This window comes from Frankia nepalensis (assembly GCF_016786325.1).
GTDB classification, from domain to species: domain Bacteria; phylum Actinomycetota; class Actinomycetes; order Frankiales; family Frankiaceae; genus Pseudofrankia; species Pseudofrankia nepalensis.
In genome coordinates this window covers 1-44116 of sequence record NZ_JADWYU010000148.1, presented here as the reverse complement: position 1 = coordinate 44116, position 44116 = coordinate 1, and the positions used below count along the sequence as shown (strand labels likewise).

The following is a 44116-nucleotide window of genomic DNA, read 5'->3' as shown; positions in this document are numbered from 1 at the left end:
CGGGACCTCCGCGCCGCGACCTCCTCCGCTCACGTGCGCTCCGGCGACCTCCGCTGCGGCCCGCCACTTCGCTGCGCTCGGGGCGGGCCTCCGCGGAGGCGCGCCTCCGCGCCGTGTGGCCGGGTCCCAGCGACTGTGTTCGCTGGTTCACTCCGCCCGGGCGTGGTGGCCAAAGTCTGCCGTAGGCGCGCCTCCGCGCCGTGTGGCCGGGTCCCAGCGACTGTGTTTGCTGGTTCGCTCCGTCCGGGCGTGGTGGCCGAAGTCTGCATGTCTTCTTTTCCTGATGTCACCCGCTGGTCCCGGCATGGGCCAGGAAGCGGCGGATGATCGGCGTCTGCCGCGCTTCCTCCAGCAGGAAGCAGTCGTGACCATACGGCGCGTCGATCACGTGGAGCTCGACCGGCTTGCCGAGGGTACGCAGCGCGTCGGCGATCTCCGCCGACGCGGCCGGTGGGTACAGCCAGTCGGAGCTGAACGCGATCAGCAGCGTCCGCGCCGAGACGCCCGCGAGCGCTCGGGTGAGCGAGCCGCCGCCGTGCTGCCGCGCGAGGTCGAAGTACGTCAGGGCGCGCGACGTGTAGAGGTAGGTGTTGGCGTCGAAGCGCCGGACGAACGAGTCGGCCTGGTGGCGCAGGTAGCTCTCGACCTCGAACTCCGGTTCGGTGATCGTGTACCGGATGTCGTCGGAGAACTGCAGGCGCCGGCCGAACTTCTCGTCCAGAGCCGGCGCCGACAGGTACGTGACGTGCCCGACCATCCGGGCCACGCCCATGCCGGCGTCCGGCGCCAGCCCGGTGCCGTAGTAGTGGCCGCCGCGCCAGGCCGGGTCGCGCATGATCGCGTCGCGGGCGATCGCGTTCCAGGCGACGCCCTGCGGATGCAGCGCGTGCGTGCTCGCGATCGCCACGACGGCGTCGACCTGGTCGGGGAACAGGGTCGCCCACTCGAGCGCCTGCATCCCGCCGAGCGAGCCGCCGGCCACCGCCGCGAGCCGCTCGATGCCGAGCGCGTCCAGGAACGCGCGCTCGGTCCGGACCATGTCGGCGACGGTCACGACGGGGAAGTCCGACCCGTAGGGCCGGCCCGTCGCCGGGTCGGTCGACGACGGCCCCGTCGTCCCGCGGCAGCCGCCGAGCAGGTTCGTGGCGACGACGAAGAACCGGTCGGTGTCGAAGGCCTTGCCTGGGCCGATCATCCCGTCCCACCAGCCGAGGCCCCGGCCGGCCGCGCCGTCGCGGTCGGCCGCCCCGAACCCGTCACGGGTGCCTTCCTGGAGGGGCGTCTTCGAGTAGCCGGCCGCGTGGGCGTCGCCGCTCAGCGCGTGGCACACCAGGATGACGTTGTCGCGCCCGGGCGCGAGCGTGCCGTACGTCTCGTACGCCACCCGGACCGGGTACAGCTCCCGTCCGCAGTCGAGCCGCACCGGCGTCGGCAGGTCGAGGTACCGCGTCTCGACGCTGCCGACCGAGCCGGGCTCGAGCCTCGCCGCGGACGACATGAGCGCAGTCAATGCCTCCGCCGCGCGGCTCTGCTTCGCTTTGTCGCTCAGGCGACCTCGACCGTGACGTTCGTCGGGTTCGTGAGCGCGTCGAACACGGCGGAACGCTTCTGGGACTGGGCGACCAGCGCCGCGATGTCCTTCTCCGAGGCGTCCGCGTCAATCGTGAACGTCACCTTGATGTCATTGAAGCCGTTGCGGACGTCGCCGTCGATGCCGAGGATCCCGCGGATGTCGTGCTTGCCCTCGAGCGACGCCTCGACCGAGCGCAGCTGGATGCCGCGGTTCTGCGCGACGGAGGCCACGCCGGCCGTCAGGCAGCTCGCCAGGCCGACGAGCAGGTACTCGATCGGCGTGATGCCGTTGTCCTCCGCCGCGAAGATCTCAGGGTGGTCCGCGTCGAACACGGTTTCGGTCTTGTGGCTCTGCTCGGCGCCGAGACCGTGGAAGCCCTGGATCCTCGTGGTGCTGTGGACGCCGTTCTGCCACGTGGACGACGCCTTCCAGGTGAACTGCGCGGCCTCGGGCGCGCCCTTCAACACCTCGCGCGCGTCGAGCAGTGCCTGGACGTTGACTCCGTTGTCGACCGTGGTCATGCGTGACGCCCCTCTCGCCCCAATTCCCCAGATTCTCCGTGGGGATTCTCGACAATACACTGGCCGGATGGGCCCGGACCAGGATTGACCGGGATCCGACACAAGGGGGGCCGAGCCATCGAGCGCACCACCGTGGTCGTCATCGGCGCGGGGCACGCGGGCCTCGCCGCGAGCCACTTCCTGCGCGAACGGTCGATCGACCACGTCGTGCTCGAGCGGGGCGAGGTGGCGAACTCCTGGCGGCGCGAACGCTGGGACTCCCTGCGGCTGCTCACTCCCAACTGGCAGAGCCGCCTGCCGGGCCAGCGCTACGAGGGCCAGGACCCCGACGGCTACATGACCATGGGCGAGGTGACCGCGTTCATCGAGCGGTTCGCCAAGGTCTCGGGGGCGCCCGTCCGGACCGGCACGAACGTGCTGTCGGTGCGCCGCGCCGACACCGGGAACCACGCCGAGTACCGCGTCACGACGGATCATGGCGAGATCCGCTGCCGCGCGGTCGTCATCGCGAGCGGCGCCTGCAACCGGCCCACGGTGCCGCCGTTCGCCCAGGCCGTGCCGGCGGCCGTCGAGCAGCTGACGCCCTTCGACTACCGCGGCCCCGCGCAGCTCCCCGACGGCGGTGTCCTCGTCGTCGGAGCGTCGGCGACCGGCGTGCAGCTGGCGGCCGAGCTGGCCCGGTCGGGCCGGCCGGTGACGCTCTCGGTGGGTGAGCACGTGCGCCTGCCGCGCCTCTACCGGGGCCGCGACGTGCTGTGGTGGATGGACGCGTCGGGTGTGTGGGACCAGCGGTACGACGAGGTCGACGACCTCGAGCGGGCCCGGCGGCTGCCCTCGCCGCAGCTCGTCGGGACTCCCGAACGCCACACGCTCGACCTGGGCACGCTCGCCGCGCTGGGCGTCGAGCTGGTCGGCCGCCTCGCGGCCGTGCGCGACGGCGAGGCGCTGTTCTCCGGCGGCCTGCGCAACCTGTTCGCGCTCGCGGACCTCAAGCTGGAACGCCTGCTGGACACGTTCGACGAGTGGGCCCGCGCCCGCGGCGCCGAGGTCGGCCCGCCCGAGCGCTTCGCGCCGACGCCCGAGCCCTCCTCGCCGCGGCTGCGGCTCGACCTGCGAGGCGGCGAGATCCGCGCCATCGTGTGGGCGACGGGGTTCCGGCCCGACTACGGGTGGCTCGACGTGCCCGTCGTCGACGCGAAGGGCCGGTTGCGCCACGAAGGCGGCGTGGTGGACGGCCCGGGGCTGTACGCGCTGGGGCTGCCCGTGCTGCTGCGGCGGCGGTCCACCTTCATCCACGGCATCGAGGACGACGCCCGCGAGGTGACCGGCCACCTCGCGGGCTACCTGGCCGCGAACCGGCGGTCATGAGGCCATGGCCGCCGGCGCGCGGCGGCGGTCACAGCTTCCGGTAGCGGGCCTCGAGGAACGAGTACGCGCCGAAGAGCACCAGCCCGACCGCGCAGATCCCCAGCAGCCATGGGCCGTAGGACGCCTGGGCGATCGTCTTCAGGGTGCCGTCCAGCCCCTTGGCCTCGGACGGGTCGAAGTCCACCGCGGCCTTCGTCACGAAGTATCCGGCGAGGCCGAACACGGTGCCCCTGGCGACATAGCCGACCTGCCCGGTGCGGACGGTCGCAGTCCGGACCTTCGGCCCCATCTCCCCAGTCCGCAGCTTCTCCTCGAACTTGGTCGTCACGCCGCGCCAGATCATGGCCAGGCCGACCCCGATCACCACGACGCCGACCACCCCGACGAGCCAGCGCCCACCGGTGTTGTCCATCACCCGTGCGGTGTAGGGGGCCGGCTCGCCGGAACCACCGCTCCCCGAGGTGAGGAACTTGATCGTGCTGCCCGCGATGACGAGATAGATCACGCCGCGCACGGCGGACGAGGCCCGCTTGGCGGCGCGTTTCTTGCCATCGCTCTCTTCTGTCTCACCGGTGGCCGCGTTGAGCAGGCGCCACAGCGCATAGCCGATGAAGCCGATGACCAGGAGCACCAGGACGGCGGTGCCGAAGGGCTTGTCGGCGATCTGGCGCAGCGCGCCCTCGCGGTTCGTCGACTCCTGGCTGCGGCCCGCGGCGACCTGGATGGCGAGCATGCCGATCAGCAGGTAGACCAGCCCGCGGGAGGCCAGTCCCAGCCGGGCCGTCGCGGTCACCGCCGTGCTGCGCCTGGCCCGCTGGGCATGTCCGCGGCCGCTGGCCACGGCGGCGCCGGGCCCCGAGGTGCTGTTCACCGACACCGTTCCTCCGTTGGATGAGCCGCCGGGTGACCCCGCCGGACGAGTGATCGGGTGAGCTGTCCAGACGCTGCCCGTTCGACGGCGGACAAACCGCGCATCTGTCGCCGGCCGGCCGGCATTGGGACGCGGGGGGCATTGAGACGCAGGCCGACATTGAGACGCAGGGGGCGCCGCGACGCCAGGGCGTACGCGCGCGCCGGCGACCCGGCCGGGCCGGATCGGCCCCCCGCCTGTCTCAGCGCGGAACCGGGTGGTCGCCCGTCTCGCTGAACGCTCGCGACCGCCGGTCCGCCTCCGGGTTGCCGCCGAACAGCCGGGCGTCGTCGTTGTCGGGCACGTCCGGGCGGCGGGGCTGCTCACCGCCGCGGTCGTCGGCCTGGTCGCGGGCCGGGGGAACGGCCACCCGCTGGCCGTTCTCCCGTCCGTTCGCGGTGTCGTCGGCGGCCCGTGGGTCCGTGCGGCCCCGCTTGCGGAGCCAGTCCGGCTCGCGGAGCGGGTCTGGCTGGCGCAGCAGGTCCGGGTGGGGCGACTCGATCCGGGTCCGTGGCAGCGCCGCCGGGGTGTTCTCCCGCAGCCAGCGCACCAGTGCCTCGCGCACCAGGCAGCGCAGGTCGAAGACCGTCGGCCCGTCCTTCCCGCTGACCAGGACGCGGATCCGCACGTAGCCGGCGACCGCGTCGGTCACCTGCAGGACCGCGACCCGGCCGTCCCACAGGTCCGTCTCGGCCAGGATCGCGTGCAGCTGGGTACGCAGTTCGTCCGTCGGCACGGTCCAGTCGAGGTCGAGCTCGACGGCGCCGAGGACGGCGGATTCCCGCCTCGTCCAGTTCTGGAACGGTGTCGTCGTGAAGTAGGTCGACGGCAGGATCATCCGCCGGTCATCCCAGATGTGAACGACGACGTAGGTCAGCGTGATCTCCTCGATGCGTCCCCACTCGTCCTCGACGACGACGACGTCGTCGACCCGGATGGCGTCGGTGAAGGCCAGCTGCATGCCGGCGAAGACGTTGGCCAGCGAGGTCTGCGCGGCAAGGCCCGCGACGATGCCCACCACGCCGGCGGACGCGAAGATGCTCGCTCCAGCGACCCGGACACTCGGAAAGGTCATCAGCATCGCCGCGACCGCGATGATCGTGATGACGGCGGTGGTGATCCTGCGCACCAGGGTGACCTGGGTCCGGATCCGGCGAGCGTGCCGGTTGTCGGCCACGTCGGTCCGGTAACGGGCGAGCGCGAGATCCTCGAGGACGAACGCGGCGACCGCGGTGAGCCAGGCGAACCCCGCGATCAGCGCGAGTCCCAGGATCCGGACGAGCGGCGGGATCCAGTCCTGGCGCGGCGCCGCGTTCGCCGCGACGAGCAGACCCAGCAAGATGCCGGTCATCCGCAGTGGCCGCCGGCCGCGCCGGGACATGTCCGCCGCGATCTCCCAGCGCCGCCCGGCACGGCGCACGAACCAGTCGAGGACGAACGCCAGCAAGAAGCCGGCGGCCGCGGAAGCGGCGAGGATGACGAGTACCGCGGGCGTCGAATCGGCCGCGGGCAGGGACATCGCGGATGGGCTGCTCACGAGGGCTGCTCCCGGGACTGTTGCTGCCTGAAAGGCGCGTCCTGTCGACTTGCACGACTACTCACCTCTGCCCCGGTCTGCTCCGGGTCAACAAGTGACGGCGCCCACACCCCTCGCCCGGCGGCGGCCGACCGGCCGGGTTCAGCCGCGCCCGGGCGTCGCGACGGCCTCGGCCTGGCCACCCAGCTGGGTGGCCAGGCCGAGGATGAGCCCGGAGCGCGCGCCGGCGGGGCGGCGCCCGGATGGACCGTCTGTTACTCCGGCCCGCGCGCTGCTGCCCCTGCCCGCGCTATGGCGCCTGTGCCGCGCTATTGCGCCTGGGCCGCGCGGACGCCGGTCTCGACGGCCTCGCCGAGGTCCTTGTCGACGTTGCGCCAGTACTCGAAGGCGCGCAGGAGCACCGGTTCGCTCACGCCCTTGAGCAGGTGGCCGACGATGTTGCTGACCAGGCGGGCCCGGGCCGCGTCGTCCAGGACGTCGCGCACCAGCGTGCCGGGCTGGCCCCAGTCGTCGTCGTCCCTGCGCAGCGTGTACGCGGTGCGCACCATCTCGCCGTCGGCGTACCAGTGGCCACCGTCGTCGGTCAGCGCCGGTTCGGCCGCCGGGCCGCCGTAGGAGTTCGGCGCGTAGACCGGGTCGGAGACGTTCTGGACGCGCATCGCCCCGTCCTTGGTGTAGCTGTGGACGGGCACCTTCGGCGCGTTCACCGGGATCTGCTTGTAGTTGACGCCGAGGCGGGCCCGGTGGGCGTCGGCGTAGCTGAACCCCCGGGCGAGCAGCATCTTGTCGGGCGAGAGGCCCGTGCCGGAGACGGTGTTGTTCGGCTCGAACGCGAGCTGCTCGATCTCGGTGTGGTAGTCGGTGACGTTGCGGTCGAGCGTGAGGCGGCCGACCTCGTGCAGCGGGTAGTCGCCGTGCGGCCAGACCTTGGTCAGGTCGAAGGGGTTGAACCGGTAGGTCTTGGCCTCCTCGAACGGCATGATCTGCATCTTCAGCGTCCAGCTCGGGAAGTTCCCGTCCCTGATCGCCGTGTACAGGTCACGCTGGTGGTAGTCGCCGTCCTGGCCGGCGAGGCGGTCGGCGTCCTCCTGGGTGAGGAAGTCGATCCCCTGGTCGGTCTTGAAGTGGTACTTCACCCAGAACCGCTCGCCAGCGGCATTGATCCACATGTACGTGTGGCTGGAGTAGCCGTTCATGTTCCGCCAGGTCTTCGGGATGCCGCGGTCGCCCATCAGCCAGGTGACCTGGTGGGCGGACTCGGGAGACAGCGTCCAGAAGTCCCACTGCATGTCGTTGTCGCGCATGTTGGTGTCGGCCCGCCGCTTCTGCGAGCGGATGAAGTGCTGGAACTTCATCGGATCGCGCACGAAGAACACCGGCGTGTTGTTGCCGACGATGTCAAGGTTGCCCTCGCTCGTGTAGAGCTTCACCGCGAAGCCGCGCGGGTCGCGCCAGGTGTCGGGGCTGCCGCGTTCGCCGGCCACCGTGGAGAACCGCACGATGGCGTCGGTCCGCGCGCCGGGCTGGAACACCGCCGCCCGGGTGTAGGCGCTCAGGTCCCTGGTGACCTCGAAGGCGCCGAACGCGCCGCCGCCCTTGGCATGCGGCTGACGCTCCGGGATGCGCTCCCGGTTGAAGTTCGCCATCTGCTCGATCAGGTAGTGATCCTGCAGCAGCAGGGGACCGTCCGGCCCGACCGACAGCGAGTGCTCGTCACTGGCGACCGGGATGCCGGCGTCGGTCGTCGTCGGACGACGTTCCTGAGTGGCCACGTGCGGGCTCCTTATGTCGGGACCTCACTGTCCGAAATGCCGTGCTGTCCGAGATACCGTTCCGTCCGAGATGCCGTGGCTAGATGTCCGTCCGAAATGCCGCGCCCGGCCACGCGGCCACAGCCCGTCGGCGACGGCGGCCGTCGGCGCGCCGTCGGGTCACGGGCGCGGACAGCCCGCGCAGTCCGAGCTACCCGAGCGCGACGGCGCCAAACGCGGGTCCCGATGTGGCCCGTGTTCGTGTTCGAGGCTGTTCGGACCAATGGGGCGGCAGATCCGCCGACTCATGCGGGCGGGCGACCGGCGCCCCGGCGCCCTGACGCCGAGCCGCGGACGCCACGCGGCCGCTCGGCGACATGTCGCCTATTTCTGCTCAGCCCGGTTATCTGGAACCGAAAGCGGCCCGGTCGGACCCGCGTTGCCCGGGGGGCTCAAGGCCGGGCCGACAAGGGCTCGCGTGATGTATCTGTCCACGAACGCCCGCTTCCGGGCCGGCGACCAGCCGGACCAGGGCGGGCTCATGATGATGACGCCCGCGGCCATCATCCACCGGACGGTTTCCCGGAGATCCAGGTCGGCGGCGAGTTGTCCGCCATCCCGCCACCGCCGCAGAAGCGGCCCGAGATGGCGGTACACGGCGTCCACGATGGGTTCCGCGGTCAGTTCCAGCGTCTCCGCGAGGGATCGGCTGCCGGCGGTGAAGAGCGCCTCGTTGACGGCGTCACCGTTGATCAGGTCCGTGCACTTCAGGAACACGTCGCAGATCGAGGCCGCCGCGTCCTCGGGCCGCGGAAGGGAACTGATGACGCCCGTCATGGCGACATCGACCCTGCTCAGCAGCACGGCGAGGATGAGTTCGTTGCGGTTCTTGAAATACCGGTAGACCGTGGAACGGGAGACGCCGGCCTCGACGGCCACCTCCTCGATACGGATCCGGCTGGTCCCCCGCCGCGCGAGGCAACGGCCCGTCGCCGCGACGAGGCGGCGGCGCGCCTCCTCGTCGTCGAGGAGCGCGCTGTCGTTGCCCCACCATCCCGGTGTGCGCTGCCCCGCGCCGTCCTGGCCGGCGACCACCGTCATGGGGCCATGGTAGAGGCGGCGCGGCGCCCGGCCGGCCCCGCGACGTGGGGCCGGACGACCGACGAGCCCGCCGGCGCGAGGCACCGGGGCACGAGCGGGCCGCCACGCGCGCCGCCACGACCAGCGGGTCCGCCGGATCGTGGTCGTCCACCGGGCCTCGCTGGTCCGCCGCGCGGCGGAAGCGGCTGCAACGGCCGAGCGGGAGCCGGAGCCGGCGCCCACCGGCCGGCCGTCGTCGGGATCATGACGTGGTGCGCGCCGGCTCCGCCCTTCCCAGCAGGGCGTCCGTTCCCCCGAACCGGGGCGCGACCAGCGCCGAGTAGTCCGGGCCACGGCGCAGGCAGAGCCCGCCGTCCACGTTCATCACCTGCCCGGTCACCCGGCTGGCTCTCGGCGACAACAGGAAGCTGACGAGCTGCGCGACGTCGTCGACGTCGGAGGCGCCCCCGAGTGGCGTGTTCTCGTCGTAGCTCTCGTAGACCGGCGTGCCCGGCGCCGCCCAGCTCATGATCTCCGTCGACGTGAGCCCCGGGCGGACGGCGTTGAACCGGATGCCCGCCGCCCCGTACTCGTCGGCGGCGTTGCGGATGAGCTCCTCCACGGCCGCCTTCGCCACCGGGTAGGCCCCGAAGTAGGGATGCGTCACATGCCCGGCGATGGACGAGATGGCGACGACCGAGCCCGTGCCCGCGCGGGCGAACAGCGGGACCGAGTGCTTGACCAGCAGCAGCGTGCCGACGACGTTCAGCGTGAGGACGCGGGTGAACTCCTCGAGTTTCTGGGCGTGCAGCGGAGCCAGGGCGCCGCCGCCGCCCGCGTTCGCGACCACGCCGTCGAGGCCGTCGCGCCACTGCGCCGCGAGCTCGACGACCCGCGCGACGTCCGGCTCGCTGGTGACATCAGCGACGTGGTACCGGACCGCCTCGCGGCCGAGCTCGGCATTGATCGACTCCGCCGTGGTCTGGAGGGTGGCCGCCGTGCGGCCGAAGATCGTCACCCAGGCGCCGTCGCTCGCCAGCCGTCGCGCGATACCCGCGCCGATGCCGGTACCGCCGCCGGAGACCAGCACCGACAGCCCGTCAACCTCGTTCGTCATGTTCTGTCCCTCTTTGGTCACGGGCGCGCCCGCCCGGCGGGCGGAACGCTCAGTGCGCCAGACAACGGTCAGCGCGCCAGGTCAGTGCGTCAGATCAGCGCGCCAGGTCAGCGGACCTGGCGCGTGCCTCGTCGAAACGCTCGGGCCGCGGCTCGACGGGCCCGGTGGGCAGGTCCTCGTCGACGCCGAGGGCACGCAGGGCGCGCCGGGCATAGGGGCGAATGCCCAGCGCCATGAAGCCGAACCTCGGGTCGTCCGAGTGCCCGGCCTCGAACAGGGCGGCGCCGACGAGGAGGATCACGCAGGTCTTGAACGACTGGAAAGCCCGGTACCACTCCCGGTGCCGAACCGGTATGCCGGTCAGCTCCTCGTAGTACGCGAACGCCTCGTCGGCGGTCAGCGCCGCCGGGCGGCTCGTGAAGAAGCCGGGCGTCTTCCAGAGAAGGTCGAGGTAGCCGACGTCGGCGAGGGGGTCGCCGATCCCGGCCATCTCCCAGTCGAAGACTCCGGTCACCTCGCCGTCGACGAAGGCGAAGTTGCCGGGCTTGGGGTCGCCATGGACCAGGGTGACCCGCTCGGACGGCGCGGGCTGGCGTTCCCGCAGCTCGCCGAGCAGCCGCTCCAGCGCCGGCAGCTCGCCCCGCTGGACGCGGCGCATCTCGGCGGTCCAGTGGTCGAGCTGGTCGTCGAGATACGACCGGCCGTCGCCGAGGGCCGCGAGGCCGGTGGCGGGCAGGTCCACGAGGTGGATCGCGGCGAGCTGTTCGACGAGCGCCCGCGTCATCCGGCGGATCGTCGCGGGGCGCGCGTCGAGCTCCGCGGGTATCTCGGTCTCGTAGACGTCCCCGTCCACCCGCGCCATCACGTAGAACGGCCGTCCCAGCGCCTCGCCCGTCGCGTCGAGCCACAGCACGGCCGGGCCGCGGACTCCGGTCCGTTCCAGCGCCCGCAGGATCGTGAACTGCCGGGCCATGTCATAGGGCTCCAGCAGGCCGGGAAAGGGCGGGCGAAGCCGCAGCACGAGATCCTCGCGGCGTTCCTCGGTGCCGTCGCGCCAGGCGAGCGTCAGCGTCGTCATCTCGGCCGAGTGGCCGAACGCGACGCGGCTGGAGTTCTCGACCCGCAGGTCGGTCGCGGACGGAAGCCGCTCCTGGAACCAGGAGGTCAGCCGTTCGAGAGCGTCGTCGTTACTCATTGCCTGCTCCGTCTGCCTGCTCCGGGTGGTCGCGGCCCGTGCTCAGCTCGCCGTGAAGCGGATGCGGATCTGGTCGTAGGCCCGCGCGAAGGTGGCCGGCAGGATCTTGGGCTCGTCCGGGTCGACGAGTTCCCAGTCCGGCATCCTGCGCAGCATCTCCTCGAACATCACGCGGATCTCGAGGCGCGCGAGATGGGCGCCGAGGCACACGTGGGTGCCGAAGCCGAAGGCGACGTGCCGTTCGGACGCCCTCGTCACGTCGAGGGTGTCGGGATCCGTGAAGGCCCGCGGGTCACGGTTCGCGGCGGGGTAGAGCAGCAGGATCTGGTCGCCCTCGCGGATGTGCTGCCCGTGCAGCTCGTGGTCCCGGGTCGCCGTGCGCCTCATGTTGAGGACGGGCGACACCCAGCGGATGAACTCCTCGACCGCGCTGTGGGCGAGCAGCTCGGGCTGGTCGCGCAGCAGTCGCCGCTGCTCGGGGTGCAGCGCGAGGTCACGGGTCATCGTGCCGATCACGGTCCGGGTGGTCTCCGCCCCGCCGTCGAGGACCAGGATGGTCTCGTCGAGGACGCGCTTGGTGCTCCACCCGGGCGTGGTCGCCCACAACGAGATGAGGTCGTCGCGCGGCTCCGCCCGGCGGATCTTGATGATCTGCGCGGTGGTCTCGAGGAAGTCGGTGATCACCGGGATGAGCCCGGGGTGGGTGACGTGCGGCGGCCCGTCCGGCGACGTCTTGCCGGACAGCAGCATGATCTGCTCCGACCAGTACCGGACCCGCTCCCAGAGCTCCCGGGGGTAGCCGAGCAGGTCACCGATCACGATCGCGGGAAGCCGCGAGGCGATGGCCTCGATCGCCTCGCACTCGCCGAGCGGCGTCACGGCGTCGAGGATCTCCGTGACGACGCCGCGGACGTGCTGTTCGTGGCCGCGGATGGCTCGGGGGGTGAACCGCCGCGCCACCACGTTGCGCTGGGTCTGGTGGTCGGGATCGTCCAGATTGATCATGGACAGGTCCTCGCGCAGGTCGATGTGCGGCCGGGAGCCGTAGAACGACGAGTACAGCGCGCCGTCCTTCTCCACCGCGAGGACGTCGGAGAAGCGGGAGACGACCCACAGCTTCTGCGCCGGGTCCCAGAAGACCGGGGCCTCGTCGCGCAGCCAGCGGTAGGAGTCCCACGGGTCCACGTAGAAATCCGGGTCGAGAACGTTGATCCGCCGCTCGGCGGCCGGCGCGGTCGTCACGCGAACGACACCAGGAAGTCGGAATCGGCGGTCAGGCCGAGTTCCGGCCACTCGCCGTGGATGAGGCTCTCCATGATTCCGTACCCGACCGCGTCGCCCTCCCGGACCCGGACAGGCGTGTCACGCAGCTGGCCGAGGACGCGCAGGTTCTCGTCGCTCCAGCAGTCCTTGAGGTACTCGCCATCCAGGTGCAGCTTCCCCAGCCACGAGCCATGGATGTGCCCGTTCCAGGAGCCGTATCCTCCGGTTTTCAGGAAGAAGCCGGCCTCGCCGAGCGCCTCCACCTCGATGACCCGCTGTTCGCCCGACTCCATGGTCAGGTGCAGCTCCCCGCCCTTCACGAACCGAGTGCGGGTGTCGTAGCTGATCCGCGGCTCGGCCGCGCGGATCTTCGACTGCCTGCCGTCGGCCTCGTTCAGGTACGCCGACGTGTACCCCCAGGCGCCTTCGGCGATGAAGATCGCGGTCTCGTAGTACGAGCCGTCGGGGCGGCGCAGGAAGGCCGGCGTCCACTTCATGCCGCCCTTACCCTGCCCGGCCAGCCCTGGGACCTTGCCCCGGATCAGGTCGGTGGGCGGTGTTCCGACGGCCTGCCGCACGCCCCAGGAATGGTCGCGGAACCCGAACCACGCCTCGGGGCGGACGTCGTGTGTCTCGCCGCCGACCGTGACGGTGCCCGACACCCAGCCGCCCTGGTGGTAACGAATGACGTTGACGTCCACCCGGCCCGTGCGGCGGTTCCGGACGAGATTGCGGTCCTCGAAGAAGGGCGGAGTCACCCCGGACAGGACGAGATCGAACGAGATCGGCTGCACGTCGTTCTGCTCCAGCCGGAACCGGACCTGGTTCAGCGCCTCGACGACCTCGTAGTGGATCGGGCCGACGGCCGTCTCCTCCGGGCTGGTACGCAGCTCCCGGCTGCCCCGGACCGTCCACTGCTCACGTCCGCGGGAGACACCGGCGAAGCCGTCCATGACGCCCCGGTTGTGGTACTTCCCCAGCCCGAAGTCGACCTGCAGGGAGCCGTCGGTGCTGGCCAGCGAACCCCAGATCTTCTCGGTCCAGGCCAGGTCGGACTCGGCCACGGTGGCGAACGTGTCCACCAGCTGATGGTTGAGGGTCTCGTCAGCGCCTCGTAACGCGCCGATGTCGTTGGGTGCCATCTGTCTCGTCACCTCTCGGCGTGGCAGGGCGGACGGGGTCCGCCGGTCACCGACCACGGTGCGGGCGGCCGCGGGTGTCAGCCCACGGCGACCACGCGATGAGACAGTACCAACCAATCGACCCAGGACGAGACAGTTAGTAAGTTCTGTCGCGGCGGGAGCGCCGCGACGAGGTCCCGCGGCCGAGTGGCTGGAGAGCACGCGTGACGACCAACACCGGACCGGACGACACCGATGACCCGGACGATGGCGACCACCTGGACGGCAACGGCGTCCTGGGGGACGACGGCGTCCTGGGGGACGACGGCGTCCTGAACGACACCGATCTCCTGGGCGACGGCGACGTCCTGCGGGCATTCCGTCTCATCGACCGGCGACTCGCCGAGGCGCCCGCGCTTGGCACGCCGCGGCTGCTGCGCGACCGGCTCGCCAGCGAGCTGATCGGTGACGCCGACCGCCTGGGCAGGACGCTGGACCCGGCGTTCACCCTCGTGACGCACGCGGGCGGAACCAGCACGACGACCGGCCGGGCCGCCCTCGTCGAGACCGTCCGCCGCCAGGGCCAGGCGAAGGGCGCGGCGATGACCTGGCTGCGCCTCGCGGATCTGGTCGTTGACCGGGATGTCATCGCCGGGCAGGGCGTACTGCGCACGCTGCTGGCCGCCCCGCTCGCCGCGCGGCAGGGATGGCGGGACGTCGAACCGGCGGACCGGTGCCTCACCACCATCCCGATCGCGTTCTTCCTGCGGTTCGCCGGCGGCCTCATGGTGTCCGAAGTCCTCTACCTGGACGCCGCCGCGAGCAAGCGGACGGTCCTGCGCAACGGTTCCGGGCCCGACCCGCACCGCTGCCTCCGACTCATCGACGGCGACACCGATCGCGACACCGATGGCGACACCGATCGCGACACCGCCAGCCCGGCCGCGGGTCCGGCGGCGGGCCGCGCCACGAAAGGTGACTCATGAACCTCACGGCCGCGTCGGCGATCGTGACGGGCGGCGCCGGCGGGCTCGGCGCGGCCACCGTCCGGCATCTCGTCGGGCTCGGCGTCGGCGTGGTGATATTCGACCTGGACGGCGAGCGCGCGAAGAGCCTCGCCGCCGAGCTCGGGCCCACGACCACGGCGGTCTCCGGCGATGTCACCGTCGACGCCGACGTCGCGTCCGCGATCGACGCCGCCCGGGAGCTCGGCACCCTGTCGATCGTGGCCAACGTGGCCGGCGGCGGCACCCGGCCGGCCCGCACGGTCGGCCGGGATGGCGCGCCGCACGACCTGGCGACGTTCGTCGGCACGCTGGCCAAGAACACGGTCGGGACCTTCAACGTGACCCGGCTGGCGGCCGCCGCGATGGCCGCGAACACGCCGGATGAGGACGGTCAGCGCGGCGTCGTCGTCAACACCGGGTCGCTGGCCGGGTTGGAGGGACAGGCCGGCCAGGTCGCCTATGCGGCGGCGAAGGCGGCCATCCTGGGCATGACGCTGCCCCTCGCCCGCGACCTGGCACCGTTGGGCATCCGGGTGTGCGGCATCGCGCCGGGCACCATCGGCACCGACCTCATGCTCAGTGCCTCCCAGCAACTCAAGGACAAGCTGGTCGCCACCATCGTCTTCCCGCACCGCATGGGGCGCCCCGCGGAATTCGCCCTCCTGGTCGAGGCGATCATCCGCAATCCCTATCTCAACGGCGAGAACATCCGGCTCGACGCCGCGCAGCGGTTCCCCGCCAAGTAACGCCAACCAGGCGGCGGTCGCCGCCAAGTAGGCCATGTGACCCGCCCGGAGACCGGAGGCACAGCACCATGAGCGGCGTATCGCCCGACGAGGCGGCGGACCTGTACCGCGGCGCGTTCCTTCCCGACCTGCTGATCGCGGCGCTACGCCGGCACCCCGACCGGCCCGCGATCCACCTCGACGGCGGGACGCTGACCGGCGCCCAGCTGTCCGCGCGGATCAGCAGGTACGCGCAGGTCTACACCGCCAGCGGCGTCCGGCCGGGCAGCGGCGTGGCCATGCTCTCCACGAACCGCCCCGAGGTGCTGTACGCGATGGGCGCCTACATGGTCGCCGGCGCCCGCAACACCTCGCTGCACCCGCTGGGCTCGCTCGACGACCACGCCTACGTCCTCGCCGACGCCGAGATCGAGACGCTCGTGTTCGACCCGTCCTTCGCCGAGCGCGCCGCCCAGCTCGCCGAGCGGGTGCCCACTCTCAAGCGGCTGCTGTCGTTCGGGCCCTGCGAGGTCGGCGAGGATCTGGCCGCGCTCGCCGAGGGCTACGAGCCGCGGCCGCTGGTCGCCCCCCGGCTCGACGCGGAGGGGATCGCCGCGGTCGCCTACACCGGCGGGACCACCGGTCAGCCCAAGGGCGTCATGGCCACCTACCGCGGCAGCGCCACGATGACCCAGATCCTGCTCACCGAATGGCAGTGGCCGACCGACCTGCGCCACCTCGTCTGCACACCCCTGAGCCACGCGGGCGCGCCCTTCATCGTCCCGGTCCTGCTCCAGGGCGGATCCGTGGTCGTGCTCCCCAAGTTCGACGCCGGCCAGGTCCTCGACGCGATCGAACGCCACCGGATCACCTCGATCTTCCTGGTCCCCGCGATGATCTACGCGATCCTCGACCATCCCCGGTTCGACCAGACCGACCTGTCCAGCCTCGAGACGGTCTTCTACGGGGCCTCCGCGATGTCGCCCACCCGGCTGCGCGACGCCATCCGGCGGATCGGGCCGGTCTTCTTCCAGTTCTACGGGCAGACCGAGGCCCCGCAGACGGTGCTCGTGCTGCGCAAGGAGGAACACGACCCGGACGACCCCGCCCGGCTGGCCTCCTGCGGACGGCCGGTGCCGTGGCTGAAGGTCGCGCTGCTCGACGACCAGGGACGCCAGGTACCACCCGGCGAGCCCGGGGAGATCTGCGTGCGCGGCCCGCTGGTCATGAAGGGCTACTGGAACAAACCCGAGCAGACCGCCGAGGCGCTGGCCGGCGGCTGGCTGCACACCGGCGACATCGCCCGCCAGGACGAGCACGGCTTCTACACGATCGTCGACCGCAAGAAGGACATGATCGTCAGCGGTGGCTTCAACGTCTTCCCCCGCGAGATCGAGGACGCGCTCTCCGCCCACCCCGCGGTCGCCGCGGCCGCGGCCGTCGGCGTGCCCGACGAGAAGTGGGGGGAGGCCGTCAAGGCCGTCGTCGTGCTCCGCGCCGGCACGCCCGCGTCCCCCGAACAGCTGGCGGCGGAACTGACGGCGCTGGTCAAGGAGCGCAAGGGCCCCCACCACGCTCCCAAGAGCGTCGAGTTCGTCGACGCCCTCCCGCTCACCGCCGTGGGCAAGCCAGACAAGAAGGCCCTGCGGGCCCGCTACTGGACCGGCGCGGCCCGCCAGGTCGGCTGAACCGGAGCCCCGTCGCCCCCCGCCGCCCCCCGCCGCTCACGCGGCGGGCCGCGGTCCGGGGATTTCCGGGACACGCCGCGCCGCGCGTGTACTGACGAACGCGACCCGCCGGTCACGGACACAACCATTCCGGGTGCGCAACGCATCGGTCTGGTGAACCCCTCCCGCGTCGTCCCACCGTCGGTTCGGGGCACCTATATGCCGAGTTATGCTCGCCCTCGTGCGCACCACCCCGGGCTGGCTCAAATCAATCATCGTCCCGCTGGAAGTGCCGTTCTCCCAACGGGTGCCGCCCGCGCGGTCCGCCGGTTGTTGAACGGCGGCTGAGGCCGGCGGTACGCCCGAACCCTCAGGTCACGGGCATGCGGGCCACGGCTGCCCCGGCGCCGCGCGGCACCAGCTGATTACCGGCCGTTCACCAGTTCCCAGGCGGACGGCCTTCACGCGATGCGCGCTCCGCCGCTCTGGAAGACATCTCACTGGGGGGTCATGGAAGCGGGGCGACGATGTCAGCCGGGCTGACCATACGCAGCGGGCACGAGATCCTGGCCGTCATTCCGGAGGGCCAGTCGTGCGTGATCGGTCGGACGGCCGGCGGTGACCCCCTGCTGGCGGACGACCGGGTCTCCCGGCGCCACCTGCTCATCGAGCCGACCACCGAAGGCTGGGCCGCGGTGGACATCAGCACGTTCGGCACCTGGCAGAACGGCGGCCGGGTCGGGCGGGTGCTGATCCACGACGAGTCGTACCTGCGGCTTGGCTCCCCGGAAGGCCCGATGCTCACGCTGGTGCCGCACCCGCCGGCGGCTCCGGCGGCCGCGCATCCGCCGACGTTGGCGGTGTCCGTCACATCGGTCGACGAGCCCGCCGACGACCGGCCCTGGGCCGACGCGTCGCGGCCGGCCGACGCGTGGGGACGTCCCGCCGAGCGCGCCGAACGCCGGGACGAGCACTGGAACGCCGCCTCGGCCTGGGAGCAGCCCGCCGGGCCCATGCCCGTGCCCTTCGGGGACCCCTTCGTCGCGTCGCCCCTCGCCGAGCACTGGGACCCCCAGCCGGCCCCAGCCCAACCCGAGCCCCAGGACCCACAATCCTGGAGCCCCCTCGGCGGCTCGCCCCCCGCCAGCCCCTGGGACTCCCAGCCGCCGCCCCCAGCCCACCAACCCCAGGACACACCCGGGCCCCCTGCCCGCACCGAGTCCTGGAACCCGCTCGCGACCTCGCGCCCCGCCGGGCCCTGGGACCCCCAGTCCGTTGCTCCCCCCGCCGCTTCCCAGGCCGGGCAGGTCCCGTCGGGCTCATGGGCCCCGTCCGTCCCGATCGGCCCCTGGGACCCGCGGGCCGATGCCGTCCCCACCCGGTCCTGGCGGCCACAGCCCGAGGCGTCCCCCGCCGAGCCGGGGGACCCGCGGCCGTCTGGGCCGACGGCCGCCAACCCCTGGGACCCGCAGGGAACCCTCGTCATCGACCGGTCGGATCTCGGCGGCCTGGTACCGGAGAGCGCCGGGCGGTCGCGGGGCGGCTTCGCCGACCCGGTGGCCGACCCGGTGGCACCGCCGGTCGCCGACCCGGCCAGGCCACCGGGCCTGCCATCGGTCTCGCCGCCCGCCCGGCGACCCGTCGCCGGCGGGGCGGCGGCCCCCTCCGAGTGGCCCGTCGAGGACCGGACCGCGTCGCCGCCCCCGGTGAGGTCCGCGCCGCGCACGGCGTACCCGACCCCACGACTCGCCCCGGCCCCACAGCCCGGTCCGGCTCCACGGCCCGCCCAGGCTCCGCGCCCCGCCGCCCGCCGCGCGGACGAACCCGTCGCGACGCCGGACGAGAGACACGGCGACGAACCGGTCGGCGCTTCCTCCACGCGCCGCGCGGGCAGGCGGAGCGAACCGGCACAGCCGCGCGCCGCCGTCCCCCTCACGGTCAAGCGTCATCACGAGCGTCCGACACTGCTGCCCAGGAAGGCGCGCTCCGGGTCGGGGCCTCGGATGCCCCCGGCCGAGGGCGACCCGCCGGACGGCGGCGCGGGCCTTGGCCGGGTCCACACGCTGCGGCCCGGCCGGACCGTGATCGGGCGGGCGCTGTCGAGCGACATCGTCGTCGGGGACCTGCTGACGTCGCGGGAGCACGCGGCGCTGTTCGTCGACGCCGACGGTGTCGAGATCGTCGACCTCGACTCGGCGAACGGCACGTACGTCAACGGGCACCGGGTCGACCGGGCACGGCTGCGGGCCGGTGACTTCTTCTCGATCGGGCACCACGTCTTCCACACCGGCGCCGCCGCGGCCCAGGACGCGGCGCCGACCCGCCTGGTCGAGTACCTCGACCGTGGCGACGTCACCTTCCAGGTGGACGGGCTGTGCGTCGACGTCGGCGAGACCCGGTTGCTGCACGACGTCACGTTCCGCCTGCCCGGACGGGCTTTGCTGGGCGTGATCGGCCCCAGCGGCGCCGGGAAGTCGACGCTGCTGGGCGCGCTGACCGGCTTTTCCCCGGCCACGATCGGATCCGTCCGCTATTCCGGCCGCGACCTCTACGCCGAGTACGACGAGCTGCGCCGCCGGATCGGCTACGTCCCGCAGGACGACATCCTGCACACCGCGCTCACCGTCCGCCAGGCCCTCGAGTACGGCGCTCAGCTGCGCTTCCCCGCCGAGACCACCCGGGAGGAACGCGCCAGGCGCATCGACGAGGTCCTCGTCGAACTGGGCCTCACCAACCAGCCAGACGGGAACGACCAGCCGGATGGCGCCGACCAGCCGGGGGAGGCGCCGGCTCGGCACTCCGGCCGGGATTCCGGGACCGCCGGTCGTCGGCGTCGTCCGGGCGACGCCGAGGGCTTCGTCGGCGGCGACCTAGACGGCCCCGACGATTTCGTCGGTCTCCACGGCCTGGAGGAGGGTCTCGACGGCCTGAGCGGTCTCGACGGTCTCGACGGCGAGGCGCCCAGGGGCGTCGACCTGCCCGGGCTGAAGGTCTCGAAGCTCTCCGGCGGGCAGCGCAAGCGGACCAGTGTCGCGTTGGAGCTGCTGACCCAGCCGACCCTGCTCTACCTCGACGAACCCACGTCGGGCCTGGACCCTGGCCTCGACAAGGAGGTCATGGGGTCGCTGCGCCGGCTCGCCGACGGCGGCCGGACCGTCGTCGTCGTCACGCACAGCGTCGCCAACCTCGAGCTGTGCGACTACCTGCTCGTGCTCGCCAAGGGCGGCCATGTCGCCTACTTCGGTCCCCCCGAGCACGCTCTCGAGTTCTTCGGCCGCGACAGTTGGTCGGACGCCTTCCAGCTACTCAAGAACCCGAAGAGCGCGGTCAAGCTCGCCCACCGGTACCGGAACTCGAAGTACTTCATCCGCGGCTCGGCGAGCGTGCCCAAGCCGCGGCCGGCGCCGTTGGAGAACATCCGCCAACAGTCGGTGCTCTCGCAGGCGCTGACGCTGAGCCGCCGATATGTGCGGGTGATCGCCTCGGACCCGTCCTACCTACGGCTACTGATCGCGTATCCGATCGTGCTCGGCCTGATACCTCGGACGTTACCGTCGGCCTATGGCCTGGCCGTGTCGCCCGCCCCCGACGAATCGAACACCGCCGCGCCCAATATTCTGCTGATCCTCATCCTCATGGCCTGCTTCATGGGAATGTCGAACTCGATCCGGGAACTCGTCAAGGAACGCGAGATCTATCGCCGAGAACGCGGCATCGGCCTGTCCACCGCGGCCTACGTCGGGTCCAAGGTCGCGGTACTCGGAATGATCACTACGGCGCAGAGCGTCGTGCTCACCCTGGTCGGCCTGGCGGGCGTGCGGATCTCGGGAGACGGCGTCCTCCTCGGCATGCCCCTGCTGGAAGTCATGATCGCGGTGGCGGCGACCGCGATCGCCTCGGCGATGATGGGTCTGGTGGTGTCCGCGCTGGTCGACAACGCCGACAAGACCCTGCCACCGCTGGTCGTGCTCGCGATGGCGCAACTGGTATTCATGGGCGCGATGATGCCGCTGATGGGGAAGGTCGGCCTGGAACAGCTCTCCTGGCTCTTCCCAGCCCGCTGGGGATATGGCGCGACGGCCTCGGTGATCGACCTCATCACGGTCCAGCGGATCGGCGACGAGCGGTTCGCCCCGGGAATTCCGGTCGACCCGCTGTGGAAACACACGACGACGACCTATCTCACCGACCTCGCCGTCATCGCCGTCATCGGCCTCGTGTGCGCGATCGTCGCCGCCCGGCTGCTGCGCCGCCTCGACCCCCAGAGCGCCCACAGCGCCCGGCGCGCCCGCGCCCACTCCAGCACCCGCGGCCGCCGGCGGCGCTGACCTCGAAGTCGCCGCGGCCGGCCGCCCGCGGGCGCGAGTCACCCGACACGACGCGGTCACTGGAAACGAAACCAGGCTGAAATCATCCGCCCTCGTTCGATCGGGCACGGCCCGACCGATCCGACGATTTCGACGCGATCCCACGAGGGCGCGGCGGCCCGAGGGGCCTGGCCCACGGGATATCCGGCCTCGACCCTCGCGCCACGGCCGCGGGCCCGCTCGTCGCGCGCGGGGCCCGCGGCGGGACACGACGGAAGTCCTCCGTCATTCTCGGGCGGCACCGGGTGAACCCGGAGACCGAGGCAACGGACGCGGGCACCAGCGAGCCGTCATCCGACCGCGTATCCAGGCCAGCCCGGACTTTGACTTCCAGTGGACGTGACCTGCCCGACAGCACGGGCGCGCCCGAAGGGGCAGACCGCGCGCCACAAGATCTACAATCACCCAAATGTTTACCGGGAGTTCGCCGGGCGCATCTTTCCGTTGCCAGGCGGGTGGTCGCTAGCATCGCCATTGAAATCGACGCCAAATAGGTAGAACCCGAGCCGCGGCAGACTGCGCCACGCCGGCCGACCGTGACGTGGGACACATTTTGCACTGGGTCCTCCGAGGCGGCGGGCGCGAGGTTCACAAAGCCGGGTGACCGCCGCCGTTTTCGCTCAGAGGAGCCCGCTCGCAATGTCGCCACCATCTCGTCGGCGAGCATTCAGGGCCGCCGCGTTGACGGTCAGCGCCAGCACCCTGGCGGTCGGCCTGGTCGCGTGCGGCGGCCTGAGCGAGGACTCGGCCGACGGCACGCCCTGTGGGACCACCACGCCGGGCATCACGCCCACCGAGGTCAAGCTCGGCATGACCTGGAGCGACAGCGGCCCGTCCGCGAGCACCATGACCGCCTTCCGGGCCGGCGTCGACGCCCGTCTCCACGTCGTCAACGACGAAGAGGACGGCGTCTTCGGACGCAAGATCACCTATGCCTGGCGAGACGACCAGGCCGACCCGAAACTCAACGTGACCATGGTCCAGGAGCTCATCGACCAGGAGAACATCTTCGGATTCATCTACGGGTCCGGCGGCGGTAAGGACTCGGTCGAACTGCTGCAGGAGCGCAACATCCCGGTCACCGGCCTGGCCAGCAACCCCGGCTGGCAGGGCAAGAACAACATGTTCTCGTGGTTCTACCTGGGCAACGGCTCCAGCACGGCCTGGGGCAAGTACATCCGCGCGCAGGGCGGAAGCCGCGCGGCCGTCTTCGCGATCGACGGGAGCGCCACCAGCGAGGACTTCACGCAGCAGTTCGCCGCGAGCCTGAAGGCACGCGACGTCGAGGTCGTCCAGGAATTCCATACCACCAGCGCGGTCACCAACTACCGGATACTCGCGCAGCAGATCAAGGCGGCGAACATCGACACGCTCGGCGGCATCCTGCTCCCGGAGGTGGCCGCCAACCTGCTGCCGGAGCTTCGCAAGGTCGGCCTGGCCCTGGGCGGCAAGCTCAAGGTCGTGCTGATGCCCCTGGGTTACGACAGCAGCAACCTGACGAAGTACGGCCAGTCGCTGGCCGGCGTCTCGATCTTCACCACCATCAAGCCCTTCGAGGTCAACACCCCGGGGCAGCAGAAGTTCAGGCAGGCTATGAACCTCTACTCCCCGGAGACCCAGCCGCCGACGCAGGACAGCGCGGTCGACGGCTGGCTCGCGGCCGACCTGTTCATCCGCGGCCTCGAGGAGGCCGGGCAATGCCCGACCAGGGAGTCGTTCATCTCCGGCCTGCGCGCCGTGAAGGACTACGACAGCGCGGGAATGACCCCGGAGGACAGCATCAGCCTGTCGACGAACTACAAGAACGTCTCGGTCTGCTACGGCGTCATCCGGGTCAGCCAGGGCGGTGACGCGTTCGAGGCGAACCCCCAGGCCGAATGCGGCGTCGAGATCAGTCCCGAACGGATGAACACCCTGATCCAGCAGCCCTGAGGGGTCGCCCGCCGGGGGCATAGCCTCGCCGGGCAAGTGGCCCCGGCTGCCTGCTGGCCTGATCGGGCTGGCGTCCTTCGCGCCCGCGGACCCGCGAGGGCGGTCAGCCCGCACACTCCGCGTCTTCGGTCGAGTGGGAGGGCCGGACGCATCCCGTCGTCGCGCGCTCGTCCGCGCCGTGCTGGTCAACGCTGGCCAGCTTCTCCGCGTCTCTCGTGACCGGCCAGGTCACCGGCCCACCCCGACACCTCTGGAACGAGACTGGCGAAACTTCGGTTGGCGCGCACCTCCGGCGTGATCACGCCGACCGCCCCGTGACCAGCACGAATCCACGACCGAGTCGGGACAGGGCCCGCGACCCAGGTAGCGGAGCGAGATGAGACAGATGGATGAGACAGGCGGCACGGGTCGTTGGAGAAGCGGGCCGCCGCGTCCGACGGGCATCTAGGGCGGGGTCACCGGTCACCGTCACCGGTGACCGGGCGGGCCACGGTGAGCAGGCTCTGTCCAGGTGCCGCGGCGTCCAAGGTGCCGCGGCGTCCAAGGTGCCACGGCCGCCGCGTCGCGCGGGTTCCGGCCGACGGCCCGCCGGCAGCTGGCGAACCCGCGCGATCGCGCGGTGCGCGCCCCTTTGCGCCTCCACGCATCCCATGCACCTCATGCGCGCGATCATGCGTGCCCCTCCGGCGTCCCATTGCGCGCCGCCGGGGCCGCACGGGTGGCTCCCCGCCGCGGGCCGCCACACCCGCGTCTCCTGAAGTCGGATTCGAGAAACCATTTCGACCCGCGACGACCGAATTCCGCCAAACGGTTTGATATTGGAGCTTGTTGCGACGGCTCCTTGCGACCGCGACCCCGGGGAGCCTGCGCGGAGGTCGCCAAAATATTGTCCCAAATTCCCTGTCGTGCGACCTTGCTGCGCATCAGGCCGCCGAGTTTCCTGGCGATGTGGCTTTCCGCGGTCGTTCGCGGCGGCGCCAGGCAGGTCGGTAAAGCGGAAGGATGACGAGGAGCGTGCGCGGAGCTATGGGCTTGCGAGACCCGGCCCACATCGGCCGGGGTGGACCGACCCGACCTGGACCGGACGGTCCGGGTACACCGAGCGGTACCACCACGGTCTTTGATCGTTGCCGGCGCGACGAAGCCGGCGGCCGGATGCCCGGCATCCCCACGTCCATGGCGGCGCGGCAGTTTCATTCGCGGCTACCCGGGCGGGCCGCCGGGGAATCCGCTGGTAGGCCCACCCCCCTGCCCGACGCGCCCGCGGGGCGCACGCCAGGGGACCGAAGAAAGGATCTGCGCAGTGCCGCTAGCCCATCCTTCCGCAAGCTTCCCGGTGCCTGCCCGGACGGTGTGTGGGTGAACCTCGCGGGAGCCCGCCCCAAAGGTCCGCGCCCAGATCTGGAGGACGGACCGCAGAAAATCCTCCTGACCCGGCTGAACGAGCTCAACAATCCATACAGGGTCAGCTACGAAATGGTTTCCCGACAGTTCTGGTCGGACCAGGGAACAGCAAAGATCAAGCGCTCCCGGACGCGGGACCTGAGCCGCCAGTTCCGCGGCGAGAAGGCCATCGAATGGCGGGTCGTCGAGATCTACGTCAACCTGCTCTTCACCGCGGCCGACCCGGCGCCGGCGGCCGAGCTCGCGTACCTGCGCGAGTTGCACACGCAGGCGTTCGGGACGACCGTCAACCCCGACGGCACCCCCTCTCCGGAACCCACGGCCGCCCCGGCGGCCCTGGTCGACCCGGCCCACGTCGCCGAGCTGGAACGCCAGCTGGAGGAGGCCAGGACCCGTGCGGCCTTCGCCACGGCGCTGCTCGTGATCGTGCAGGCGGAGAACACGGCGCTGCGCGGCCGCGGCTCGGCCTTCGACTGGTTCAGCCCGGTTCCCCGCGCGGGCGACACCGCGGCCGAGGCCGCCGAAACCGGCTCCGGCCCGCGCATCGGCAGGCGGGCCGCCGGCGCGTCCGCGGCGAGTTCCACGCCGAGGGCGGGTCGCCGGGAGCCCGCCCCTCGTTCCGACACCGACCCCTCCCAGCCCGTCGACCCGGCCACCACGCCGATCGTCCGGCTCCAGAGCTACCGTGCCGGGCAGCGGCGCCGCCCCGGCTCGACCAGGTCGGCCCTGGCCGACGCCTTCCCGCTCAGCGGCCGCGCGCCGGCCAGCCCCGCGGCCGCGCCGCCCTCCCCGTCGGCGCTGGCCACCTTCCCGGCGCCAGTTCCTTCGCCGGCGCCAGCTCCTTCGTCAGCGCTGGCCACCTCGCCGCCGGTGACGGTCTTCGCCCGCGACCGCTCGGCGTCGGCATCCCCGCGCCGCGCCCCCGCATCCGACCCGCCCGCCGACGACTCCGGCCTGGACATCCTGGTCGGGCGCGAAAAGCGCCGCCGCCGCAAGAACGGCTGAGACCCTGAGTCCCTGAGGCGCGCTGCGCAACAGTTCGTCACGACGGTTAGTCCGAAAGGATGACGCGATGGCTGGCGCCCATCGGGGTTACCTCGGGGCAGTGTTCAACGAGGTGGCGGAACTGTACGACCGGGCACGGCCGGGTTATCCCGACGAGTTGTTCGCGGACCTCGGCACGCTCACGGGCCTGGACGAACGGTCGTCGGTGCTCGAGGTGGGGTGCGGTACGGGGCAGGCGACACGTTCGCTGGCGGCGCTCGGCTGCGCGGTGACCGCCGTCGAGCCCGGCACGGAACTGGCCGCGCTGGCTCGTCGCCGGCTCGCGGCCTTCCGCGACATCACGATCGAGACGTCGACGTTCGAGGAATGGGACGACCGCGGGCGGCGCTTCGACGTCCTGGTGGCGGCGTCGGCATGGCACTGGGTCGACCCCTCGATCGGCTGGCGGCGAGCCCACGACCTGCTACGTCGCGGAGGATGGATCGCGCTGCTTGGCCATGTCGTCGTCCGCCGGCCCGGCGAGCCGGAGGTGTACGCCGAGACCGCTGACCTGCACGAACGGTTCTCCCCGGGCAACCCCGACTGGGGCCATCCACCCTTCGAGGACGACGTGCGCGCGACCGGCGAGGGCTGGGGCACGGTTCCCGGTCCCGGTGCCCTGTTCGGGCCGACGATCGTGCGCTGGTGCCCGACAGTTCAGTGGTTCGACGGGAACGGCTTCGCCGACCTCCTCCGATCGACGTCGCCGTACCGACGGCTCCATCGCGACGTCCGGGAGCCCCTGCTCGACGCAATCGCCGAACGCGTCCGCACGCGCCTGGGCAATCGCGCATCACGTCGCTATATGAGCGTTCTGCGTCTCGGACAGCGCGCCGACTGACCCCGGCCGTGCCTGCCGCGCGGCGGCGACGGCGCCGTCCAGGCCCCGGCCGCGCCGCTCGCCGTGCCCAAGTGCGAGCAGCCGTAGCCCTGTGCCCGGCCTCGCGGGAAAGCCGCGAGGCTAGGCCAAGCTCGCCTCGTTTCCTGCGTATCCCGGCCCGAGGCCGTGCAGGCTCGCGACTTCCTCACGAACGACACCCTGACGCTGGCCAGGCTGTGCCTGTCGCCCTTCATCGGGCTCGCGCTGGTGGCTTCGGCGCGGGGTCCGCGATCAGCGACGCGAGCACGTCGTCCGCGCTTGGCATCGTGTCGATTTCCTTCTGCACGGCGCGCGCCGCTGCCGCGTACCGCGGTTCGCCGAGCAGCCGGCCCACCGCGCCGGCGATCGCCGGCGCGGTGGCCGCGGGTCCGTCGAGCACGAGCCCGACGCCAGCTCGCTGTGCGGCGGCGCCGTTGGTGAATTGGTCAGCGCCCTGGGGCAGCACGAGTTGGGGCAGGCCGTGCGCTAGCGCGCCGAGCAGGATCCCGGCGCCGCCCTGGGAGACGACGAGGTCGCAGCGGGGCAGCAGCAGCGCGTGGGGGAGGTAACGCTCGACCAGGACGTGCGGCGGTTGCGGGCCGAAGCGGTCGGGGTCCACGTCGGGGCCGACGGTGACGACGAGATTCGCTGGCAGCTCGCGCAGCCCGGCGATGGCGGCGTCCAGCGCGCCGGGTCGGCGCTGGTGGAACACCGTGCCGAGGGTGAGGTGCACGGTGCGCTCGTACGGCAGCGCCAAGAGTGCCTCGGGTAGCCGCTCGCCCGGCGCGGGCTCGCCGAGACCGGGGCGCAGCGGCTGCACCATGCGCTCCGACCTGCTCGGCAGTTGCAGGGTGGGCGGGCAGATGGACAGGTAGACCGCGCCGCGGTATGCGTCGGCGAGGTCGGGCACGTCCCAGCGCAGGCCGAGCTCGTCGATGTCCGCGGCGAGCGCCTCCCAGTCGCCGAGCGCGGCGATGCCCAGCCCATGTATGACGTGGCGGGTCTCGCCGCGGGCGGCAGCGATGGCCCCGGCGAGCTCCATCTCTTCGGACACAAGGAGATCCGGGCCCCAGGCAGTGGCCAGGGGGAGCAGGTCGACGCAGCGCTGGGCGGCGGTGTGCCAGAAATGGGCCAGTGAGTGCGGTGTTCCCGCCTCGGCGGACGTGGGCCCGATCGGCCACGCCGTCAGGCCGCGACGCGCGACGTGCTCGGCGAAGTCGGCGCCGGTGGCGACGACGACCTCGTGCCCGGCGCGCCGCGCCGCCAGCGCGAGCGGAAGCACGGTGTTGACGTGGCCGAAGAACGGGCAGGCAGTGAACAGGATTCGCATCGGCTGCTTCTCATCACGGGTGACGTGGGCATGTCCGAAGCTAGGAAGCCTTCTTCATCTTGTGAAGGGCACTCTCATGCTGTAGTAACTTCAGAAATGGAAAGTACGCAGGTCACGCTGCCACCCCTGACGCCAGATGTCTGCCCCGTGACACAGACTCTGGCGTTCGTGGGAAGCAAGTGGACGCCGCTAGTGATCTTCCAGCTGCATCTCGGCGCGAGGCGGTACGGCGAACTGCAACGGGCGATGCCGGGCATCAGCCCGAAGACGCTGGCCGAGCGGCTTCAATCCCTGGAAGAGCGTGGGCTGGTCACCAGGACCGTCTACCCCGACAAGCCGCCGCGGGTGGAGTACGCCCTCACTCCGCGTGGTCACGAACTCGGCGACATCCTCGACACGATCGCCACGTGGGCCACGGCTTGACCGGAGGACCTCACTCACGGCTGGTCGTGGCTGGGCTGCCGGCTTCCGGGTCAGCCCGACAGCCGCGGTGACGAGGCGGTCGCGCAGTCCGGCGGGCATGCGCGCGATCATCGCGAAGGCAAGCAGGCCACGACCCGCCCGGTACGGTCGGCGGGGCCGTCATGCTGTCACGGCCGTCACCAACGGACAATCCACCGCCATGGATCGACGCCACCCCTGGACGCGATCCGGGAGCACGACGAGCCGCTCTTCCTGGGGGTCGGCCAAAGATACGACGGAAACCGGCAACCAGTGATCTTGAGTTGAACTTGCCGCGGGTGAGGTGCTGGGGCGGATCGGCGTCGGCTGCCCGACCAGGGACAGCGATGCGCAAACGCGGCCGGAGGCCCGATCTTGTGTCACCGTTCGCGGTGGACTTCTCCGCGTACCCGCTCAGATCGGTCAACGGCGCACCCGATAGCGCAGGTGAAGCACCCGGTTGCCCTGAATCATCACGTCAGGATCCTCCAACAGGTGCTGCGCGTGGACCGACCCGAAGTAGCACTTGCCGGACCCGAACACGACGGGTACGACGTCCATGCGCACCTCGTCGACCAGGCCCGCGGCAAGCGCCTGGCCGCCGACGTCGCCAGCGGCGACCTCGACCACGCGATCACCCGCAAGCTCCTGCGCCTTCGCCACTGCAGCCTCAATGCCGTCGACAAAGTAGAACGGCGCCTCGGGATGCCAGCCCTCGGGCCTGCCCCGGTGGGTCACGACGACAACGTGGTCGATCCCGCTCGGCGGCGTTCCGTCCCAGCCGTCCGTCATGTCGAATACGTGGCGACCTGCGATTGTCGCCCCGATCTGGTCCCAGTAGGGCCGAGTGTGGTCGTAGGACGTCTGCGACACCTTCAAGACGCCGCTCTCGTCCAACGGCACGTCACCGCTGGTCAACCAGTCGAACAGCGGTCCGGGCTGGTCGTTCTTGTCCGCGATGAAGCCGTCGACCGACACCGAGGCGTACATGACCACCTTGCCCATGGGACTCTCCTCTGCTCGGGGTGCCCCCAAACTAGCGAGTCGTGAGCTGTCGGTCTTGTAAGAAATCAATCGGCCGGCAGCGACCAGCCGTCCAGCACGCTGCCGGGATGCTCGCGCAGGAAGCGCCGCCGTACTTCGATGTACTGGGTTGGAGTGAGCCCGGTGAACTCCCGGAACTCGTGGCCGAAGTGAGCCTGGTCGAAGTAGCCTGCGCCAGCGGCGACGTCGCCCCAGTCGATCGGTTCGGCGGGGTCGATCGCAAGCACGGTCGCGGCAAAGCGTTGGGAGCGGGCCAGCCGCTTCGGTGTGACACCGATGAGCTCCTTGAACCGCCGTGCCAGATGAGTGCTGCTGACACCGGCCGCCACGCTCAGATCGCCGATCGCCACCGCCCCACTGTTCGCCACGATGACACTGCTCATATCGCGAACCAGGCCCAGGCCGGCGGTCTCACGCAGCCGTCGCATCAGCTCCTCCTCGAGCAGCGTCAGCATCTCGTGCGGTCCGTCCGCCGTGGCCAGCCGGTCTCGCAGCTCGGCAACGGCGGGCCGGCCCCAGACCTGCTCTATCGTCACTGGCCGGTCGCACAGCTCGGCCGCCGGCATCGGCAGGAACGGCGCCAGGCCCCACGGCTTGACGTGCGCGCCGACGGACTTGGTCCAGAGTGGGTAGCCGAACTCCCACGCGCGGGTGGGCGTGGCGACCACGCAGCCGTCGGCGTACTCGGCCGTCTCGATGTCGGTGCCGGCGCGGATGCGGAACGGCGCTCCGAGGTTGACGATGAGCAGCGCCGCCGGTGCCGGCGGCAGCGTCAGCCGGGCGTACGGCGGCGTCCCCTCCAAGTAGTAGAGGTCATCGATCAGCCCGTCCAGCGGCGGTCGCGGCACTCTGGACACGTACTCCACGCCCACAGCATCGCCGACGCCCCGCCGGCATCGCGCGCCGGGATGGTCCAGCCGCGCTGCCGCCAGCATCGAGCCGGCGCCGATCCCGGACGAGCGCCTGGCCGCGGACATTTGCGTGGGATACGCGCGAGGAAACCGCCACGGCCACACCCGGGTCAGGCACCAGAACTCTCCATCAATAAATGATGGGGGGTCAGATCGTGATCACTCCTGCTCATAAAGCAGACGGTCCACGACAAGGTCGTCGACCTCGATCAGAGTACCGTCCGGCCCCATCCTGAAAAAGCGCGGTGGACCCATGGATTCCATGGCCCTCCTTAGCTCCTCTTCCTTCTCCGCGGGATCCGGGCCGTTCGGGTCCCGCACACGGAAGCCATGGAGGTGAATTTCGTGTTTGGCGAGGTCGCCGGGCTCGGGACGACCTTCCAGAACGAACCCGAAGAGCGCGCGCAGCGCGTCTTCGCCAAGTTCGAGGGGGTGAAAGGCCAGCGGATAAGGAGTGTCCTCATCACCCGGCCAGGGAATGACATCTGCCGGGTGGTCGCCGGCCCAGTAGGAAAGCTCAAAGGGAAGCGGCTCCCCGATGTTCTCGATAATCCCGCTGTCCGGCGACAGGCTCAGGGAACGAACGAGACGCCCGTCCTCCCACACGGCAAACGCAAGCCAGTCGACCACACTGTGCATGGCATGAAGGACCAGTCGCCGGCCCGCACTCGCCGCGACGAGGTGCTCCGGAAGCCGCGACGGAAAGTCGAGCATCACACCCTGGTCGCAGACAACCTCCACCCCAGGCCAGCTCGCCGCATGGACCGTCCCCTCCGGGGGGTACACACCATCCCCGAGGTCCGAGCCCTCGGTCTCCTCAATCTCCCAGCCCGGATAGAAACGGCGCATCATTGCGGACGTCCGCTCCAGATCCGCCGCGCCTACCTGTCGCAGCAGATCCCGCGCATCACCGTCGGCATACACCAGAAAACCGGTCTTTGCTCCCAACGCGTCTCCCTGCACGATGACTCAGTGGTCGCCGTAGCATATCCGCCCGTTCTGGCACCGGAAGTGTGAGGACGAGGGCAGCGAGGAGGGCCAAGGCGGCGACGAAGACCTCGGAGACGAAACACGAGGACGTTGGCTGTACATAGGCTTCACAGACGGTCTCAGATGACCGGCACAGAACGTTCCAGTGCTGGTGGGAGTGGAGCCGACGAGGGGACTCGAACCCCTAACCGCCCGATTACAAGTCGGGTGCGCTACCAATTGCGCCACGCCGGCGTGGATTTCTACGATACCCGACCGTGCCGAGGTCGCGCGCCCGGCGGGGCGGGCGGGCGTGGCCGGGGCGGGCGCCGGTGGACGGGGCGGCCCGTCCTCATCGGAGGACTACCTATCCCTCGGCTGACGTGGCCGGGGTCGGATCAGGTGGCGTCGCGAAGAAACGGTGCACGTCGGCGGCCTCGGCGCGGAGCGCGGCGTCGATGTGGGGCGGGAGTGGGGCGAACGGCGACAGGGCGACGTGGCCGTCGGGCATCGTCCAGGTACCTGCCGCCTGACCAGCGACCAGGGCGATCGAACGGAAGATGCCGTTGACGGTGACGATCCCGCGATGAGGGCCGGTCACCCAGTCTCGGGCGGCCCAACCGTGGAGGATTGGGTCGAACGGTCCCAGCAGCCGGGTAGGGATGGCTTCCAGGTCCGTCTCGGCCTTTTCGCCGGTATCCCGGCCGTCGCCGCTGCCTGCGTCCTCATCCGGGTCGCCGGTATCGCCCGGCTCGCCGAGGCGGCTTCCGCCACCGTCGATGCCCAGGACTGCCGTGACGCTCACCCCGCGGGCCCCGCGGGCGCGGCGGCGTAGGTCCGCTCGTCCATCGTCCAAGGCCTCGACGCGGTCGGATGCCAACATCAGACCTCGGCGGGCGTCGCCAAGCGTCAGGCCCGACCAGGCGGCGAGGTCGCGGTCGTCCGCCGGGCCGTGGCCGGCCAGGTAACGCACGGCGAGTTCCGCCAGCGCCGCGTCCCGATCGACGCCTGCCCCCGCGTTCGGGGCGAGATCACCCAGCCAGTCGCGGGTGAGCACGTAGGCGTGCTCGGCGCCGGCCATCGGGCCGCGGACCAGGACGCCGCGCTGGCTCGCGTAGCCGAGGATCATGATGAGCGCCTGCCGCGCGGTCGGGATACCCGCGGCGTCCAGCAGATCGCGCAGCTGGGTCCGGGTCAGCGGGCCCTGGTCGACCAGCGCGCGTTCCACCAGGTCAACGCCGCGTTCGGCCTCGGCGGGCGAGACTCCCTCCTCAGCCAGCCGACGGCGCAGGAGCGTCTCCTGCCTGGGCGCGGTGAGCGCATGCAGCCAGGGATAGTCCTCCGAGCGGGCGAGGTGCAGCGTGCCCCGGTTCAGCCAGGTCACCACGATCGCCCGCTCGGCGAACGCGCGATCGACATCGGCGGCCGCCAGGCCCCGAGTGCGTGACCGCACCGCGAGCCGCAGCCCCCGCGAGTCCTGCGCCTGGACCGCGAGCACCCGGCCGACCGCCTCGACCACCGTCGAAACCCGGCCCGCCGCGGTCGACGGGGTCGGTAGCGGATCCACCAGGAGCTGCGCGGTCAGCCGACACATCGCGACCGTCGGCGAGACCGACTTGTCCCCACGGCCTGCTTGGCGGGAAGTAGCCACCACCCGAGCATCCCGCGCACCTCCGACAACTCCGCTGCCCGCCCCCTCCCTCCGCCACTCTTGATCGTCGGCTGTGACCGAATCCGACCAGCGCCCTGCCCGGCAACGTGGCCGACGCCTGTACGGCCGGCGCGCCCTGCCCGACGTGACAAGGTGGGGAGTTCGTCAGCCGTCAGCGAGCCAGCCGGCGTCGTCTCGCGCCCCGCCTGTCCGACGGAACGCCGAGCGCCCTGCCGGCCGTCCCAGGTTGGCGACAGGATGCCGCCATGAGCTCCAAGGTCCGGTGTTGGCCGGCCACGTGGGGCGACACTCACAGCTCGCTGGTGGCTGGCCGGTCCTGGGATCGGTCCAGGGGCTGTGATGCCTGACGAGGAGGTTCTCGGCACCATGGCGTCTGGGATCATGGTCGAACGCCCCACAGGTCATCGCCAGCCGCTCGTCGGGACCGCCCGCTCACCGGTCACGGGGTTCCCTCTGGTGCCGCATCCAGCGACGTTCGCCCTTACCAGGACGGCAGTCGAGAGATCAGGCAGACGTTCCATGTCACCGTCGGCGCGCCCCGCCCGACTGCTCTTGGTTCCCCGGGCGCGGCCTGCGGGGCGAACGTTCGGTGAGGTGGCACTGGCCCGACCTGGCGATGACGTGCGCGTAGCGGGGGCGAAACCGGATGGTCGTAGATTCGGCCGCGCACGGGCCAGAGCGATTCACCGTGTCGGAGATCGAACCGGCCGCGGCGTCGCGGTTCCACCACGGCACCCGCGGCTGTTCGGCCACGACGCCCGTGGCGACAGGTGCGGCGACCGGTGCGAGGAGGCGGTGCGGGTGGAGATCGTCGAGTTCCGGCCGGAGCCCGAGCAGTTCGCGTGGACGTTCGGCGGGGTCGCGCCGATCCGGAAGATCCGGCCGGGCTCCGTGCTGCGGCTGTGGACGGAGGACGCGTTCTGCGGCCGGTTGCGGACCACCGCCGACCTGCCGAGCAGTGCACTGACGATGCCGTTCGTCAACCCGCAGACGGGTCCGTTCTACGTCGAGGGCGCGGAGCCGGGTGACACGCTCGTGTTGCACCTTGTCGACCTTGTTCCGGCCCGGGGCTGGGGAGCGTCGACGACGATCCCGTTCTTCGGGGGCCTGACCGGCACGGATCGCACCGCGACGCTGCAGCCGCCGCTACCCGAGCGGACCTGGATCTACGAAGTCGACCGCGCGGCCGGCACGGTCATCTTCACGGCACTGTCCAGCGAGCACCAGATCCCCTTGCCGATGTCACCAATGCTCGGCACGGTCGGCGTCGCGCCGGCCGCTTTCGAGGCCCGTTCGGCGCTGGTGCCGGACCGGTTCGGCGGCAACATGGATACCCCGGAGATGCGCGCCGGCGTGACGTGCTATCTCGGCGTCAACGTGGAGGGCGCGCTGTTCTCCGTCGGCGACGGGCACTACCGCCAGGGCGAGGGCGAGGCCTGCGGGACGGCGGTCGAAGGCGCGATGGACGTGACACTGCTCGTCGAGCTGATCAAGGGCGGGTCGCCGGCCTGGCCGCGCCTCGAAAGCGACACCCACCTGATCACCGTCGGGTCGAGCCGCCCGTTGGAGGACGCCTGGCGAATCGGCCAGGTGGAGATGGTGAACTGGCTGTCCGAGCTGTACGGCCTGGAGACGCTCGACAGCTATCAGCTCCTGAGCCAGATCAGCGAGGCTCCGCTGGCCAACGTCGTGGACGTCAACTTCAGCGCCCTTGCCAAGGTCTCCAAGGCCTACCTGCCACCGGCCGCGGCCTACGACGGCATGCACCGCCATCTCCGCGAACTGGCGGCCCAGATCCCGACACCCTGACCTTTCCGCGGCCCGCCACCAGCCGCCACCCGCCGCGGCTCTGGGGCATGACGGCCATGCGGCACCGCCGGATCTCGTATGCGCGGGCCCTGGAACAGGACAGGCAGGGGCCAGGACAGGCGGGAGTCGGGCCGTGCGCGCGGTCAGGACGCGGCGTTCAGGAGGCGGCCCGGCTCAGCACGGGTTGAGGCCCCACAAACGAAGCAGGAAGTACCGGAAGGGCGTCATCGGTGGGCAGGACTGCGTCGTCGCGGTGGCCGGGGTGGCGGTCGGTGCCGGACGCGGCTCGGCGGTCGCGACGCCGCCGCCCGTGGACGGCGCGCCGGTCGTGCGAGGCTGCTCCGGCACGGACGCCGGCTCCGACGCCACGGGCTCCACTGATCCGACGCTCGGCATCACCATCACACCGGTGTCAAGCTGCGCGCTGCCTGCTCCCCCGAGCCCGCCGGGTGGCGCGACGCCCACGGACGGGCTCGGTCCACTCGCCCCGGCTCCCGACGCGCCGGTGTCGTCATCCTCCCGTCCACCGGTGTCGCCATCGTTCAGCCCACCGGTGTCTCCGCCCGGGTCCACCGGGATCTGGCGCGCGGCGGTCTGGTCGCCGGCTCCCCCCGCCGAGTCGGACCCGCCGCCGGACAGCGCGACCGCCAGACCGCCGACGAGCAGCGCGAGCACGACCACACCCGCGACCGCGACCAGCGGCACGCGCCCCATCCTTCGACTCATCAGGCGATCCAGCTGACGCTGGTAGATCCGCTGGCCGCCCGCCAGCCGGCCCGCGAGCAGCCGCGTCGGCCGCCGGCGGTGCTCCGGCACCCGCCGGCCCGCCTCCGCGGCGCGGTCGGCACCAGCGGCAACCGTGGCTCGCGTGGGGCGGCTGGCCGCGGCAGCCCTCGAACGGCGTGGCGCCTGCTCGAACCAACTCACCCGGCCGGCCGCGCCGGTCGGCCTGGCCGAGGCCTCCGGATCCGCCGGCCCGGCCGGGGGCGCGGTCACATCGGTCAACGGGGTCACATCGGTCAACGGAGTCGCGTGGCTCAACGGGGCCGCGTGGGTCGACGGGCCCGCGTGGGTCGACGGGCCCGCGTGGGTCGACGGGCCCATGCCCGCCATCCCGGCCGCGGCGGCCGGCCCCGCGGAACCAGATTGGTGCGGGGGCACTCCCGCGGCGGCCCTGGCCGATGACGTGGCGGACTCCTGGGCCGCGCTGGCGCGCAGCCGACTGGCGATGGCGTCGAGGGTGGCGCTGTCCACGATCTCGACGTCGTCGGCGCTCAGGGCGTCAACCGGATCCCACTGCTCGTCGACGAGCTCCGCTTCCCAGACCTCGCCGTCCTGGTCGTGCGCGGCGGATCCAGGCGGGTCACCCGCGCCGAACTGGGAGGACGCCCGCCGCCCGGCCTCAGTGGAACTCCGCGCGCCATGGCGCGCGCCGGCGCGGCTCGCGCCGTCATCCCACGACGGCCGGCCATACCCGTGCCCCATGCATCCCCGCCCCGGGCGCCGCGGTCGCGCGAGTGGCCACCTCGGCCCCGGGCCGTCCGCACGACCAGCGGGACGGCCCCCCGACGTCCGACGCCCTTGATCCGGTGGCGATTCCAGCCAACACGGTACGGACAGAGTGTCCCTATCCACCCAAAGAGAAAACAATTTACTACCTTCGGTAGACAGGAGGACCCTTCGACGCCAATCACCTCCAGTCGCGCCGGCCGGGCTCCCCCGGGCACGCGGGCACCTCAGCCCGCCGACCACGACGCCACGCCGACCGCGACGACCGCGACGACCGCGACGACCGCGACGACCGCGACGACCGCGACGACCGCGCAACGGACCGGACAGGCCCAGCGTGCCCGCTCGTCGCCCGAGATCGGGCACCCTCCCGGCAGCCCGGCCCGACCACGACAGTCCACCCCGCACGACAGTCCGCCTCGCCCCGGCGGCCCGGCTGGAGGCGGGCCCGTCCCCGGGGCGGCCGCCCGGCGACGATCCCGCCGGACACGCGCGAACCTCGCGTCCGCGTCACGAATTTTTCCGCGTACTCCGCGTATCAACGACGCGTCCGCCTGCCGAATACTCCTGCGCAGGCCGCACACGCAGCCGTGGCCGTGATTCGAAAGTGCCAGCCAGGGGCGAGGCCCGCCCAAAGCCGTCCGTTCGCCAGATGAACGACCGCCCGCCAGGCCGACCGTTTTTCGCGACCGCTCCCTTCTCCGTGGAAAAAAATCACCACGGACGGCCTATAACCCCTGGCCAGACGCCCATCAGTGCTGTGAACAGCGGGCATGGGGTGATACCGGCCCATCGGTGCCGTAATGTCAGCGGCACAAATAAGGCATATCCAACTGTGACATCGGCCACCGCGTCGGCGTCATTCGTGAAGGATGTGTAAACGGTCGACGAGCCGGCCACCGACCGTCGCATGAGTTCACTGTGGGGGCGCGAAGCGTATGGACGGGTCGAGCACGGACACCGACACGACTCCCTTCACATCCGCGCTCACGGCTCCGCCAGCGGGCGCGCTGGAAAGCCCGTCCTCGGCGCGGACCGGCGCCGCGGCCCTCACGGCCGCCGCGCCTCCCGCAATCCCCGCGCCTCCCGCAATCCCCGCGCCTCCGGCAGTCCCCGCGCCTCCCGCGGTCCCCGCGCCCCAGACGGCCCCCACGCCCCAGACGGCCGCTGTGAGTGACGCGGGCGACGCGGGCGCGGCCACCGGGCTGGACGACCTCGACCGCGCCCGGGTCCGGGGAGTGTGCGCGTCGCTGCGCTCCTCCTCGCTGGAGAGCTTGTTGGGCCAGGTCTTCGCCGACGTCGACGCCGCCCCGGCGCTTGTCGACTCGATCTCGCGGCACTGTGTCCTCGACCACTGCGCACTACTGATCTTCCCGGACGACTTCGACCACGCGCTGCGCGTCCTGCCCGAGCTCGGCGCCCTGCCCGGCCCGGTCGTCCCCAGCGTGATCGTCAAGGCCCGGCTCGCCGAGCGCTACCGCGTACCGGCCGACAGTCTGGACGTACGGATCACCCACGCGACGCTGGCCGGCGCGACCGACGTGCCGGGAGAGCCCCGGCCGACCATCGAGATGTTCATGCTGCGCCGCTCACCGGACCTTCCGGCGGGCATCGTCGCCCGTGAGCGCGGGCTGGAGCTGGAACGGCATGTCGCGCTCCGCCTGGTCGAGCCGGACCCGATCGTCATCCAGGGCCTGCGCTGGGTGCTGCGCGAGCACGCCGGCTTCGGCTGGGACGGCGGCGGCTACAACCCGCACGACGGCGCCGAGTACGGCGGCACCAGCGCGCTGTACTTCCTGGGCTGGACCCAGGACCCGGCCGGGGGCACGCCTCGCCGGCAGCGCATCGAGATCAAGTTCCACGGCCACTATCCCGACATCACCACCGCCCATGTCGAGGCCGCCCGCGACGACCAGGCCGTCGCCGCGGCGGCGGTGGCGGCCGCGGCCGCGGCGGCCGCGGCCAACCAGCCCTCCCCGCTCGCCCTGCCGCTGGAGCCGGCGCGGCCCCGCGGCTCGTCCGCACCCTTCGACCCGGCCGAGCAGGCCCTGCGGCGCCAACGCCTCGCCCTGCTCCAGGCCGAGGCCCGGCGCCGGGCCGCCGAGCGGCGGGTCGGCCTGACGGGGAGCCTCGCCCCGCGGCTGCGGTCCGAGTGGGGCCAGCGCCTGCGTGCCGTGACCCGCTCCGCCAGCCACCAATGATCTAGCGCGGGCGGGATCGGCGCGCCCGGCCGCCAGAATGGGGTGGTGAGTCCAGCGCATCCGGCCGCCGGTGGGGGCCACTGGGTAAGCGTCGCTCCGGAACGGCTGGCCGGCTGGCAGGGCCGGTTCGGCGACCGCCACGGCCGGCTGGCCTGGTCGGTCTCGCCGACGGCGGTCGTCGCCTCGGCCGAGGACGGCGCCATCGCCGAGTACCAGGTTCCCTTCCCCCCGCTCGCGCCGGCGCCGGCCGTCTCCGGCCCAGCCCCGGATCAGGGCCTGGATCTCGGCCTGGACAGGCTGCTCGTCGCGCACGCCCTGATGGAGCGGCGGGTGGGCGTGCTGCTGGTCCGGCTGGGCGGGTACGCGGCCGGGGTGTTCGACGGTCCCCGGCTGGTCGGCTCGAAGGTCGGCGCGCGGCAGGTGCACGGGCGCAGCGCGGCCGGCGGCTGGTCGCAGCAGCGGTTCGCGCGCCGCCGCGACGGCCAGGTCCGGGTCGCGCTCGCCGCGGCCGCCGACGCGGCGGCGGGCGTCCTCCTGCCGGCGACCGGGCTGGACGCCGTGATCCTCGGGGGCGAACGGCGCGCGGCCGGCCAGGTCCTCGACGACCCGCGGCTCGCGCCGCTGCGCCCGCTCGTCACGGAGCCGTTCCTGACGGTCCCTGACCCGCGCCGCCGTGTCCTGGACGACTCGCCGGCCCAGTTCCGCGCCGTGCGCATCCGCGTCGTGGAACCCGGCCCGCCCACGCCCTGACCCACCCAGCGAGCGGGTCAGGGCCCGCTACGGCGCCTCTCGCGGATCTCGCGCGCGGCTACGACGCGCGCCGCCGGCGGGCGATCTCGGCGAGGGCGACGCCGGCGGCGACCCCCGCGTTGAGCGACTCGACCTCGCCCGCCATCGGGATCCGGACCAGCAGGTCGCAGTTCTCGCCTACCAGCCGGGACAGGCCGCGGCCCTCCGAGCCGACGACGAGCACGAGCGGGTCGGTGGCCGCCTCGAGGTCGTCGAGGCTGATGTCCGCGTCGGCGGCGAGCCCGACGATGGTCAGCCCGCCGTCGGCGAACCCCCGCAGCGCCCGGTTCAGGTTGGTGGCACGGGCGACCGGCAGCCGGGCCGCCGCGCCCGCCGACGTCTTCCAGGCGGCCGCCGTCATTCCCGCGGCGCGCCGCTCCGGCACGACGACGCCATGGGCGCCGAACGCCGCGGCCGACCGGACCACGGCCCCCAGGTTGCGCGGGTCGGTCACGCCGTCGAGCGCGACGAGCAGCCCCGCGCTGGCCGCCTGGGCCCGCTCCAGCAGGTCGTCGGGGTGCGCGTAACGGAAGGGTGGGACGACCAGCGCGAGCCCCTGGTGGGGCGCCACGCCGCACATCCGGTCCAGCTCCAGCCGGCCGACGTCGACGACGGGCATCCCCGCCCGGCCGGCGAGCTTGCGCGCCTCCGCCAGCCGCTCGTCGAACTCCAGGCCGCCGGCTACGTACAGCGTCGACGCGGGCACGCCGGCGCGCAGCGCCTCGACGACGGCGTTGCGGCCGACGACGAGCTCATCCGTCTCGCCCCCGCGCCGGCCGCCCGCGCGGCTGGCCGCACCCGTGTCCCGCGCCGCGGAGGGCGCTCGGCCGCCGTCCCGGCCGGCACGGGCCGCGGCGGTGCCCGCCCTCGGGCCGCCGCTCACCTCGGCCCGCGCGGCCCCGGCCGCGCGGCGCTGCGCCGGGTGGCCCTTGCGCATCTCGGCTGGAGGCGTCGCGCCCTTGCCGCGCAGGGCCTTACGCCCCTGGCCGCCGCTGCCGGCCGCCGCGCCCTTGCGGTGCGAACCAGCCTTCCCGGCCCGCCCGCCCTGACCGCCGCGCGCCACACCTCCCCCGCCGTGCCGTCCCGTCGCCATCGTCGGGCCACCCCTTTGTCATCGGCCTCGCCGGACCTCCGTCCGCGAGCCAGCTCTGTCGTCGTCCGTACCCGTTGGTCGCCGGTCGCGCGGCGCGCCCGGTCACACGGCCCCCGCCGTGGCGTCATCCGACGAGATCGGTCGTCTGACGAGATCGGTCAGGGGACACCCGGCGCGCCGGGCCGCCGGGCCGGCGGCCACTGGACGGCTCGAAATCACCACGGTATACGGCGGTCCGCCACGGCCGGTCCGCCGCGTTCCTCGCCATGCCGGCCCTCGCCATGCCCGATCCCCGCCATGCCTGGTCCCCGCCATGGGGTGGGTGTCACCACGGTCGGTCGTCACCACGACCGGCCGTGGTGACGGCTGGTCGTCGCCACCGCCGGTCGTGGCCACGGCCGGTCGTCGCCACCGCCCCGGGCGCGGCGGGCGGACGCCACGGACTCCGTCAGTAACGGGACCTGTCCGCGAAGTGACGACGCGGTCATACCAGAGAAAATTGCCTACGTCAGCCACGATCAGTAATCATTGGCGCATGTCAGCGCGGCCGCAGGCCCACCCGTCCGCCCCTGAGCACAGCCGTTGGCAAGGCCGGTTGACGAGTTCTTCGACCGCGCCCCGCCGTCTGATCGCGGGCATCGACGGATCCGGGCCTAAGCTGCGAAGATTCTCCCCTGACCGGCCCCGGGTGTCCGAGCGGGTCGGGGACATGCCGGATCAACCGCGACGGCCGGGAGGCACGACAATGGGGGCGCGAACGCCGTCGGGACGCGGCGGGGTCCGGCCACCGGTACCCCCGCGCCCCAGCACGCGACGCGGAGAACGCCGATTTATGGGACGCCGGAGAACGGGATGACCGTGGAGCACGACGCCGCTGACGGCTATGACGTCGGCAGATCCAGCTATGGCGGCGGTTCCGGGTACGACGGTTCCGGCCATCGCGGTGGGTCAGGGTATGACGGCCGGTCGGGCTACAGCGGTGGGTCGGGATACGACCCACCCGAGCGCGGCGTGCCGGAGAGAGGACGGTCTCTGATCGACGAGCGCTCCCGCCGCTGCCCTCGCTGCGTCGCCGTCCTCTACGACGACGACCGGTACTGCCAGGCGTGTGGCTTCCCGTTGGGCGAACCGGTCACCTCCGGTGACTACAACCACCGGGAGAAGGATCTCGCCGCGGTCGCCGGCGTCTGCGACCGTGGCGTGCGACACACCACGAACGAGGACGCGATGGGCGTCGCGGTGGTGTACGGCACGATGATCGCCGTCGTCTGCGACGGTGTGTCGACGACGCCGGGCTCGGGGCAGGCATCCGCCGCCGCGGCGGCGACCGCGACCGCCGTCCTCGCCGACGCGATCCGCGCGCACGGGCCCGGGCGTCCCGTCCCGGTCGGGCGCGGCCGTGGCGGGCGCAGCCCCAGCGACGACATGCTCGACATCCTCGAGCCCACCGACGAGTACGACGACGAAGCCGTCACCGTCCCGAGCGCGCTGGTCGGCGGGTTCGGCCCGGAGGACGCCGAGCTCGCGCTGCACCACGCGGTGCACGCGGCGCAGGAGACGATCGCTCAGCTCAGCGCCGCCGAGGGCCGGATGGCGCCGTCGTGCACGATCGCCGCGGCGATCATCTCGCCGCCGACGGTCGACGGACCGAGCATGGTGACCGTCGGCTGGGTCGGCGACAGCAGGGTCTACCTCCTGGGGCCCCGCTGGTCGGAACGGCTGACCGCCGACGACACCTGGGCGGCCGAGGCCGCCAGGGCGGGGCTCATTCCCGCGTCGGAGGCCGAGACGCACCGGCGCGCGCACACGCTGACCCGCTGGCTCGGCGGCGACGCCGAGGACGTCTCCCCACACACGGCGGTGTTCCCGATCGAGGGCCCGGCCACGGTGCTCGTCTGTAGTGACGGGCTGTGGAACTACGCCTCCCGCCCGGACGTGATGGCCGCCATCGTCAACCAGCTGCCGCCGGAGGCCGAGGCGGTCGAGGTCGCCCGTCATCTCGTCGACTTCGCGGTTGACCAGGGTGGACACGACAACATCACCGTGGTCGCCGCGCGCGTGGACCGTTGACCCGCCGGTTACCCGGCCGTCACCCGTCCGGTCGCGCGAGTGAGCATGGATGGGTCAGTGTGGGGTGCCGGATGACAACTGCGACACTGGAAGTGTTGCCTACGGCGATCTCGACGGCGCCCAGGGCGGCAAGGCCGGCAACGAGGCAACCCGCCGGCTCCTACGGAAGCCGGTTCAGATCGACAATCCAACAACGAGTACGGTTCGTCAGTGGAAGCGAGGTCGGCCAGCGTGACGGGGGGTCTTCCGGCACCCAGCCGACCAGGACCGTCCGGGTGAAGGTGATCAGGTGAGCGCACGCTGCCCGGAGGGGCACCTGTCCCAGGATCCCGACTACTGCGATCAGTGCGGCATCCGCATCACGAGTGGTCAGGACAGTTACGGCTACCGGTCGGACGACCGCGGCGCGTCAGTCGGCTCCTATGGAGGCGGCTCGGGCCGTGGTGGCGGCGGTGGCGACGGAGGGTACGACCCCCTTGGCATCCGCCGGGGCAGCGACCCAGGTGGTCGCGCGCCGTCCCGCGGCGGTGACCCGTACGGCGGGGACCAGTACGCCGGCGGGTATGGCTCCGACGCCGGGTACGGCTCCGGCGGCTACGACGACCGTCAGCAGCGGCCGTCCTACGGGGCCGACTCCTACGACCAGGGCGGTTACGCGCCGCGTGGCGGCCGGGAGGGTCGGGGCGATCGCGAAGGCCGGGACGGCTTCGACGGCCGGGACTCGGGCCCGTACGCGGCCCGCGGGCGCGACGCCCGGGAGAGCCCGGACGACGGCGGCTACGCGCCCCGCGGTGGCGGTCGCGAAGGCCGGGACGGCTTCGACGCCCGCGAGGCGGCCCCGTATGCCGGGCGCGGGCGCGACGGCGCCGACGCGGGCTACGCGCCGTCGCGCGGCGGCCGGGACGACTTCGGCCGCGAGCCGTACGCCAGGGAAGGCACCGATCCGGGCGGCTACCCGGCCCGTGGCGGCCGCGACGACCGCGACCGGGACGGGTACGACCGGGGGGACGGGTACGGCGGCGCCCCCCGGGCTGGCCGGGAAGGCGCGGAGCCTGGCCGCGGCGGGTACGGCTACGAGCCCGACCCCCTCGGCATGGGCGAGCGGGACCGCGGCGCCACCCCCGGCCCCGACCGGGAGCGCGGCGGCGCGCGGGGCGACCGTTCCAGTGGCCGCTACCCGCAGTGCCCCAACTGCCGGGCGTTCCACGAGACCGGCGCCCGGTTCTGCGACAACTGCGGCCTGGACTTCACCACCGGCCACATCCCCGGCGGCGGCCAGGGCGGGCGGCGCCCGACCAACCCGCCGGCGGACGCCGGCTACGGCGAGCCGGTCATCACCGGCTCGGCGGCCAACTGGAACGGCGGCGGGGGCGCCGCCGCCGCCGGCACCACCTGGGAAGCGGTCGTCGAGGCCGAGCGGGACTACTACGACAGCGGCGACGACCATCGGGTGCCGTTCCCGTCGTTCTACCCGCGGCGGGTCTTCCCGCTGAGCGGCCCGCGGCTGCTCGTCGGGCGGCGTAGCGAGTCCCGGGGGATCCACCCGGAGATCGACCTGTCGGGCGCTCCGGAGGACCCGGGCATCTCGCGCGCGCACGCGATCTTCGAGCGGACGCCGGACGGCGGCTACGCGCTGCTCGACCCCGGTTCGACCAACGGCACCCGGCTCAACGACGAGCCGGACCCGATCGAGCCGCACGGCCCGGTCCCGCTCCAGGACGGCGACCGCGTCTACCTGGGCGCGTGGACCCGGATCACGGTGCGCGCCCGCTAGGCGACGGCCGACGCGGCCGACCGACTGGCCGACGAACTGGGCCCCGTCCCGGCTCCTCCAGGA

At 72.1% G+C, this 44116-nt stretch carries 32 protein-coding genes, 1 tRNA gene and 1 pseudogene; 15 read left to right on the top strand and 19 right to left on the bottom strand.

The genetic code is table 11. The annotated features are described in order from the left end of the window. Nucleotides 1-286 precede the first annotated feature (286 nt). Both metX and I6A81_RS23210 read right to left on the bottom strand, forming a co-directional pair. A complete protein-coding gene (gene metX / locus I6A81_RS23215) occupies nucleotides 287-1498 on the bottom strand; it encodes a homoserine O-acetyltransferase MetX (RefSeq protein WP_203003064.1) in 1212 nt (403 codons plus the stop codon). A gap of 47 nt (nucleotides 1499-1545) precedes the next feature. Next, complete coding sequence (locus I6A81_RS23210; RefSeq protein WP_203003062.1) at nucleotides 1546-2094, bottom strand: OsmC family protein; 549 nt, start codon at nucleotides 2092-2094, stop codon at nucleotides 1546-1548. A gap of 84 nt (nucleotides 2095-2178) precedes the next feature. Here I6A81_RS23210 and I6A81_RS23205 point away from each other — a divergent pair, with 84 nt between their 5' ends. Further along, a complete protein-coding gene (locus tag I6A81_RS23205) occupies nucleotides 2179-3462 on the top strand; it encodes an NAD(P)-binding domain-containing protein (RefSeq protein WP_203003060.1) in 1284 nt (427 codons plus the stop codon). A gap of 28 nt (nucleotides 3463-3490) precedes the next feature. Here I6A81_RS23205 and I6A81_RS23200 read toward each other — a convergent pair whose 3' ends face one another. The 8 genes from I6A81_RS23200 to I6A81_RS23165 form a co-directional block, all read right to left on the bottom strand. Continuing rightward, nucleotides 3491-4339, bottom strand: coding sequence for a DUF1206 domain-containing protein (locus tag I6A81_RS23200; protein WP_203003058.1), 849 nt, complete (start codon nucleotides 4337-4339; stop codon nucleotides 3491-3493). A 235-nt stretch (nucleotides 4340-4574) separates the two neighbouring features. Further along, on the bottom strand, nucleotides 4575-5891 hold the full coding sequence (locus I6A81_RS23195; protein WP_203003069.1) for a mechanosensitive ion channel family protein: 1317 nt from the start codon (nucleotides 5889-5891) through the stop codon (nucleotides 4575-4577). 326 nt (nucleotides 5892-6217) lie between these two features. Continuing rightward, nucleotides 6218-7681 (bottom strand): catalase, encoded by a 1464-nt coding sequence (locus I6A81_RS23190; protein ID WP_203003056.1) that lies wholly within the window; start codon nucleotides 7679-7681, stop codon nucleotides 6218-6220. 363 nt (nucleotides 7682-8044) lie between these two features. Beyond that, nucleotides 8045-8761 carry a TetR/AcrR family transcriptional regulator gene (locus I6A81_RS23185; protein ID WP_203003054.1) on the bottom strand — a complete coding sequence of 239 codons (717 nt, stop codon included), beginning with the start codon at nucleotides 8759-8761 and terminating at the stop codon, nucleotides 8045-8047. Nucleotides 8762-9002: 241 nt separating this feature from the next. Next, a complete protein-coding gene (locus I6A81_RS23180) occupies nucleotides 9003-9857 on the bottom strand; it encodes an SDR family oxidoreductase (protein ID WP_203003052.1) in 855 nt (284 codons plus the stop codon). A 94-nt stretch (nucleotides 9858-9951) separates the two neighbouring features. After that, nucleotides 9952-11052 carry a phosphotransferase family protein gene (locus tag I6A81_RS23175; protein WP_203003050.1) on the bottom strand — a complete coding sequence of 367 codons (1101 nt, stop codon included), beginning with the start codon at nucleotides 11050-11052 and terminating at the stop codon, nucleotides 9952-9954. Nucleotides 11053-11094: 42 nt separating this feature from the next. Continuing rightward, nucleotides 11095-12294 carry a cytochrome P450 gene (locus I6A81_RS45735; protein WP_203003048.1) on the bottom strand — a complete coding sequence of 400 codons (1200 nt, stop codon included), beginning with the start codon at nucleotides 12292-12294 and terminating at the stop codon, nucleotides 11095-11097. Next, nucleotides 12291-13457: a hypothetical protein gene (locus tag I6A81_RS23165; protein ID WP_203003046.1), complete on the bottom strand. Its 1167-nt coding sequence runs from the start codon at nucleotides 13455-13457 to the stop codon at nucleotides 12291-12293. The genes I6A81_RS45735 and I6A81_RS23165 overlap by 4 nt, the downstream gene beginning before the upstream one ends. 203 nt (nucleotides 13458-13660) lie before the next feature. On the opposite strand from I6A81_RS23165, the gene I6A81_RS23160 reads away from it, so the two are divergent. The 8 genes and pseudogenes from I6A81_RS23160 (at nucleotide 13661) to I6A81_RS23130 (ending at nucleotide 26423) form a co-directional block, all read left to right on the top strand. Next, on the top strand, nucleotides 13661-14422 hold the full coding sequence (locus tag I6A81_RS23160) for a hypothetical protein (RefSeq protein WP_203003044.1): 762 nt from the start codon (nucleotides 13661-13663) through the stop codon (nucleotides 14420-14422). After that, complete coding sequence (locus I6A81_RS23155) at nucleotides 14419-15189, top strand: SDR family NAD(P)-dependent oxidoreductase (protein ID WP_203003042.1); 771 nt, start codon at nucleotides 14419-14421, stop codon at nucleotides 15187-15189. Before I6A81_RS23160 ends, I6A81_RS23155 begins: the two co-directional genes overlap by 4 nt. Nucleotides 15190-15257: 68 nt before the next feature. After that, a complete protein-coding gene (locus I6A81_RS23150) occupies nucleotides 15258-16856 on the top strand; it encodes an AMP-binding protein (RefSeq protein ID WP_203003040.1) in 1599 nt (532 codons plus the stop codon). A gap of 506 nt (nucleotides 16857-17362) precedes the next feature. Beyond that, nucleotides 17363-17605, top strand: a pseudogene (locus I6A81_RS45730) (FHA domain-containing protein); the annotation flags it as partial. A 786-nt stretch (nucleotides 17606-18391) separates the two neighbouring features. Further along, nucleotides 18392-21163 (top strand): ATP-binding cassette domain-containing protein, encoded by a 2772-nt coding sequence (locus I6A81_RS23145; protein ID WP_407661350.1) that lies wholly within the window; start codon nucleotides 18392-18394, stop codon nucleotides 21161-21163. 678 nt (nucleotides 21164-21841) lie between these two features. Next, the gene (locus I6A81_RS23140; protein WP_203003028.1) at nucleotides 21842-23134 is read left to right on the top strand and encodes an ABC transporter substrate-binding protein; all 1293 of its coding nucleotides are present in this window, start codon (nucleotides 21842-21844) and stop codon (nucleotides 23132-23134) included. A 1359-nt stretch (nucleotides 23135-24493) separates the two neighbouring features. Next, nucleotides 24494-25543 (top strand): hypothetical protein, encoded by a 1050-nt coding sequence (locus tag I6A81_RS23135; RefSeq protein WP_203003027.1) that lies wholly within the window; start codon nucleotides 24494-24496, stop codon nucleotides 25541-25543. A gap of 67 nt (nucleotides 25544-25610) precedes the next feature. Then, nucleotides 25611-26423, top strand: a complete 813-nt coding sequence (locus tag I6A81_RS23130) for a class I SAM-dependent methyltransferase (RefSeq protein WP_203003026.1) — start codon at nucleotides 25611-25613, stop codon at nucleotides 26421-26423. Nucleotides 26424-26652: 229 nt separating this feature from the next. Here the strand turns inward: I6A81_RS23130 and I6A81_RS23125 are convergent, their stop codons facing one another. Beyond that, the gene (locus tag I6A81_RS23125; protein ID WP_203010300.1) at nucleotides 26653-27771 is read right to left on the bottom strand and encodes a glycosyltransferase; all 1119 of its coding nucleotides are present in this window, start codon (nucleotides 27769-27771) and stop codon (nucleotides 26653-26655) included. Between the two features lie 147 nt (nucleotides 27772-27918). Between I6A81_RS23125 and I6A81_RS23120 the strand changes: the two genes are divergently transcribed. Then, on the top strand, nucleotides 27919-28194 hold the full coding sequence (locus I6A81_RS23120) for a winged helix-turn-helix transcriptional regulator (protein WP_203003024.1): 276 nt from the start codon (nucleotides 27919-27921) through the stop codon (nucleotides 28192-28194). A gap of 441 nt (nucleotides 28195-28635) precedes the next feature. Here the strand turns inward: I6A81_RS23120 and I6A81_RS23115 are convergent, their stop codons facing one another. The 5 genes from I6A81_RS23115 to I6A81_RS23095 all read right to left on the bottom strand — a co-directional run bounded on the left by I6A81_RS23115 (nucleotide 28636) and on the right by I6A81_RS23095 (nucleotide 32787). Then, nucleotides 28636-29217: a dihydrofolate reductase family protein gene (locus I6A81_RS23115; RefSeq protein WP_203003023.1), complete on the bottom strand. Its 582-nt coding sequence runs from the start codon at nucleotides 29215-29217 to the stop codon at nucleotides 28636-28638. A 65-nt stretch (nucleotides 29218-29282) separates the two neighbouring features. After that, entirely contained in the window at nucleotides 29283-30104 is an 822-nt protein-coding gene (locus tag I6A81_RS23110; protein WP_311445638.1) for a helix-turn-helix domain-containing protein, read from the bottom strand. 222 nt (nucleotides 30105-30326) lie between these two features. After that, nucleotides 30327-31115 carry a DUF6928 family protein gene (locus tag I6A81_RS23105; RefSeq protein WP_203003022.1) on the bottom strand — a complete coding sequence of 263 codons (789 nt, stop codon included), beginning with the start codon at nucleotides 31113-31115 and terminating at the stop codon, nucleotides 30327-30329. 200 nt (nucleotides 31116-31315) lie between these two features. Further along, a tRNA-Thr gene (locus I6A81_RS23100) sits at nucleotides 31316-31391 on the bottom strand. Nucleotides 31392-31503: 112 nt separating this feature from the next. Continuing rightward, nucleotides 31504-32787, bottom strand: coding sequence for a winged helix DNA-binding domain-containing protein (locus I6A81_RS23095; RefSeq protein ID WP_307874848.1), 1284 nt, complete (start codon nucleotides 32785-32787; stop codon nucleotides 31504-31506). A gap of 822 nt (nucleotides 32788-33609) precedes the next feature. Between I6A81_RS23095 and I6A81_RS23090 the strand changes: the two genes are divergently transcribed. Next, nucleotides 33610-34617: an acetamidase/formamidase family protein gene (locus tag I6A81_RS23090; protein ID WP_203003021.1), complete on the top strand. Its 1008-nt coding sequence runs from the start codon at nucleotides 33610-33612 to the stop codon at nucleotides 34615-34617. Between the two features lie 174 nt (nucleotides 34618-34791). Here I6A81_RS23090 and I6A81_RS23085 read toward each other — a convergent pair whose 3' ends face one another. Both I6A81_RS23085 and I6A81_RS23080 read right to left on the bottom strand, forming a co-directional pair. Beyond that, the gene (locus I6A81_RS23085) at nucleotides 34792-36102 is read right to left on the bottom strand and encodes a hypothetical protein (protein ID WP_203003020.1); all 1311 of its coding nucleotides are present in this window, start codon (nucleotides 36100-36102) and stop codon (nucleotides 34792-34794) included. A 251-nt stretch (nucleotides 36103-36353) separates the two neighbouring features. Next, nucleotides 36354-36527 carry a hypothetical protein gene (locus tag I6A81_RS23080; protein WP_203003019.1) on the bottom strand — a complete coding sequence of 58 codons (174 nt, stop codon included), beginning with the start codon at nucleotides 36525-36527 and terminating at the stop codon, nucleotides 36354-36356. A 768-nt stretch (nucleotides 36528-37295) separates the two neighbouring features. Between I6A81_RS23080 and I6A81_RS23075 the strand changes: the two genes are divergently transcribed. Further along, complete coding sequence (locus I6A81_RS23075; RefSeq protein WP_203003018.1) at nucleotides 37296-38327, top strand: hypothetical protein; 1032 nt, start codon at nucleotides 37296-37298, stop codon at nucleotides 38325-38327. A gap of 45 nt (nucleotides 38328-38372) precedes the next feature. Then, a complete protein-coding gene (locus I6A81_RS23070) occupies nucleotides 38373-39077 on the top strand; it encodes an acVLRF1 family peptidyl-tRNA hydrolase (RefSeq protein WP_203003017.1) in 705 nt (234 codons plus the stop codon). A gap of 58 nt (nucleotides 39078-39135) precedes the next feature. On the opposite strand, the gene rlmB is transcribed toward I6A81_RS23070, so the two are convergent. Further along, nucleotides 39136-40209: a 23S rRNA (guanosine(2251)-2'-O)-methyltransferase RlmB gene (rlmB, locus tag I6A81_RS23065; protein ID WP_203010299.1), complete on the bottom strand. Its 1074-nt coding sequence runs from the start codon at nucleotides 40207-40209 to the stop codon at nucleotides 39136-39138. 852 nt (nucleotides 40210-41061) lie between these two features. On the opposite strand from rlmB, the gene I6A81_RS23060 reads away from it, so the two are divergent. After that, the gene (locus I6A81_RS23060) at nucleotides 41062-42279 is read left to right on the top strand and encodes a PP2C family serine/threonine-protein phosphatase (protein ID WP_203007334.1); all 1218 of its coding nucleotides are present in this window, start codon (nucleotides 41062-41064) and stop codon (nucleotides 42277-42279) included. 289 nt (nucleotides 42280-42568) lie between these two features. After that, nucleotides 42569-44053 carry an FHA domain-containing protein gene (locus tag I6A81_RS23055; protein WP_203007333.1) on the top strand — a complete coding sequence of 495 codons (1485 nt, stop codon included), beginning with the start codon at nucleotides 42569-42571 and terminating at the stop codon, nucleotides 44051-44053. Nucleotides 44054-44116 lie beyond the last annotated feature (63 nt).

Coding starts and splice junctions, on each gene's coding strand:
- metX (WP_203003064.1), bottom strand. CDS start 1,498: ATGTCGTCCGCGGCGAGGCTCGAGCCCGGCTCGGTCGGCAGCGTCGAG.
- I6A81_RS23210 (WP_203003062.1), bottom strand. CDS start 2,094: ATGACCACGGTCGACAACGGAGTCAACGTCCAGGCACTGCTCGACGCG.
- I6A81_RS23195 (WP_203003069.1), bottom strand. CDS start 5,891: ATGTCCCTGCCCGCGGCCGATTCGACGCCCGCGGTACTCGTCATCCTC.
- I6A81_RS23185 (WP_203003054.1), bottom strand. CDS start 8,761: ATGACGGTGGTCGCCGGCCAGGACGGCGCGGGGCAGCGCACACCGGGA.
- I6A81_RS23180 (WP_203003052.1), bottom strand. CDS start 9,857: ATGACGAACGAGGTTGACGGGCTGTCGGTGCTGGTCTCCGGCGGCGGT.
- I6A81_RS23175 (WP_203003050.1), bottom strand. CDS start 11,052: ATGAGTAACGACGACGCTCTCGAACGGCTGACCTCCTGGTTCCAGGAG.
- I6A81_RS23165 (WP_203003046.1), bottom strand. CDS start 13,457: ATGGCACCCAACGACATCGGCGCGTTACGAGGCGCTGACGAGACCCTC.
- I6A81_RS23155 (WP_203003042.1), top strand. CDS start 14,419: ATGAACCTCACGGCCGCGTCGGCGATCGTGACGGGCGGCGCCGGCGGG.
- I6A81_RS23150 (WP_203003040.1), top strand. CDS start 15,258: ATGAGCGGCGTATCGCCCGACGAGGCGGCGGACCTGTACCGCGGCGCG.
- I6A81_RS23140 (WP_203003028.1), top strand. CDS start 21,842: ATGTCGCCACCATCTCGTCGGCGAGCATTCAGGGCCGCCGCGTTGACG.
- I6A81_RS23130 (WP_203003026.1), top strand. CDS start 25,611: ATGGCTGGCGCCCATCGGGGTTACCTCGGGGCAGTGTTCAACGAGGTG.
- I6A81_RS23125 (WP_203010300.1), bottom strand. CDS start 27,771: ATGCGAATCCTGTTCACTGCCTGCCCGTTCTTCGGCCACGTCAACACC.
- I6A81_RS23115 (WP_203003023.1), bottom strand. CDS start 29,217: ATGGGCAAGGTGGTCATGTACGCCTCGGTGTCGGTCGACGGCTTCATC.
- I6A81_RS23085 (WP_203003020.1), bottom strand. CDS start 36,102: ATGGGGCACGGGTATGGCCGGCCGTCGTGGGATGACGGCGCGAGCCGC.
- rlmB (WP_203010299.1), bottom strand. CDS start 40,209: ATGGCGACGGGACGGCACGGCGGGGGAGGTGTGGCGCGCGGCGGTCAG.
- I6A81_RS23060 (WP_203007334.1), top strand. CDS start 41,062: ATGACCGTGGAGCACGACGCCGCTGACGGCTATGACGTCGGCAGATCC.